The 57,671-nt window shown below is 57.4% G+C and carries 45 protein-coding genes and 3 tRNA genes (1 of these 48 running past the window's edge); 29 read left to right on the top strand and 19 right to left on the bottom strand.

Annotated elements, in window-relative coordinates; all coding sequences use genetic code 11:
* The 10 genes from msbA to G5195_RS12870 form a co-directional block, all read left to right on the top strand.
* Positions 1-29 carry the 3' end of a lipid A ABC transporter ATP-binding protein/permease MsbA gene (msbA, locus tag G5195_RS12915; protein ID WP_157160501.1) on the top strand. 1,735 nt of this gene lie to the left of the window's left edge, so only the last 29 of its 1,764 coding nucleotides appear in the window; its start codon lies off the left edge, out of view; the stop codon is at positions 27-29.
* Positions 29-1,024 (top strand): tetraacyldisaccharide 4'-kinase, encoded by a 996-nt coding sequence (gene lpxK / locus G5195_RS12910; protein WP_421223338.1) that lies wholly within the window; start codon positions 29-31, stop codon positions 1,022-1,024. Before msbA ends, lpxK begins: the two co-directional genes overlap by 1 nt.
* A gap of 121 nt (positions 1,025-1,145) precedes the next feature.
* Complete coding sequence (locus G5195_RS12905) at positions 1,146-1,334, top strand: Trm112 family protein (protein WP_005347033.1); 189 nt, start codon at positions 1,146-1,148, stop codon at positions 1,332-1,334.
* On the top strand, positions 1,331-2,080 hold the full coding sequence (gene kdsB, locus G5195_RS12900; RefSeq protein WP_201906360.1) for a 3-deoxy-manno-octulosonate cytidylyltransferase: 750 nt from the start codon (positions 1,331-1,333) through the stop codon (positions 2,078-2,080). The genes G5195_RS12905 and kdsB overlap by 4 nt, the downstream gene beginning before the upstream one ends.
* Positions 2,081-2,292: 212 nt before the next feature.
* Positions 2,293-2,937, top strand: a complete 645-nt coding sequence (gene uvrY, locus G5195_RS12895; RefSeq protein WP_005337448.1) for a UvrY/SirA/GacA family response regulator transcription factor — start codon at positions 2,293-2,295, stop codon at positions 2,935-2,937.
* A gap of 127 nt (positions 2,938-3,064) precedes the next feature.
* Entirely contained in the window at positions 3,065-4,918 is a 1,854-nt protein-coding gene (gene uvrC / locus G5195_RS12890) for an excinuclease ABC subunit UvrC (RefSeq protein ID WP_005359709.1), read from the top strand.
* Between the two features lie 199 nt (positions 4,919-5,117).
* Positions 5,118-5,672, top strand: a complete 555-nt coding sequence (gene pgsA, locus G5195_RS12885; RefSeq protein ID WP_031227442.1) for a CDP-diacylglycerol--glycerol-3-phosphate 3-phosphatidyltransferase — start codon at positions 5,118-5,120, stop codon at positions 5,670-5,672.
* 181 nt (positions 5,673-5,853) lie between these two features.
* Positions 5,854-5,929, top strand: a tRNA-Gly gene (locus G5195_RS12880).
* A gap of 35 nt (positions 5,930-5,964) precedes the next feature.
* Positions 5,965-6,038, top strand: a tRNA-Cys gene (locus tag G5195_RS12875).
* A gap of 41 nt (positions 6,039-6,079) precedes the next feature.
* Positions 6,080-6,166, top strand: a tRNA-Leu gene (locus tag G5195_RS12870).
* Between the two features lie 541 nt (positions 6,167-6,707).
* On the opposite strand, the gene G5195_RS12865 is transcribed toward G5195_RS12870, so the two are convergent.
* The gene (locus G5195_RS12865; RefSeq protein ID WP_421236210.1) at positions 6,708-8,063 is read right to left on the bottom strand and encodes an 8-oxoguanine deaminase; all 1,356 of its coding nucleotides are present in this window, start codon (positions 8,061-8,063) and stop codon (positions 6,708-6,710) included.
* Between the two features lie 1,208 nt (positions 8,064-9,271).
* Here G5195_RS12865 and G5195_RS12860 point away from each other — a divergent pair.
* Both G5195_RS12860 and G5195_RS12855 read left to right on the top strand, forming a co-directional pair.
* The gene (locus G5195_RS12860; protein WP_421236209.1) at positions 9,272-11,089 is read left to right on the top strand and encodes an ATP-dependent nuclease; all 1,818 of its coding nucleotides are present in this window, start codon (positions 9,272-9,274) and stop codon (positions 11,087-11,089) included.
* Positions 11,090-11,286: 197 nt separating this feature from the next.
* Positions 11,287-11,823 carry a hypothetical protein gene (locus G5195_RS12855; RefSeq protein WP_421236208.1) on the top strand — a complete coding sequence of 179 codons (537 nt, stop codon included), beginning with the start codon at positions 11,287-11,289 and terminating at the stop codon, positions 11,821-11,823.
* A gap of 76 nt (positions 11,824-11,899) precedes the next feature.
* Here the strand turns inward: G5195_RS12855 and G5195_RS12850 are convergent, their stop codons facing one another.
* Both G5195_RS12850 and cysS read right to left on the bottom strand, forming a co-directional pair.
* On the bottom strand, positions 11,900-12,541 hold the full coding sequence (locus G5195_RS12850; RefSeq protein ID WP_421233957.1) for a hypothetical protein: 642 nt from the start codon (positions 12,539-12,541) through the stop codon (positions 11,900-11,902).
* A 117-nt stretch (positions 12,542-12,658) separates the two neighbouring features.
* A complete protein-coding gene (cysS, locus tag G5195_RS12845) occupies positions 12,659-14,035 on the bottom strand; it encodes a cysteine--tRNA ligase (protein WP_270817084.1) in 1,377 nt (458 codons plus the stop codon).
* Positions 14,036-14,247: 212 nt separating this feature from the next.
* Here cysS and G5195_RS12840 point away from each other — a divergent pair, with 212 nt between their 5' ends.
* From G5195_RS12840 to G5195_RS12825, 4 genes are all read left to right on the top strand, one after another.
* The gene (locus G5195_RS12840; protein ID WP_005337417.1) at positions 14,248-14,745 is read left to right on the top strand and encodes a peptidylprolyl isomerase; all 498 of its coding nucleotides are present in this window, start codon (positions 14,248-14,250) and stop codon (positions 14,743-14,745) included.
* A complete protein-coding gene (locus tag G5195_RS12835) occupies positions 14,735-15,532 on the top strand; it encodes a DUF4269 domain-containing protein (protein ID WP_421236207.1) in 798 nt (265 codons plus the stop codon). The genes G5195_RS12840 and G5195_RS12835 overlap by 11 nt, the downstream gene beginning before the upstream one ends.
* Positions 15,529-16,284, top strand: a complete 756-nt coding sequence (lpxH, locus tag G5195_RS12830) for a UDP-2,3-diacylglucosamine diphosphatase (protein ID WP_139400953.1) — start codon at positions 15,529-15,531, stop codon at positions 16,282-16,284. The genes G5195_RS12835 and lpxH overlap by 4 nt, the downstream gene beginning before the upstream one ends.
* Before the next feature lie 297 nt (positions 16,285-16,581).
* Positions 16,582-20,016 carry an ImpA family metalloprotease gene (locus G5195_RS12825; RefSeq protein WP_421236206.1) on the top strand — a complete coding sequence of 1,145 codons (3,435 nt, stop codon included), beginning with the start codon at positions 16,582-16,584 and terminating at the stop codon, positions 20,014-20,016.
* A gap of 177 nt (positions 20,017-20,193) precedes the next feature.
* Here G5195_RS12825 and nrfD read toward each other — a convergent pair whose 3' ends face one another.
* The 4 genes from nrfD to pdsA all read right to left on the bottom strand — a co-directional run bounded on the left by nrfD (position 20,194) and on the right by pdsA (position 23,267).
* Positions 20,194-21,147, bottom strand: a complete 954-nt coding sequence (nrfD, locus tag G5195_RS12820) for a cytochrome c nitrite reductase subunit NrfD (protein WP_421223325.1) — start codon at positions 21,145-21,147, stop codon at positions 20,194-20,196.
* A 69-nt stretch (positions 21,148-21,216) separates the two neighbouring features.
* Positions 21,217-21,885 carry an Nrf-like electron transfer protein NetC gene (gene netC / locus G5195_RS12815; protein WP_216953315.1) on the bottom strand — a complete coding sequence of 223 codons (669 nt, stop codon included), beginning with the start codon at positions 21,883-21,885 and terminating at the stop codon, positions 21,217-21,219.
* On the bottom strand, positions 21,882-22,502 hold the full coding sequence (gene nrfB, locus G5195_RS12810; RefSeq protein WP_005346804.1) for a cytochrome c nitrite reductase pentaheme subunit: 621 nt from the start codon (positions 22,500-22,502) through the stop codon (positions 21,882-21,884). The genes netC and nrfB overlap by 4 nt, the downstream gene beginning before the upstream one ends.
* A gap of 153 nt (positions 22,503-22,655) precedes the next feature.
* The gene (gene pdsA, locus G5195_RS12805) at positions 22,656-23,267 is read right to left on the bottom strand and encodes a periplasmic diheme shuttle PdsA (RefSeq protein WP_216953317.1); all 612 of its coding nucleotides are present in this window, start codon (positions 23,265-23,267) and stop codon (positions 22,656-22,658) included.
* 246 nt (positions 23,268-23,513) lie between these two features.
* Between pdsA and G5195_RS12800 the strand changes: the two genes are divergently transcribed.
* The 3 genes from G5195_RS12800 to G5195_RS12790 are packed head-to-tail and all read left to right on the top strand — an operon-like array spanning position 23,514 to position 28,625.
* Positions 23,514-25,598 (top strand): OmcA/MtrC family decaheme c-type cytochrome, encoded by a 2,085-nt coding sequence (locus tag G5195_RS12800; protein WP_421223323.1) that lies wholly within the window; start codon positions 23,514-23,516, stop codon positions 25,596-25,598.
* 55 nt (positions 25,599-25,653) lie between these two features.
* Complete coding sequence (locus G5195_RS12795; RefSeq protein WP_227342431.1) at positions 25,654-26,628, top strand: DmsE family decaheme c-type cytochrome; 975 nt, start codon at positions 25,654-25,656, stop codon at positions 26,626-26,628.
* 11 nt (positions 26,629-26,639) lie between these two features.
* Positions 26,640-28,625, top strand: coding sequence for an MtrB/PioB family decaheme-associated outer membrane protein (locus tag G5195_RS12790; protein WP_421223321.1), 1,986 nt, complete (start codon positions 26,640-26,642; stop codon positions 28,623-28,625).
* 391 nt (positions 28,626-29,016) lie between these two features.
* Here G5195_RS12790 and G5195_RS12785 read toward each other — a convergent pair whose 3' ends face one another.
* The 8 genes from G5195_RS12785 to G5195_RS12750 form a co-directional block, all read right to left on the bottom strand.
* A complete protein-coding gene (locus tag G5195_RS12785; RefSeq protein WP_421236205.1) occupies positions 29,017-29,772 on the bottom strand; it encodes a substrate-binding periplasmic protein in 756 nt (251 codons plus the stop codon).
* Between the two features lie 139 nt (positions 29,773-29,911).
* Positions 29,912-30,658: a substrate-binding periplasmic protein gene (locus G5195_RS12780; protein WP_139442610.1), complete on the bottom strand. Its 747-nt coding sequence runs from the start codon at positions 30,656-30,658 to the stop codon at positions 29,912-29,914.
* Between the two features lie 130 nt (positions 30,659-30,788).
* Positions 30,789-31,535, bottom strand: a complete 747-nt coding sequence (locus tag G5195_RS12775) for a substrate-binding periplasmic protein (RefSeq protein ID WP_421236204.1) — start codon at positions 31,533-31,535, stop codon at positions 30,789-30,791.
* 71 nt (positions 31,536-31,606) lie between these two features.
* Complete coding sequence (locus tag G5195_RS12770; RefSeq protein WP_139434659.1) at positions 31,607-32,125, bottom strand: GDYXXLXY domain-containing protein; 519 nt, start codon at positions 32,123-32,125, stop codon at positions 31,607-31,609.
* Positions 32,122-33,126: a DUF4401 domain-containing protein gene (locus G5195_RS12765; protein WP_421236203.1), complete on the bottom strand. Its 1,005-nt coding sequence runs from the start codon at positions 33,124-33,126 to the stop codon at positions 32,122-32,124. Before G5195_RS12765 ends, G5195_RS12770 begins: the two co-directional genes overlap by 4 nt.
* On the bottom strand, positions 33,119-34,057 hold the full coding sequence (locus G5195_RS12760) for a DUF2157 domain-containing protein (protein ID WP_216962134.1): 939 nt from the start codon (positions 34,055-34,057) through the stop codon (positions 33,119-33,121). The genes G5195_RS12765 and G5195_RS12760 overlap by 8 nt, the downstream gene beginning before the upstream one ends.
* A 164-nt stretch (positions 34,058-34,221) precedes the next feature.
* Entirely contained in the window at positions 34,222-34,779 is a 558-nt protein-coding gene (locus G5195_RS12755) for a TMEM165/GDT1 family protein (protein ID WP_005337386.1), read from the bottom strand.
* 259 nt (positions 34,780-35,038) lie between these two features.
* On the bottom strand, positions 35,039-35,368 hold the full coding sequence (locus G5195_RS12750) for a translation initiation factor (RefSeq protein ID WP_216962137.1): 330 nt from the start codon (positions 35,366-35,368) through the stop codon (positions 35,039-35,041).
* 119 nt (positions 35,369-35,487) lie between these two features.
* Between G5195_RS12750 and G5195_RS12745 the strand changes: the two genes are divergently transcribed.
* From G5195_RS12745 to G5195_RS12735, 3 genes are all read left to right on the top strand, one after another.
* Positions 35,488-35,715 (top strand): FeoA family protein, encoded by a 228-nt coding sequence (locus tag G5195_RS12745; protein ID WP_005337384.1) that lies wholly within the window; start codon positions 35,488-35,490, stop codon positions 35,713-35,715.
* 128 nt (positions 35,716-35,843) lie between these two features.
* The gene (feoB, locus tag G5195_RS12740) at positions 35,844-38,117 is read left to right on the top strand and encodes a Fe(2+) transporter permease subunit FeoB (protein WP_216962140.1); all 2,274 of its coding nucleotides are present in this window, start codon (positions 35,844-35,846) and stop codon (positions 38,115-38,117) included.
* A complete protein-coding gene (locus G5195_RS12735) occupies positions 38,114-38,353 on the top strand; it encodes a FeoC-like transcriptional regulator (protein WP_005350974.1) in 240 nt (79 codons plus the stop codon). The genes feoB and G5195_RS12735 overlap by 4 nt, the downstream gene beginning before the upstream one ends.
* A 99-nt stretch (positions 38,354-38,452) precedes the next feature.
* On the opposite strand, the gene G5195_RS12730 is transcribed toward G5195_RS12735, so the two are convergent.
* The 4 genes from G5195_RS12730 to gltB form a co-directional block, all read right to left on the bottom strand.
* On the bottom strand, positions 38,453-39,103 hold the full coding sequence (locus G5195_RS12730) for a DUF2913 family protein (RefSeq protein WP_421236202.1): 651 nt from the start codon (positions 39,101-39,103) through the stop codon (positions 38,453-38,455).
* A 98-nt stretch (positions 39,104-39,201) separates the two neighbouring features.
* Positions 39,202-40,497, bottom strand: a complete 1,296-nt coding sequence (locus G5195_RS12725; RefSeq protein ID WP_216962145.1) for a DEAD/DEAH box helicase — start codon at positions 40,495-40,497, stop codon at positions 39,202-39,204.
* A 342-nt stretch (positions 40,498-40,839) separates the two neighbouring features.
* Entirely contained in the window at positions 40,840-42,255 is a 1,416-nt protein-coding gene (locus G5195_RS12720) for an FAD-dependent oxidoreductase (protein WP_005346752.1), read from the bottom strand.
* Between the two features lie 12 nt (positions 42,256-42,267).
* On the bottom strand, positions 42,268-46,725 hold the full coding sequence (gene gltB / locus G5195_RS12715) for a glutamate synthase large subunit (protein WP_421236201.1): 4,458 nt from the start codon (positions 46,723-46,725) through the stop codon (positions 42,268-42,270).
* A 611-nt stretch (positions 46,726-47,336) separates the two neighbouring features.
* Between gltB and G5195_RS12710 the strand changes: the two genes are divergently transcribed.
* The 7 genes from G5195_RS12710 to G5195_RS12680 form a co-directional block, all read left to right on the top strand.
* A complete protein-coding gene (locus tag G5195_RS12710) occupies positions 47,337-48,266 on the top strand; it encodes a TIGR01212 family radical SAM protein (RefSeq protein WP_216953332.1) in 930 nt (309 codons plus the stop codon).
* Between the two features lie 351 nt (positions 48,267-48,617).
* Entirely contained in the window at positions 48,618-50,762 is a 2,145-nt protein-coding gene (locus G5195_RS12705) for a type I secretion system permease/ATPase (protein WP_266135586.1), read from the top strand.
* The gene (locus G5195_RS12700; RefSeq protein ID WP_266135587.1) at positions 50,755-52,188 is read left to right on the top strand and encodes an HlyD family type I secretion periplasmic adaptor subunit; all 1,434 of its coding nucleotides are present in this window, start codon (positions 50,755-50,757) and stop codon (positions 52,186-52,188) included. The genes G5195_RS12705 and G5195_RS12700 overlap by 8 nt, the downstream gene beginning before the upstream one ends.
* Before the next feature lie 37 nt (positions 52,189-52,225).
* Positions 52,226-53,551: a TolC family outer membrane protein gene (locus G5195_RS12695; protein ID WP_216953335.1), complete on the top strand. Its 1,326-nt coding sequence runs from the start codon at positions 52,226-52,228 to the stop codon at positions 53,549-53,551.
* A 138-nt stretch (positions 53,552-53,689) separates the two neighbouring features.
* Positions 53,690-54,442 (top strand): transglutaminase-like cysteine peptidase, encoded by a 753-nt coding sequence (locus tag G5195_RS12690; protein WP_254204305.1) that lies wholly within the window; start codon positions 53,690-53,692, stop codon positions 54,440-54,442.
* A 3-nt stretch (positions 54,443-54,445) separates the two neighbouring features.
* On the top strand, positions 54,446-56,371 hold the full coding sequence (locus tag G5195_RS12685) for an EAL domain-containing protein (protein WP_216953336.1): 1,926 nt from the start codon (positions 54,446-54,448) through the stop codon (positions 56,369-56,371).
* 269 nt (positions 56,372-56,640) lie between these two features.
* On the top strand, positions 56,641-57,671 hold a 1,031-nt coding region (locus G5195_RS12680), incomplete at its 3' end, for a retention module-containing protein (protein WP_421236200.1).

Below are 57,671 nucleotides of genomic sequence, written 5' to 3'. Positions count from 1 at the left end.
AGTTTGGCAACGCGGGAAGCAAGGCCTGATGCTGGAACGGCTCTGGTATCGCAAAAGTGGCTGGCGCTGGTTGCTGGCCCCCTTTGCCCTGCTGTTCGCCATCATCAGCGGCAGCCGCCGCTACGCCTATCGTCATGGCTGGCGCAAGGGGTATAGCTCCTCCTTGCCGGTCATTGTTGTGGGCAATATTTCGGTGGGGGGCAACGGCAAGACGCCAGTGGTGGTCTGGCTGGTGGAGCAGTTGCAAGCCCGCGGCTATCGCCCCGGGGTGGTGAGCCGTGGTTATGGCGGCAAGGCGCCCCATTACCCCTATCGGCTGGATGAGACCAGCACCACGGCGCAGGCCGGAGATGAGCCGGTGCTGATTGCCCGGCGCTGCGGCTGTCCGGTGGTGGTTGCCCCGAAACGGGCCGACGCGGTACGACTGCTGGAGCAGAGCGGTGAAGTGGATATCATCATCACCGACGACGGTCTGCAGCACTATGCGCTGGCCCGCGACATCGAGCTGGTGGTGGTGGATGGTGCCCGCCGTTTCGGCAACGCCTGCTTGCTGCCGATGGGGCCGCTGCGCGAGCCGGTCACTCGTCTCAAACGGGTGGACGCCATCATCTGCAATGGCGGCGAGCCGGGCAAGGGGGAGTACCCCATGCAACTGGTCGCCGTCACCCCGCGCCGGGTGCGCGACGATGCCCTGCTGGCAGCCCCCTTGTCGGGGCCGGTCGATGCGTTGGCTGGGATCGGTCATCCGCCCCGCTTCTTTGCCACCCTGGAAGGGCTCGGCTATCAGCTGGATCAGCAGGCCGCCTACGGCGATCATCACCCCTTCGATCGGGATGAGCTGGTGGGCCGCTTTGCCAGCAAGCCGCTGCTGATGACCGAGAAGGATGCGGTCAAGTGTCGTCCGTTTGCCCTCGATAACTGGTGGTATCTGCCGGTCAGTGCCGAGTTGCCCGCCTCCCTGCTCGATGCCCTGCTGCACAAGCTGGGGACGAAGGGGAAGGGCGCGGCCAGGGCGCAAGATTAATCTCTCTCGCCTCGGCGGGGGAGCAGGGGGTTGATATGCCCCGTATGGAATATCTGGTTGCTCGACATCCATCGCTGGCGTGATGAAGCCGCCAGCGCGACATCGTTGAAGGAGTATCGTTTTGGCTTTGGACATCAAGTTGCTCGACATCATCGCCTGCCCGGTCTGCAAGGGTAAGCTGCACTACAACAAAGCAGTCCATGAGCTGGTCTGCCGTTTTGACAAGCTGGCCTATCCGCTGGAGGAGGGGATCCCGGTGCTGCTGGAGAACCGTGCCCGTCCGCTCAATAGCGATGAGCTGCCGTCATGAGTTTCGTCGTCGTCATTCCGGCCCGCTATGCGTCAACCCGTCTGCCGGGCAAGCCGCTGGCTGATATCCATGGCAAGCCCATGGTGCAGCACGTGGTGGAGAAAGCCCTGCAATCCGGTGCCGATCGGGTGATCGTCGCCACCGATGACGAACGGGTGCAGCAGGCACTGCTGAGCACCGGCGTCGAGGTGTGCATGACCTCACCGGATCACCAGTCCGGCACCGAGCGTCTGGCCGAGGTGTGCCGTCACTACGGCTTTGCCGCCGATACCATCATCGTCAATGTGCAGGGGGATGAGCCGCTCATTCCGCCCGCCATCATTCGTCAGGTGGCGGATAATCTGGCCGCTGCCACGGCGCCGATGGCGACCTTGTCGGTGCCGATCAAGGATGCCGAAGAGGCGTTCAACCCGAACGCAGTGAAAGTGGTGACTGACAAGGATGGCTACGCCCTCTACTTCAGTCGCGCCAGCATTCCCTGGGATCGGGATCGCTTTGCCAAGAGCCATGAGCAGATTGGTGACCACTACCAGCGCCATATCGGCATCTACGCCTATCGCGCCGGCTTTATCCAGCGTTACGTAGACTGGGCACCGAGCGTGCTGGAGCAGGTCGAGGCACTGGAGCAACTGCGGGTGCTCTGGTACGGGGAGAAGATCCACGTCGCCCAGGCCCTTGAAGCGCCGCCGGTCGGGGTGGATACCCAGGCCGATCTTGAGAAGGTGCGGGCCTTTTTGGCCAAGTGATGGCCACAGCACTAAAGTCATGAAAGACGGTGTCGCAAGGCACCGTTTTTTGTTTTGAAAATTTATATAATTATTTGATTTTAAACGCTAAACATGGGTTTTCTCAAACTTTTGGCGTGCATGGTTTGCCAAAGCGACGAGTTTGGTTATGATGCAAGACGCCCTGTTAACCCTAACCGGGCGGCTAAAACGAGATAAAACGGGGTGTTTGGGTGATAAATGTATTCCTGGTCGATGATCATGAGCTGGTGCGTACAGGGATAAGACGCATTCTTGAAGATGTGCGCGGGATCAAGGTGGTGGGTGAGGCACAGAGCGGCGAGACCGCAGTTACGTTCTGTCGCCAACACCATCCGGACGTGATCCTGATGGACATGAACATGCCGGGTATTGGTGGTCTGGAAGCGACCCGCAAAATTCTGCGGATCCGCCCCGATGTACGCATCATAGTGCTGACCATTCATTCAGAAAATCCGTTCCCCACCAAGGTGATGCAGGCCGGCGCCGCCGGTTACCTGACCAAGGGGGCTGCCCCTGACGAGATGATCCAGGCGATCCGGTTGGTGCACTCCGGTCAGCGTTACATCTCCCCGGAGATTGCCCAGCAGATGGCCCTCAGCCAATTTGCCTCCGCTGACGAGAATCCCTTCAAGTCCCTCTCCGAGCGCGAACTGCAGATCATGATGATGATCACCAAGGGGCAGAAGGTGACCGATATCTCCGAGCAGCTCAACCTGAGCCCGAAGACGGTCAACAGCTACCGCTATCGGCTGTTCAGCAAGCTGGGGATCAACGGTGACGTGGAACTGACCCATCTGGCCATTCGCTATGGCATGCTGGATGCCGATACCCTCTAATCGGGTGGCGTGTGGTCACAAAGGCGGCGAGTGCCGCCTTTTTGCTTTTCTGCCCTTTTGCTTTTCAGGCGGCGGGGGCAGTATGCTCTGCCCGTCAATTTTTGCCTTTGTGTGAGCCGAGCAGCTGATGACCCTCTCTCCCGAACCTCTCTTCGACAGCAAGGCGTTTCTGAGCGCCGTCACCCATCAAAGTGGCGTCTACCGCATGTATGACAGCGGTGGCACCGTGATCTATGTGGGCAAGGCCAAGGATCTGAAAAAGCGGCTCGCCTCCTACTTTCGCACCAACGTCGACAGCATCAAGACCCGCACCCTGGTGCGTCAGATCGCCGATATCCAGGTCACCGTCACCCACACCGAGACCGAGGCGCTGATCCTCGAGCACAATCTCATCAAGCAGTACCAGCCCCGTTATAACGTGCTGCTGCGGGACGACAAATCCTACCCCTGGATCATCATCACCGCGCACCAGCATCCGCGTATCGGCGTCCATCGCGGCGCCCGCAAGGTGAAAGGGGAGTACTTCGGCCCGTACCCCTCTGGCGGCGCGGTGCGTGAGAGCCTGCACCTGATGCAGAAAATTTTTCCGGTGCGTCAGTGCGAGGATGCGGTCTATGCCAACCGCACCCGTCCCTGCCTGCTCTATCAGCTCAAGCGCTGCGCCGGCCCTTGCGTGCCCGGACTGGTGAGCGAGGCCGAATATGCCCAGCAGGTTGAGCTGGCCAAGCTGTTTCTGGCGGGCAAGAACCAGCAGGTGATTGGCGAATTGGTGGGCAAGATGGAGTCCGCCAGCGGCGATCTGCGCTTTGAAGAGGCGGCCCGCTACCGGGACCAGATCCTGGCGCTACGCCGGGTCACCGAGCAGCAGTCGGTGAGCGGCAACGTGCTGGACGAGCTGGATGTGGTGGGGGTGGCCTTCCAGCAAGGTGCTGCCTGTATTCACGTGCTATTTATCCGTCAGGGCAAGGTGCTCGGTTCGCGCAGCTACTTCCCGAAAGTGCCGGCCGATACCCAGCTCGACGAGGTGGTGCAATCCTTCCTGCTGCAGTTCTATCTGTCGGGGCAGGGGGGGCGGCAGATCCCGAGCGAGGTGTTGCTCGATGTGGCGCTGGAGGACGAGAGCGTCATCGCCGAGACCCTGAGCCAGACAGCAGGCTACAAGGTGCGGGTGGTGAGCCGTACCCGCGCCGAACGGGCCCGCTTTATCAAGCTCGCCTCCATCAACGCCGAGACGGCGCTGCGCTCGCGGCTGGCTCACAAGAGCACCATCACCGCCCGCTACGACCAGCTGGAAGAGCTGCTGGAGCTGGAGCGCCCTATCGCCCGCATGGAGTGTTTCGATATCTCCCACACCATGGGGGAGCGCACGGTGGCCTCTTGCGTGGTGTTCAACCGGGAGGGGCCGCTCTCATCGGAATATCGTCGTTTCAATATCGACGGCATCACCGGTGGTGATGACTACGCGGCCATGGAGCAGGCGCTGGAGCGCCGCTTTGGCAAGCAGCAGGAGCCGGACAAGGTGCCTGATGTGCTGTTTATCGACGGCGGCCTCGGCCAGCTGCGCCGCGCCGAAGAGATCCTGGCCCGTCAGCTGGAGTTTCTCGGCGGCAAATATCCGCTGCTGGTGGGGATTGCCAAGGGGGTCACCCGCAAGGCGGGGTTGGAAACTCTCATTATGGGGGAGAGCCACGAAGAGCTGCATTTACCGGCAGATATGCCCGCTTTGCACCTTATTCAGCATATTCGCGATGAATCCCACCGTTTTGCCATTACCGGCCACCGGGCCAGACGGGCCAAGGCCCGCACCAGCAGCAGTCTGGAGGATATTCCGGGGGTGGGGCCAAAGCGACGGCAGGCGCTGCTCAAATATCTGGGCGGTCTGCAGGAGGTCAAAAAGGCGAGCGTGGATGAACTGGCCAAGGTACCCGGCATCAGTCAGGAGCTGGCCCAGACCATCCACGATGGCTTGCACAGCGCCTGAGCAGGGTTAGCAGCATGGCACAATCGCTAACTCCTTGATGCACAAGAGCCGTGACGCGGGGGGGCCGTAAATGCCATAATGGCCCTCGCATTTTGAGAAGATTGATGGATTAAAAAGACCAAGACGGGCGCCAGTGCGGTTGCATCGCAAATCGGCTTTGGCGCACTATGTAGCGACGTACAAGAAGTGGCTGAAAATAATGACAAACATACCTAACCTGTTGACGTTTTTCCGGATTTTGCTCATTCCCGTCTTCGTCATCCTGTTCTATCTGCCTTATCAATGGTCCTATCTGGCTGCCGCCATCATCTTTATTCTGGCTGCTGCTACCGACTGGTTTGATGGCTATCTGGCTCGTAAGCTCAATCAGTCCACCGCCTTTGGCGCCTTCCTTGACCCGGTTGCCGACAAGATCATGGTCGCTGCCGCACTGGTGGTCATCGTCGAACACTACAACACCATTTGGGTGACCATCCCCGCCATGACCATGATTGGCCGCGAGATCATCATCTCCGCCCTGCGCGAATGGATGGCCGAGCTCGGCAAACGCTCCTCGGTTGCGGTCAGCTGGATTGGCAAGTGGAAGACCATGATCCAGATGGTGTCACTCACCGGTCTGATTTGGCAATATAACGTCTGGATGGTATGGCTCGCCTATGTGATGCTCTATGTCGCTACAGTGCTCACCTTCTGGTCGATGTTCCAGTACATGAAGGCGGCCTGGGGCGATTTGACCCACCACGCCAACCTGTGAGTCACTGGCGCCGCAAGGTGAGGTTTCCGCTGATCTGAGGCAGGAAACGGCCAAAGGCGCTAAAACTGTTCAAAAAGGGCAAAAAATGCCCGAACGATCAGGTAATTAAATATTTCTGGTTGACTGGGCGAGGAACATCGCTAGAATGCGTCCTCGTAGTCAGGCAGTCAGCCAGACCAATGCGGGAATAGCTCAGTTGGTAGAGCACGACCTTGCCAAGGTCGGGGTCGCGAGTTCGAGTCTCGTTTCCCGCTCCAAATTCAGACAATAGAGAGCCAACTCTCTTTTGCATGGCGCGTTAGCAAAGCGGTTATGCAGCGGATTGCAAATCCGTTTAGTCCGGTTCGACTCCGGAACGTGCCTCCATATTGACAAGCCCGCCACGCGAGCTTGATACCGATTGCGGTGCCCGAGTGGTGAAATCGGTAGACACAAGGGATTTAAAATCCCTCGACGTTCGCGTCGTGCCGGTTCGATTCCGGCCTCGGGCACCATATTACAGTCTTAAAAAATATCAAAACCCGCATAGCCAAAGGCTTTGCGGGTTTTTTGTTGTCTCTCGTCGACTAATCAGGCCTTGTGATATTCCTCCGAGATTAGGGGAAGCATGTTCCGGCAGGGGGAAAAAAGCCCCTCATATGCTTGCTATGCCTGGCTGTGAGGTGGTGGATTATCCTCCCTGCACTTGTCATCTACTCCCAATTGAAACGGGAGATCCCTCCATTTCGCTATCCGACTCCATGGGGTCACAAGTAAGGGGCGCTGGTCAGCAGCAGAGGCTGCCTGATGAAATAGGCCCTCCCTATCGGGGGAAGTACAGGCGCCTCAGGTTCTGCCCCGGTAGAAAGGAGAGGGGCTGGTACCAGTTGTCTATCCAGAGGTTTCCTTGAAAGAGGCAAGGGCCAAGAGAGAGGAAGCCGCAGGCTGCGGGCCGATGCTATCGGCCCAAGTCTTGCCCGAAAGCAGAGCAAGGTGGTCCGCGGCTCACCAGTGAGAACAGCTTTGCGGCTATTGGCAGAGTGGCACCAGAGTCGGCTAGCCATGCACCAGCGCCGCGGCGGCCACCTTGTGACGGGCGATAAGCTGCTCGATATCCAGCCCCTCGATGGCGCCATCCACCACCCGCCACTTGCCACCCACCATCACCCGATCGGCCCGCTCGGCGCCGCACAAGATGAGGGCCGCGATGGGATCGTGACTGCCGCTAAAGCGCAGGTCGTCGAGCTTGAACAGCGCCAGATCTGCCTGCTTGCCGGGCAGCAGCTCACCGAGATCGCCGCGCCCGAGCAGCCGGGCCGAGCCTACGGTCGCCCACTCCAGCACCTTGCGCGGAGTGATGCGCTCGGCGCCGTAGCGCAGCCGCTGCAGATAGAGCGCCTGACGGGCCTCCTGCATCAGGTTCGAGGCATCGTTAGAGGCCGAGCCATCCACCCCTAGCCCCACCGGCGCACCGGCCGCCTCCAGATCCAGGGTCGGGCAGATGCTGGAGGCGAGCCGCATATTGGAGACCGGACAGTGGCACACCCCGGTGCCCGCCGCCCCCAGCCGCGCAATCTCGTCCGGATTGAAGTGGATGCCGTGGGCCAGCCAGGTGCGATCGCCAAGCCAGCCCACCTTTTCGAGATAATCGACGGTGCGCAGGCCAAAGCGTGCAAGGCAGAACGCCTCCTCATCCAGCGTCTCCGCCAGATGGGTGTGCAGCCGCACATCGAGCTCGGCCGCGAGTCTGGCGCTCTCCACCATGATCTCCTCGGTCACCGAGAAGGGGGAGCATGGGGCCAGCGCAATCTGGATCTGCGCCCCGGCGCCGCGCTCGTGATACTGGCGCACCAGCCGCAAGCTGTCATCGAGGATCTGCTGCTGCCCCTGCACCGTGTGGCGCGGCGGCAAGCCCCCCTCATCTTCGCCAAGGCTCATGGAGCCGCGGGTCAGCATGGCGCGCATCCCCAGCTCACGCACCGCCGCCACCTGAATATCGATGGACTCCTCCATCCCGCGCGGGAAGAGGTAGTGGTGATCGGCCGCCGTGGTGCAGCCCGAGAGCAGCAGCTCCGCCATCGCCACCTTGCTCGCCAGCGCCAGCGCGTCCGGCGTCAATCTGGCCCAGACCGGATAGAGGGTCTTGAGCCAGGGGAAGAGCGGCTGATTGACCACCGGCCCCCAGGCGCGGGTCAGGGTCTGGTAGAAGTGGTGGTGGGTATTGATAAGGCCCGGCAGCACCACATGGTCGCGGGCATCGAACAGCTGATCGCAAGACCGGGCAGGCTGCTGGCCTGTCGCCAGCACCTCGCTTATCAGGCCGTTTTCAATCACCAGCCCGCCGCGGCCATCGACCGTTTCGGGGGTAAAGGTGGCAAGGGGGTTTTTAATCCAGATACGGGTAGCGGACATGGCCGACTCCTCCATCAGTGACACATAGGGGTGAGCCAGCTCAGTTATACCCTGTCTGCTGATCCAGAGGCGGCGGTCAGCGACCGCGGCCAACCCAGTCTAGGCATACGGCGCAAAAAGTCTGTGATCGCCGTTTTGAATCAAGGTGATAGCAACGGATTGCCCAAGGCGACCAACCGCACAAGGTTTGCCCCGCAATTAATCAATCAGTAATTAACAAAAGCTTGTGCCAGCGCAAAAAAACCTCTGGTTTCTGATAGTTGCGTGATGGCCGCCATAGTTAAGCGCTCAATGAATCCGTAAGATATTTGGTGGCGCCTGTTGGCCCCTTTTCCCAAACCAAGGTCAACGGCGCAATGTGGCAGCGACAGTCAGGGGCGGTAGCGTCTTTCACGGAGACCAGCCGGTCTCCCGCCCCTGCGCCAAGGTGCGAGGGTTGCACCCTCGACTGGCGTTCCCGTCAGCCCCCGGGGCTGTGCCCATGCCACCATGCGGATGAGACATTGGGACAATTTGTAGGGTCGATTAGCGAAGCGTAATCGTCCGCGGTCACCATCCCCTCTCCCCTTGTGGGAGAGGGCTAGGGTGAGGGGTCACTAGCCTGATGGGCATGGCTTCGCCATGCAGGACACGAGGACTCCGTCCTCGACGGGGTTTCGCCGCCGCTGCGCGGCTTGGCGAGTGACTTTGGAAAGACCCAAAGTCACCAAAGGTCTAATCCCCCACTTGTTCGCCCTCCTGCGTCGGGTTTCCTCGGTTCACCCGTTTGTCCGACGGCACGCGCCGATGGGCCATCCCTGGCCCAGCGGCGCTCGCTCGGCGTCCTGCCTCGCGGCCTGGACAAACAGGCTCACCCCGGCGAACAACAGGGGTCAACAGCCAACCCGCAGCACCGCGCTAACAGCCCCAGCCTATTCGGGGCAAAGATCGGGCGGGTTGTTGTCTCGCAGCCAACCCCTCGCCCACCCCATGGCGAGAGCAGATTGTCGCACCTATGCAACAAGCGCCATCGACATGGTTGCATAGGTGAAAAAATCATGGCGAATGCAACAGCAGGCGGCACCCATCCCTATCGGGAAAAGGTTTTATATTGAAGGCCCGATAGTGAGTATTTCACCGTAATAACCCCTTATTTCTCAAACGTCCGATTACGCTTCGCTAATCGAACCTACGGCCCAAATAACTGACCTATTCATAGGATGTTGAGAGTGAAAATAATTGAAAAAATAACAGTAAAATATTTCCGTTCACTTCACACCATTGAAGTAAAAAACTGTTCTAGCGTTAACGTTTTTTCTGGTAGAAATGATGTTGGAAAATCCAACGTCATAAAGTCATTGAATCTATTTTTTAATGGAAAAGTTGATTGGGATGAAAATTATGAGTTCTATGATAATTTTTCAACCAAAAGACTTGAAGAGGTTAGAAAAGAAAGCGTAAAAGGAAAGCAGTTCATAAGCATTAAAATTGATTTTATAAGACCCAATAATTATAAAGGTAGCCTCCCACCTCGATTTACGGTAGAACGTAAATGGTATCGAGATAGCAGAATATATGAAGAATCACATAACCTGTCCCGTCTCGGAGAAGCGAATAAATTACCGTCATCGTTAGTTACAGCCCAGAGAAGTTTATCCACATTTCTAAATAAAATACACTTTGAGTATGTTCCTGCAATAAAAGATAGAGCTTACATTCGTGAGTTACTTTCCCGATTACAGCATTCACTATTAGATATGACTGTTAGTCAAAATGCTGATTTACTGGAAACTGCTACCAAATTAGCAAGTCATATTGAAGGACAAATAGGTGTACTCCAAAATGACTTCAAAGAGGCGACTAACATTCAAACAGCAATCATGCCACCAGCTCAAGTCTCTTCATTATTTCAATCATTTTTAGTTTCTACAAATGCAGAAGATGGTGATATCCCTCTTAAATACAGGGGAGATGGTCTTCAATCTAGATATATAGCATCTGTGCTACATTACATATCTGTCAATTCTCAAAAATTTTATATATGGGGATACGAAGAACCAGAATTAGCCTTGGAATATAGCCATGCGGCACAGATGGCTGATGACTTTATAAACAAATATGCAGTTAACACACAGATATTTTTAACAACACATTCCCCCGCATTTATTAGTCTAAAAGGTGAAAAAGCAAGATGCTTTAGGGTAACTCAGTTAAGTGGATGTTCGATGGTGAATGATGTAAATTCATCTCAAAACATATCTGATGAGCTAAAAAATGAATTGGGAATAGTTGCTATACAACGAGAAGTACATGACTTTTATTCAAAGCAAATCATTGAACACAATTTGCGCCTCGAACTTATATCTTCATTAGAACGTGAGATCTCTTTACAAAAGAAGTTACTCGTTGTTACTGAGGGTAAAACTGATGCAAAAATTCTCGAACACGCAAGAAAACATTATCCGTGTGATGCAATCATTCGTTCTTGTGACAATACTAGCGATGATCGCCATTCGCTAGGTGGCGCAGGTGCTCTAGCCAGATTAATTGAATCAATCCATCCAGAAGATAAAAGACCTGTAATAGCCATTTTTGACAATGACGATGAAGGACAAAGAGAATTTGAAAAACTAAGCAGAAATTTCAAATCTGGAAATACACAGCTACAGATAAAAAAACACATTAACGGCTATGCATGGGCATTGCTATTGCCTGAGCCTGAATACAGATCCGGTTTTTCAGATGCCGGATGCTTATGTATTGAGTTTATGTTTAACGAACATGTATTAAATAAAAAGTTCAACAATGGCAAAAAGTTAGAAGTTGAAGTTATGACCCCGCAGTTAAATATAGGCAGCCGAAGATTAAACATTGGCACAGATGTCATAAATTATGATTTTGGCTGTTTTAAAAAGATAAAGGCGGGAAAAAACAAATTTGCAGACGATGTGGTTTCCACATTGCCGGCAGAGGATTTCATATCGTTCAAACCTATTTTCGATTTTATTGATGAGATTAATCTGGAATTCTCAATGCGAAATCAATGATTTCATACTTTGCCTCTCTAATTACAAGTTAAGTTTAAATTGATAGCACATTCAAAAAAATAGACATACCATTGTTTATTGTCATGCATACACTTAATTTTATTAGGCATCACTGGGTACGTTTAACACATCCCCGCGATTGATGCTCTATACATTAAAAACCCACCAAAATTATCAATCATAAAAAAGAGCACTATATGAACCGTACTTTAATATTAAGCGTTAGCATTATTCTATCTGCATCAATTTTTAGCATTGACAAGATAAATAGTTATATTGACTCAAAGAATATTCTCCCGTTGGTGTCTGGTAAGGTCAGATTGGGTAAGGTGTATAGAGAAAATGTAACCTCCACATATGAAGTTACATTGGATGGTTCTAAAGAACCCATAATTTCTATAAATGCAAAAACTACAGATCTATACAACAGGGTGTATGACGATTTTACACAAACACTTGAACAAGTGAATGAAGAGCGTAAAAGAGATAAAAAGGAAGAGCTTTCACATGATAATGCTTCATGGAACAAAAATGCACATATAAAAATCACCACACAAGTTACTTACCAGTCCGAATTTCAACCAAATTTCGTTCTTACAATTGATGAAACGAATATAGAGCATATAGCAAATGACAAATCATCTAAGAACATAATAGGTTATATTGAAGAACTAAAAAGTTACGCATCCAGAATGGAGTCAAAATATGAGTTGCAAAACTCATTCATAAATTAAATTCCTAAAAAACCGCAGCCTTGAGCTGCGGTTTTTATTTCTATTCCCCAAACATACTTCTATCCCAACCAAAAAACTATTTCCCCAACCCCTTGCACTGCTCTCCCCCTGCGGCGGGATAGGTGGTGAGCGTCTCATAGAGGGCGGCGCGCAGGCTGCCGGATTGGCAGAAATCACAGCTGCCGCCAGCGTCAATATCGGTGATGCGGGCGCCTTGCGGCCCGTCCTGTACCAGATAGGTGCTGACAAAACGGTAGGTGCCGCTGGGGGCGTCAAGCGGGGTGCCCGGCTCGCCAAAGGTGAAGCGCACCTTGACCTCGCTGCGATCCCGGCTGCCGGCGATGGCGCGCGAGGAGAGGATCTCCGAGCCCAGCAGGTTATCCCAGGCGTTGGGCAGGAAGGGGTTGCCCTCGACAAAGGGGGGCTTCTCGTCGGGGGCCTCGCGAGTGGCTATCTCGCGCGCCTTGGAGGCGGCATTGAGCAGGCAGAGCAGCTCGGGGGAGACGATAGTGGGCAGCGCGCCGCCAAGATCGCTCTGATAGAGGCCGCTCGGTTTGACTTGGCGCTCCCAGTCGAGAAACTGGGCCACCTTGGCCTTGGCGCGGGCACTGGCGGCCGGATCGAGTTTGCCGCTGGTGGTGGTGCCCGCATGGGCCGGGGCGAGCTGGGCCGCCGCAGAGAGGGCCAGTGCCAGCACGGGCCAGCTGGATATCTTCATGGTGCCATCTTCCTTATGTTCGCTTGCATGGGCCGCGCCTTGAACAACGCGCCGGGCCCTAAAAAAAGAGCGCAGCCCAAGGGCTGCGCTCTGCGTCAGATCGTCAACCGGCGGCCCTTAGGCTCGGCGCCAGCTGGTCTTGCCGGCGCTGTCTTCCAGCACGATGCCCATCTCGGTGAGACGGTTGCGGGCGGCATCCGCCGCAGCCCAGTTCTTGTCGGCACGGGCCTGATTGCGCTCGGCGATCAGGCGCTCGATCTCGGCAACCTCTTCGTCCGCTTCGTCACCCTTGAGGAAAGCCTCGGGGTCTTGCTGCAGGATGCCGAGCACGGCGCCCAGCTCGCGCAGACGGGCGCCCAGCGCGGCAGCGACGGTCATGTCTTCACCCTTCTGGCGGTTGATCTCGCGCACCAGATCGAACAGGGCGGAGTAGGCTTCCGGGGTGTTGAAGTCGTCGTCCATCGCCTCTTTAAAGCGAGCCACCTGCTCGTCACCACCGGCAGCAGCGGCCACCGGCAGATCGCGCAGGGCGGTGTACATCCGCTCCAGCGCGGCGCGGGCTTGCTTGAGGTTATCTTCCGAGTAGTTGAGCTGGCTGCGGTAGTGGCCAGACATCAGGAAGTAACGGACGGTTTCGGCGTCGTAGTGGGCCAAAACGTCACGGATGGTGAAGAAGTTGCCAAGGGATTTGGACATCTTCTCTTTATCCACCATCACCATGCCGCTGTGCATCCAGGTGTTGACGTAGTCGCCACCGTGGGCGCAGCAGGACTGAGCGATCTCGTTCTCGTGGTGCGGGAACTGCAGATCGGAGCCGCCGCCGTGGATGTCGAAGTGGTTGCCAAGGTGCTTGGAGTTCATGGCGGAGCACTCGATGTGCCAGCCAGGACGGCCCGGGCCCCAGGGGCTTTCCCAGGTCGGCTCGCCCGGCTTGGACATCTTCCACAGCACGAAGTCGAGCGGATTGCGCTTGGCATCCACCACGTCAACGCGGGCACCGGCTTGCAGTTGCTCCAGATCCTGACCGGAGAGCTTGCCGTAGTCGGCATAGGATTCGACGATAAACATCACATCGCCGTTATCGGCCACATAGGCGTGCTCTTTATCCAGCAGGGATTGCACCAGCTCGATGATCTCTTCGATGTGCTGGGTGGCGCGCGGTTCGATATCCGGGCGCACCATGCCGAGGGCGTCGAAGTCGGCGTGCATGTCGCCAATCAGACGCTCGGTCAGCTCGTCGCAGGTCACTTGGGTTTCAGCGGCGCGCTTGATGATCTTGTCATCCACGTCGGTGATGTTGCGCACGTAGGTGAGGTCATAACCGGCGTAACGCAGGTAGCGAGCGACCACATCAAAGGCGACGAAGGTGCGGCCGTGGCCGATATGACAGTGATCGTAGATGGTGACACCACACACATACATGCCCACCTTGCCCGGGTGGATAGGTTTGAATTCTTCTTTTTGACGAGTGAGTGTGTTGTATATCTTCAGCATCTTCTAACCACTGCCTGTGAGTAAAATGGTTGGTCATAATACCCCGTTCAGGGGCAGAAAACGAGGCAGAAAACGTGGCCAATCCCGCCTGCCAGCACGGTTACGGCGCCAGAGAGACTATGCCGCCAGCCCCTGATGGGCTAGAATTGCCACCACTTTATGCCATACACCTGCGGGCACTTCGTCGCCCGCATCAAATGAAAGGACATATCATGGTCACTCTGCACACCAATCACGGCGACATCACCCTCACCCTGAATGCTGAAAAAGCCCCGGAAACCGTGGCCAACTTCCTGCAATACTGCCGTGACGGTCACTACGACAACACCATTTTCCACCGCGTCATCGACGGCTTCATGATCCAGGGCGGCGGCTATGCCCCGGGCTTTGAAGAGAAAGACACTCGCGCTCCCATCAAGAACGAAGCGGCTAACGGTCTGTCCAACAAGATCGGCACCATCGCCATGGCCCGCACCATGGAGCCGCACTCTGCCAGCGCCCAGTTCTTCATCAACGTGAACAACAACGATTTCCTCGACTTCAAATCCGCCACCACTCAGGGCTTCGGCTACTGCGTATTCGGTGAAGTGACCGCCGGCATGGACGTGGTCAACAAGATCAAGGGCGTCAAGACCGGCAACTACGGCCGCATCCACCAGGACGTGCCGGTAGAAGACGTGGTGATCACCAAGGTGACCCTTGCTGACTGATCTCTGCCGACTCGGCACTGACAAAACTGCGGCCCCGGCCGCAGTTTTTCCATCTGCCTCCTCCACTGCCAGCCCAAACTGGCGCCGCCTCGACTATCTGGCCCACGGAAACCCGCGCCAGCGCTCGGCCCATGCCCTGCTCACCGCCGGTGTGTGGGATGAGCTGGCCGCGCAGTGCGCCGATCTGGCGCTGGTGAGCACGCTCGCCATCGGCCTCGATCGGCCCGGCAGCGATCTCGATATTCTCTGCCAGCATACAGATCCCGCCGAGTTTGCCGCTACTTTTGCAGAGCAAGGCTGGCAGGCGAGCGCCAAGGGCGACAATATCTGGCTGCTGGAGCGCACCTTTTCCTGCCTCGACGAGCACTGTGCTGTTAGCGGTTGCGTTGAGAGCGAGGCCAGCTGGCCGCTGGAGCTCTATGTCACCCCAGCCCCCATCGAGACGCTGAATGGCTGGCGCCACCTCACCTTGATGGCAGCTTTGCTCGAGCGGTTTGGCGATGCTTTCTACCGCGAAGTGCTGCGTTTGCGCCTTGAAGAGGGACTAAAAGGGGAAGCGGCCATGTGCCGGTTGCTGGGTCTGGCGGGAGATCCTTACGCTGCGCTGCTGACGCTGGAGGGATGCAATCTGGCCGAGCTGTCATGGCAGCCGCCATCCCGTGACGATATCCATACCTCAACTGGCGCGGCGGCGCCTGCAGCGCACGATTCGTCCCCTGTTGTGTCTACTACCTCTGCCACCCCTGTTTACCCTGTTTCGACCGAGAGCCCGACCCCCACATCATGAGCACCCTCTTTATCAGTGACATTCACCTCTCTGCCCAGCGGCCCGATATGACCGCGGCACTGGTGCGCTTTCTTGAGCACGACGCCCCCGGCGCCGATGCCCTCTATGTGCTGGGGGATCTCTTCGAATTCTGGATTGGCGATGATGACCCCAATCCGCTCCATCAACAGATGGCCGACGCCTTCTTGGCCCTGAGCCAGCAGAACGTGCCCATCTACTTTATCCACGGCAACCGCGACTTTCTGCTGGGCCAGCAGTTTGCCAAGCGCGCTGGGATGACATTGCTGGGGGACCCTTGCGTGATCGAGCTCTATGGGGAGCGGGTAGTGCTGAGCCACGGCGATCTGCTCTGCACCCTGGATGAGGGGTATCAGAAGTTTCGCCGCATCACCCAGCTCAAGTGGCTGCGCTGGCTCTTTTTGCGACTGCCGCTCGCCCGCCGTCAGGCCATCGCCTGCAAGATGCGCGGCCAAAGCCAGATGGAGAATGCCCACAAGAGCCAGATCATCATGGATGTGACGCCAGCGGCGGTGGACGACACCCTGCGCGCCCACGACTGCCGGATGATGATCCACGGCCACACCCACAGACCCGCCATCCACGACTTCACCCTGGACGGCCACCCCGCCCGCCGCATCGTGCTGGGAGACTGGTTCGAGCAAGGCTCGGTGCTGATCTGCCGCCCCGGCGAGCAGCGGCTGGAAATGCGGGCGCTGGCAACGATCGGCCCCGCCGCTCATCTATCCGTCTGACATCCCCCTGCTAGGGTTGCAGGCAAAACCTGCGGCCCAGCATCCCCTGTTAACCCGGTGAACCGACTCATTACGGTGAGCTCAGGCTGGTATGGCCTGTGCTGATGGGGTGCTCGCCCCATCCCTATCGGTTCTGCTGCGCCAGCAACACCAAATACGGCAAAAGCCGGCCAAAAAAAACATCCAACATGCTGAAAATAAAGCAAAATGACCATTCAATCAGCGTTGAAATAAGCAAGGCAGCTCATTAGACTACCGACTCCCCTACCCGTCCTAACACAAGGAACGTATCAAACAATGAAAAAGACGGTTCTCACCCCCTTACTGGCGCTGTTGATCACAGGCTGTGGCGGCGGTGATGGCGAACAGGAAGAGACCCCTATCCGCCCCCCTGTCACCCCCAACTATTTCGAGGCATCCAGCCAGAGCAGCGCGGGCGGACAGTTGAACCCCACCAGCCTGCGGTTGGCGGCGGGTGAACAGGGGCGCTTCTCGGTACAGGCTGACAGCGGTTACCTCCTGACCGAGATAAGCGGATGTGATGGCACCCTGGATGGCCTCACCTATACCACTGGCCCCATGAGCAGCGATTGCCAAATCTCGGCCAGCTTCACTCAGGAGAGTGCCGCCGTCTATTTCAACGCCACCACCCAAGCTTCTCAGGGGGGCGCACTCAGCCCCGACGCCCTGCGTCTGAACGCCGGTGAACAGGGCCGTTTCACCGTGCAACCCGAGAGTGGCTTCGTACTGACACAGATCGCAGGATGTGAGGGCACCCTGACGGGCAACATCTACACCACAGCACCCATGCGCGCCGATTGTCAGATCTCGGCCCGCTTTATCAGTGATGCCGCCAATGCGATTGCCCGGGAAGATCATACCCTTGCCAGCGAGCAATCTCTGATCGCCCATGCCCGTGCGGCGATTGCCGACAGTGAGGAGCACCGCACCGAGCTGGTTCGCAGCCTCTATCAGGGAATGGCACAGATCAGCTGGAACCCGAGCCACGACTCCATCACCTTTTCCAGCTTCCAGCCGGAGAGCACGGTGACCCTGCTCCCCTCCAACATCAATGGCAAGGGGGAGAGCGAAATCCGGGGTCTGGTGATGGTCTCCGAGCAAGCCGATTACCGTCAGGCCGCCATGGGGGCGAACCTGTTTTCCGTTGACCGCACCCTGCAGAGCGAGGCGCTGCTCAAGGGGCTGATTGGCTGGCTGACCCGGGGCAAGGATAGCGATGGCCTGCGCATCCTCACCGCCCAGATGCCTAGTCGCGCCGATAGCGTCTATTTTCCCCACAACGAAGGCGTGCGTGACTGGCTCAAGGCGATCTATCCCGACAAGCACAGTATCAACCCGGCCAATACCTGCGATTATCAGGCGCTGAGCGACTGTATCGATACCATGGCGCCGGAGCTTATCGTGATCAGCGATATCGACCGCCAAGGGCTCGGGTATCAGGGGATCGCAGAGGCGATCGCCAAGGCCAAAGCGGCCGGGATCCCGCTGCTGCTCTCCAACTATCGGCGCGATGCCAGCCCGCTGCTAAGCCCCCTCTATCTCGATATGGGGCTGGTCACCTGGGGCAACTACTGGTCAAAACTCAGAGCCAGCGATCTGGCAGTGAACACCATCATGGCACCCGACACCCAGCTGATGGCGGTCGATACCCTGCTTGGCAACCTTCTGGATCGCAACTTCACGACCCAGTGGCTCGATAGCTGCGGCGGCAACTTTATCAATTGCGGTGGCTCGGAGAGCTTCAACCAGCAGTTCAAGCTGGGTGCCGACTGGCTGAGAAATGCGGCCATCACCCTCGACAAGGCCGGGATCAGTCCCTTTGCTCGTGACGGCGTGACACTGTTGCCCGCCACCCTGCTGCTGGCCGACAAATACAGGGCCGCCATCGACTACCCGATTGCCTGGGATGAACATCAATCCTGGCAGCAGGCGATGTTTGCCGACTGGCTGGTGAGCTATGCCCGCACCCGTACCCCGGCCCAGCCCGATCTGGGGGAGTACGTCACCGATCGCAACAAGGTGGTGAAGGGACAAGCAGCTCACTACGCCTATCCCGCGACGCTCACCGACAGTCGGCGCATTGCGGTTCCCTACAGCGGGCAGTGGACCACCACCGGCTGGTATGCCCTGCCGGGACAAACCATCACCCTGAGACGCACCGATAACGCCGATGTGTCTGCTACCGTCCGACTCAACTACCACAGGCCCAACACCAATCGCGCCTATGAGCAGAAGATCTATCGAGCCCCGCTGGAGCTGACCACCGGACGACTGATCTTGGCCAAGGGGGGCAGCATCACCTTCACCTCTCCTTATGGCGGCCCTATCTATCTCTATCTGGAAGGGGGGACAGCATCGCTGGCCGTCCAGGTGAGCGCCACGGGCGTCACCCGTCATCCGGCCATCATGGATTTCAGTGATGAGCAGCAGATACGAGAGTTCAACGAGCGGCTGGAACAAACCGAGCTGCCCCATATCGATCTGCGGGCCGATGGCGCCGAACAGCATCTGCGCCGGGATCGCTTCACCAAGGCGGTGGGTGGCGTCATTCCAGACACCAATGCCCTGCTCGACAGCATCGCCCGGGATCACCTCAATGGCGTCTACACCCTGGCGGGCCTGAAAATTCAGGGCAAGGGGCTCGATGAGTCGCTGCCGGCAGATGTGAAAAACGCCTGCGTGGCACTGCTGGGGGAGGGGTGTCTCGATGAATCGCTCCATACCCGCACCATCATCCAGCATGCCAACTATGACCAGAATGCCCATTGCGGCAGCGGTTGCAGTGGCAACCCGTGGGACTCTTCCGGCAGCATCAGCCCGATCGGCTGGCTCGACAATCACGAACTGGGCCACAACCTGCAGACCAACCGGTTGAACGTGCAGTACGCAGCGGCAGACGATGCCGACAACTGGAGTGGCTACGGCAGCCGGGCGGGGGAAAACTCCAACAACATCTTCCCTTATGTGGTGAAGTGGCGCGCCCATTACCTGAGGGATGGCAACACGGCGCCCATCAAGGATGGACACATGAATCACAAGGATCTCTTCTATGTGTTCATGTCTGATGCGGCGCAGGTACGGGACAGGAGTGGCAACCGCGTCGTGCTCGGGGCCAACTGCCAGGTGCTCGATACCGGCGAGAGTCGCTACGAAGCCCCATGGAAGAGCAATGCCTACGCCGTCCACAACGGCTATCGCATGGCGTTTTATATCCAGATGGCATTACGCGCCCACCGTATGCTCCTGACTGATGGCACCCGGCTGAACGATGGCTTCACTATCTTCACCCTGCTCTATCAGCATTCACGGATCTTCGGCGCGGCAGCCGACAGTGAAGCGCAGTGGAATGCCAACAAGGATAGGCTCGGCTTTAGCCTGTTCCCCTACTCGGGGCATGCGGTCTATGGCGGCAAACGGGTGCGCGACATACCGGGCAATGACTTTATGCTGGTTGCACTCAGTCGGCTCACCGGCTGGGACTGGCGCAATCACTTCGATCTGCTTGGCCTGCGTTACTCCAGCCTCGCGGTCGCTCAGGTGCAGGCCAACCAGCGTTATGGCAGCCTGCCGATGGGGATGTATGTGCTGGAGGATGACCTGCCCCCAGCCAACATGAGCGAAGGTGTCACATTCCTGCCGCTCTCTGAAAGCGACGGATCCACCCTCTGGCCCCGCAACAGCGGCTCGCCAAGCGCCTGCCCAACACCCTGAATAGGATCATCGCGATAACCACAACAAGCGCCCGGCAGGGCGCTTGTTGTTTATCAGGCCTTTGGCCCCATGGTGGATGCCGAGAAGGTTGGGGAGTCTGCGTGGAGAAGAACGAGCCGAAAATGTGTAAGCCTGTGTAAGGACTAAACACATCTCTGGCCCATCCACGCAGCAATGTTACAGCACCGTCATCTGACCGGCATAGAGGATGAAGTAGCGCAGCAGCAAGATCCCCACCAGGCTCAGGCTGCAGACCAGCACCAGGTGGGAGTGCTGGTGCTGGCGAGCTGGCGAGCTGAACAGCCCCAACAGTTGGGGAAGCAGGATGCCTATGCCAATCACGCCAAACCAGAAGACCTGCGACCAGAAGCCGCCGCCTATGGCCGCCCACATCGCTGCCTCCCGCTGGCCGCCACCGAAGTAGAGGCCGGTGAAGAAGCAGACCAGCAAGAAGATCTCGATAGCCACGATGGGACGCTCGAAGCGGTGCACAAAGCTCACCCCCTTGCTATGGCCGCTCTCCTTGAACAGAGTCACCGCCAGCAAGATGGTGGAGGCGACCCCCGAGCTGATACCGGATACCAGAAACAGCGCCGGCAGGATCGGGTTGTTGAGCATGGGGTAGGTCTTGAGCGCCGAGAGCAGGAAGCCGGTATAGGCCCCCAGCAGTACGGCCAGCAACAACAGCAGGGGAGTAAGCAGTCGCTCGATCTGTGCCATCTTGCCTATCAGGGTATCGATGAAGGCGAACCTGTCCGCCAGCAGGTGCCGCCGCAACCCCTCGATCTCGGCTCTGAAGACCACCGCCAGCCAGGCAAACAACACCGTCATATAGACCTGAAACAGCATGACCCCCATCGACATCACGGAATCGAACTGATAGTGGAACATCAGCTTCCAGAAAGTCCAGGGTCGCGCCAGGTGGAAGATGAGGATCAGCAGCCCCAGTATCACGCTGAGCGGGGCCAGAATGGCGGTCGCCCTGATGATGCCGCTCTCGCTGCCGGCCCCGCGCTGGCGCAACAGCACCGAGAGGGTGACTGAACCGGCGGAGATCCCCAGCAGAAAGAGGTAGATGGCGATGGGACCATCCCAGACCAGTGAGTCGAAGTGAAATGCGTTATGCCACATGGTACATACCTCCCGTTTCGCTACTCACCATCTGCAGAGGGATACCGTCATGATGCGGGTTATGAGGACTCATGATTTTACCTCCCCTTTCGGTACCCGATACATCTTGGGCGAGGTGCCGAGGAACTGTTTGTAGCGATAGGTGGTTTCATGCACCAGCCGTCTGGCGATCGGGCTGTGAGGATCATCCAGATTGCCGAACACCAGCGCCTTGGTAGGGCAGGCTTCGACACAGGCGGGTTGCTTGCCGTTGGCCAGATTGGTTTTGCGGCAAAAGTCGCACTTGTCGGCAATGCGGGTGACCGGGTTGATAAAGCGTACCTGATAAGGGCAGGCCGCCAGACAGTAGCGGCAGCCGACACAGAGATCGGGGTTAATGTCGACGATGCCATCCTCGGCCCGGATATGGGATGCACCCGTCGGGCAGACATGCACACAGGGGGCGTTATCACAGTGCTGGCAGGACTTGCGGAAAAACCGGTACTCCTGATCCGGATATTCACCCACAGGGCCGGAGCGCAGGATCTGCAGGCGGGCTACCCCTTGTGGCACCTGATTGACTTCCCGGCAGGCATCCATGCAGGCGGTACAACCGATGCAGGCTGTCTCATCGTGGATCATGCCGTAGCGCACCCCCCCGATGGTCATGCTGTTGGCCAGGGCGCGGGGCGACCCCGTCATCAGGATCAAGGCGCTGGCACTCATCCCCACCATAAACTCGCGACGGGTCGTGCTCATGCGCCCTCCTTGGCCGCGGCTTGCTGCCTGGCCTCATGCTGCTTGCTGTGGCAGTCGACGCACAGCTTGATGCGGGCCTTCTCGGGAATGCCGACCATGGGCTCTTTGGCCGGGTGCAACTGATGGCAGCTGGTGCAGGTCACGCGAGTCGCATGCACGTCGTGAGCCCACAGCGCCTTGCGCAGATCATCGGGCTCATGGCAGCTCATGCAGACGCCGTTTTGCTGGCTGAGCGGGAAGGCATCGTCGCCAAAGCGCATCACGTCGACAATGCCGCCACGCTGTTTGCGGTGCTGGGCTGACGGGTTGCCGTGACAGTTGGTACAGGTCACCGCTTCATTGGTATTGGGGTTGGTGACGCTGGCATGCTTGCCATGCATCCCCTCGTTTCCGTCGTGGCACTTGTCACACTTGGCGAAACGGGCGGCCGCTTTTTTCTCGGCTGCGGCCTTCTTCGCGGCTTTGGCCTGGCGTGCGGCCAGTGCATCGGCGGCACTGCTATCGGCCACAGTGCTGACGGCAGCAGACGCTGGTTCGACGGCGGTCGCTGCGAGGGCAAACTCGCTTGCACCCAGACAGATCGTGGCAAGCAAGGCCCACTGCATTATTTTTTTCATACTGGACTCCGGATCAAAGAGGTTCAGCGGCGTTATCCACCCCCTGACAAGAAAAAGAGCGACAAATACCTCCCAAAATGCCAGAAACGGGCAAGAGTCCCCCACCCACGACAGAGTGGGGGCTTGATCAATGGATAAACCTGACCGCTTTGGTTATTGCTGGCTGGCGTAGTACTCGGCCAACGCCTGGAGATCGGCATCACTCATGGCAATGATGGCGTTATTCATCTTCTCGTCATTGCTGCGCTTGCCGGCCTTGAACTCTTGCAGGGCCATCAGTATGTAACCTTTTGGCTGACCGGAGAGGATGGAGGCTTCATCGTCGGCAACGGAGCCACCTTCGGAGTGACACTTCTTGCAACCAGACTCTTCATGCAGTTTTTGTCCTGCTTTGGCCAGTGCGGCATCGAACGGCTGCTTCATCGGCTGGTAGGGCAGTTCGGCATAGTAAGCTGCCAATTCGTCGATCTGATCGTCGCTAAGACCCTTAACAATGTCGGTCATGTTTCCCTGTTTGCTGGTGTCACCGGTGACATGATTAACGGTCTTAGCAGGGCGGCCATCTAGGTAGCTTCGCATCTGCTCCGCAAGATTAGATTCTGCTATTCCGGCGATTGTCGGAATATCTGTATGTGAGCTGATCCCCTGATTACCGTGACATGCGTTACATGTTTTGGCCATCTCGTCGACCCCGGCAAAGGCTGGCCCAATTGAACCAATCAACAGAGATAACCCCACCACTTCCCATTTCATGCTTCGCTTCATTTTGCACTCCTCTTGACATAAAAATCGCAAAAGACAGCTTATACCGTTTTTTTATTCGAAAAAGTGGGCTTAGTCCCGCTTTTGAGACTTCTGTCAACGTCGAGAGCCACATAAACCTTATAATTCGGGGGGAAATGGTTTTTGACCAAGGTGGGGCTCAAAAGGCTTCAATGTTGCATGTTTTTGGGACTTTTCTGAGACAGCTCATACATGAAATAAAAAATCCGATAAAAAAGGATAAACAAGATGAAATACTGGAAAGCGCTGGTGGCAGCTGCAATGGTGCTCACCCTCTCGGCCTGTGGTGGCGGGGGGGATGGCAGTGACAAGAGTGAGCCACCCACCCCTCCTCCAGGAACCCCTGGATCTCTGATTATCTCGGCGTCGACACCGGTTCTCACCCCGGATGGTCAGCTCTCGGTACAGTTCAACGTGACGGACAAACAGGGCTCGGGTTACGACCTGGGCGCTACGATCCCCTCATTCACCCTCAACAAGGTGATCCCCGGCCGCGATGCCACACGTGAAGACCCGGCCATCTGGAAGAGTTTTATCTACCGTTCCGGCAAAGCCACCAGTGAAAACAGCGGCAAGCTGGAGTCACTGGGCAATGGGCAATATCGCTACACCTTTGCTATTAACCCCACCACAGTGCCGGATCCCTATCCTGCTGATTCACAGAGCAACAATGGCGTGATTAGTTGGGATGAAACGGCGACTCATCGTGTGGGTATCTTTTTTGGTGGCAGTAACAATGTCCCCGTCACCAACTATGTGCTGGACTGGGTGCCGGCTGGGACGCGCGCCGCTTTGACCCGGGATATCGTGGATCAGAGCAGTTGTAACAGTTGTCACATGAAGCAAGCGATCAAACACGCGGATCGCGCTGACCCCAAACTCTGTGTCACCTGTCACAACGAGAGCAATCCGGCCATTGCTACCCGCCGCTCTCTGACGACCATAGTGCACAAGTACCATGGCAATCTGGATAGTACGGATACCAAGACGGTCAGCCACTTCCCGCAAGACTCGCGCAACTGCGATACCTGTCACAAGGACGCCACGCCAGCCACCCTCAATGCCGGTAACTGGCAACATGCCCAGGAAAAAGCGTGTGGTGCCTGTCATGCCGATTCAACCAGCTCCACAGGTTTTGATGCTCACATCACTGGCAAGATAATCAGTGGCGCAGTCTGCACCCAGTGCCATGGCGCTGATCCGGCCAGCAGCAAGTCCCCCTACATGGTCCACCTGGGTTACATGGCCAACGAGGCGATTGGACGCGACAAGCTGCAGTTCACGTTCGATGACGTTCGCTATGCCGCTCCCAATATCGAGGTCGAACTGACCGTCACCGTCGACGGTACGCCGGCCGAGAGTGTTAATGACGTGCTGAAATATGTCAAAGATGGCAATCCGGCCATTCTGGTCAACTGGGATCAGGGCCAGGGATTCGAGCTGGCCACCACCAATCCGCAGACCTTCGTCTCTGGCAACAAGATCGAGTTCAGCAAGTGTGTCAGCCAGGGCACAGGCCGCTTCCTGTGCAGCAAAGAGACGGGCAACGAGGTCAACGGCACCCTGGCTGCGACCATCGCCGACTTGAGAGTCTGTGTGGCGCGTAAAGCCGATCGCAACGGGGCGTTTGCCGCAGGGGATCTGCTGCCTTGCAGCAGTACTGCCAGCGCACTCTCCCTGATCGCCATCAATCCGGTCAGCGCCTACTTCCGTGCCGAAGGGGGCATCGACAGCAGCTATCTGCTCAAGGCCGGTGCGGATCTCGCTTCCTGCAACAGTTGTCACAAGGATCTGGCAGTCCACATGAGCAATCATGCGGCCAAGGATATGAGCCAGTGCACCAGTTGCCACAACGCGACCCGTACCTCGTTCTATGCGGGGGTGCCGGGGGACCTGAAATATCACGTCCACTCCTTCCACGCGCTGGGCGCCAAACATGGGGGAAGTGCTACCTTCCCAGGCGATATCAGCAACTGCGAGTCCTGTCATACCCAGGGGCAATACAACCTGCCCAACCAGCAGAACGCGCGCCCCTCTCTGGTCGCCACCACGGCTGACAACAAACAGCCCAAATACTTCAGCCCGGTGCTGGTGGTCTGCTCCAGCTGCCACCTCAAATCACCGCTGGGGTTGGTCAAGCCGGATAGCCCGGTGGCAGGGGATGAGTGGGCTACCCACATGAAGAATAACGGCGCCGTCTTTGGTGCAGAGACGATCGAAGCCGCAACCGGTGTTGAACAGTGTGCCTCTTGCCATGCCGTCGGGCAGGAGCAGGGTGTCGACAAGGTTCACAAGGTCTACGACTTCCGTTGATGAAATCCTGCGGTCAGGGGGTAACCCCTGGCCCTTCGCCGTTGAAGGAAACAAGATGAAAAAGACCATCACGCAGTGGTTATTGGCTGGCATGCTGGCCCTGAGCTGCCTGTCAGCCTGGGCCAAGAGCGATGCCGCGCAACCCGCTGGCGATGCAGATCCGCGACTCCAGATTGAATCGGCTCTGGACAAGAAATTTGACCAGGGAAAATACTCCCCGAAGGGAGCTGATACCTGCCTCAAGTGCCACGATTCAGATTCACGCAAACCCGCGACCGGCATATTCCACAGTGTGCACGGCAATCTGGGCAACCAGAATGGCCCCATGGCCGACCGGCAGTGTGAAGCTTGTCATGGTCCGGCAGGCAACCACACGCGCAATCCTCGCAAAGGAGAGAAACGGGAGCCGATGATCACCTTTGGTCCCGATTCACCTGTGCCGGTCGAGAAGCAGAACAGTGTCTGTCTCTCCTGTCATACCGATACCAACCGGATGGGCTGGCATGCCAGTGTTCATGCGGTCGAGGATCTCTCCTGTACCAGCTGCCACACATTGCACCAGGCCAAGGATCCGGTGATGGACAGCAAGAAACAGGTCGAGACCTGCACCAGCTGCCATGCCGCAGAGAAATCGGATCTGCACAAGCGCACCAGTCATCCCATCCTGAATGGCGAAATGCCCTGCTCCAGCTGCCACAACCCGCATCAGTCACAAAATGAGGCCAGCCTGAAACAGCCAACCGTCAACGAGAGCTGTTACGAGTGCCATGCCGAGAAGCGGGGCCCCTTCCTGTGGGAGCACGAACCGGTGACCGAGGATTGCTCTCTATGCCACAGCCCCCACGGTTCCATCAATCAGGCGCTGCTCAACAAGCGCGTGCCCCAGTTGTGTCAGGAGTGTCACAGCGCCCCCCATGCCAACGTGTCCATCCCCGAGGGGGATCTCAAGGTGCGCGGCGGCAGTTGCCTGAACTGTCATAACCAGATCCACGGGACCAACCATCCGAATGGGCAGTCCCTGCGACGTTGAGGAGAGAAGTCATGAAACATTCAACACTTTGGCTCTCCTTGCTGACCATCTTCTCGGCCCATGCCACCGAGGAGCCGCTGGCTGTCGAGGATTACTCCCTGCAATCGGCCAGGGAGGCCAAAACCGCGCGCTGGCGCTGCGCATCCTGTGAAAGCGAGAGTGGCTGGTTTGGTGAGGTGGGGCTGGGGACAGGCTACATCAACGATGATGGCGCGACCCGTTTTCGCAACTGGGTGCCCGCCGCCAACGATACCGGCATGCTGGGGATCTTTAACGCTGACCTGCAGTATCGGGGAGAGGGATCCCGTTATGGCGCACTCGAGGCCAGGGATCTTGGAATGCGCCGTTTCAGCATGTCACTGGAGCAAGGGTTCTATGATGGCGCGCGCGCCAAAATTGGCTACTCCGAAACCCCCTTTTACTGGAACAGCCATGGCAAGAGTGTCTATCGCTCTGACGATGCGCCTATGGCGGCTGGTGCGCTGGCCGAATTTGACAAGGAGGTGGTCCGCAAGAAGCTGACTATGGGGCTTGCCTATACCCCCAAGAGCCCATGGCGCCCTTATGCCGATTTCTCTTATGAGAAAAAAGAGGCAACGCTGGCCACTTATCAGTCCAGCATCCCGGGGATAGGCAGCATGCCGGGCTTTGTACCCAAGCTGGTCGATGGCAGCAGTACCACCCTGGTCAAGAGTGGCATCAGCTACCTGGGGGAAGGCTGGCTGGTTGATCTGGCCTACAACGGCTCACTCTATCGCAACGAGGAGACCGCATTCTTTTTCGGTTCGGCCAGCGACCCCTATGCCAATGAGCGGGCTTACGAACCCGACAACAGCTTCCATCAGGTCAGTTTGTCCGGCCAGTACAACTGGGACAGGCAGAGTCTGAGCGGTCGCATTCTCAGCAGCCGAACAACGTCGGATGGCAATCTAGCCGCCTTCCGGCAGGTGCCGATCACCCAGAGCGATTTCCACGGTGAGATCGATACCATCCAGACCAATGCCAAATGGGTGGGGCGTTTTGGCCGGGATTTGACTCTGCGTGCCGGGGGCGAATACCGGGATCGGCAGGACAACTCGGACAAGCAGGTTGTTATTGGCAAACAACGGCAGCCGGGGGATCGTTCTCACAGTAAAGCCAATCTGGAAGCGGATTACCGCCTGAGTCGATCGGTCAAGGTAACCGGGGGTTACCAGTATCGTGCCGATGAACGGGAGTACGCGGATCGTCGCAAGACGGATGAGCAGACATTGTTCCTCAAGAGTCGCTATCGCCCGGTGGGCGATCTGCAACTGGGGGGCAAACTCTCCTGGAGCACCCGGGATGGCTCTGAGTGGAAAAATAACAACCCCAATGTCAGCCCGACCTTGCGCCAGTTCTATCTGGCCAATCGTGACAGGTTCGAACTGCGCGGCGATCTGCAGTATGCCTTCAGCGAGCAGTTAAGCTCCTCGCTGGAAGGGTGGTGGGCACGGGCCAACTACCCGGAGCCCGACATCGGACTCAGTGAAGGGGAGGATTACGGTATCGATCTGACCCTTAACCAGCAGTTTGATGAGAACCTCAGTGGCCATCTCTTCAGCAACGTACAGTGGATCACCTCAAGCCAGAACCATGCCTACACAGGTGCCCCGGACTGGGATCCCTATTCGACCCGGGTTCGTGACCAAATCACTACTCTGGGAGTGGGTCTAAGCCAGAAGAAGGCGTTTGATTTGGCGCTGGAACTGGGGGTGGATTACAGCTTCTCCTATGGCCGTGGCCAGACAGATGCCAGCAAGGGTTATGACTACCCCGACCTGACCAGCAAGCAACACCGTCTGGAAGGCTATGCCCTCTATCAGCTCGACGAGAAGCTGTCACTGCGCTGGGATATGCGCTACGAGTTCTACCACGATGTGGACTACCTCTACACCGGTGAGGAGTACAGCATGGGTCATGTTAACCAGAACTATAACGGTTACTTCACCGCTATCTCCTGGCTCTACAAGTTCTAACGCCGCAAGTGCCACAAGGGGAGCCTGGCTCCCCTTTTTCATGCCCGGCACAGACACCCGAATGCGGATAGCAATTGATGCCTGGATGCCGCGAGGCATGTTGCTATCTAATTGATTTTCTATATTTCAGATCTTCCCAGCAGCTGGGTTGCGTGGCGGCACTGCGACGTTAGGCCGCTGATCTTGTGTGGCGCCGAACGGGCCGATCGGTTGATGGTGGGCGACAAGTGGCGGGTGTGAATGGCGCCGTCGTGGGGCTCGATATCGAACAGCTTATCGCCCTTCACAAGGTGGCTGCTGCTGTGCTGGTACGTGGCCAGGTGAGAGCAAACGGTAAAAAGCGAAGGGGCCCGCAGCGGGCCCCTTGTTGTTGGCGCTTTTCGCTGCGCCGCTATTTGGCGGCGGGGGCAGGGAAGTATTTGCTGTGCAGCAGCGGGTATTCACTACTCGCCAGCACCTGGGTCAAGCCGGTCTGGAACTCTTTGATCAGTTCGTCGCTTACCGGATGGCTGAAGGCGAAGCAGAACTGCTCCGAGCTAAGTACCCACTGCTCCTTGAAGCGGGCGGGATCGAGTTTTTGCTCGACGATCAGCTGCTCCATGGTGGTCTTGTTGGTGGAGACCAGATCGACCCGGCCTGAGGTGAGCATCTTGAGCGCCTGTGCCAGCCGGTTGGCCGCCATCAGTTTGGTTTCGTCAAAGCCGTTGTTGAGCAGCAGTTGCTCCCCCACATCGGCCCGCACCGCGCCGATATTGAACGCCTTGGCATCGTCGAGCTTGGTGATGGTGATATTGCGATCGGCCAGCCCCACCAGCACGATCTCGGCATACCCGATGGGGCAGGCCCACTTGAACAGGGGGTCCCGCGCCTGGGTGCGGGCGGTGGAGAAGAGCACCGCATTGGGCTTTTGGGTCAGCAGGTAGTAACCACGCGCCCAGGGCATGATGGTGATGGGCTGCGCCGGCGTATTGGTCTTTTTCCACACCAGTTGCAGCAGCTCGACCGCGAGGCCGGTGGGGGCGCCGCTGGCATCGGCGTAGTTGTAGGGTTTGTACTCTTCGGTGATGTAGTGCAGTTTGCCGAGCTCAGGACTCGCCTGTGCGAGGGTGGCCAGCAGCGCCCCGGCCAATCCAATCCATGGTTTCATTTTTGCCATCCTGATCAAGGGAATATCTGCTCAAGTGTGACCAAGCTGGCCGATTTCGCCAAGGTGGCGGAGCATGTTTGGCAAAAAAGCGCGGGCGCATGCCGCCATCTTGCGCCCTATGTCGGCGGCGATCAGGGCGTTAGCGCAGCGGCAGGTATTTGGCTTGCAGGGCCGAGAAATCCGCTGAGGCGACGACGTGGGTCAGCGCCTGCTGAAAGAGGGCAACCTCGCTGTCGGGCACCTGACGGCTGAAGGCGTAGCAGAGCGGTCTGGCATCCAGCACGAAGGCGACATGAAAGTCATCCGGCTTGAAGCCCAGTTGTTGCAGGGTTTGATAGCCCGCCAGCTTGTTGGTCGCAAACAGATCGGCGCGACCTGAGGTGAGCATCTTGGCCGCCTGGGTGAGGCGGTTGGCCAGCATCAGCTGGCGCTCATCGATACCGCGTTCGAGCAGCAGCTGTTTGGAGACGGTGGAGCGCACCACACCGACCTTGTAGCGGCTGATCTCGGCCTCCGAGCCGAGGGTAATGTTGTCCGCCTTGCGCCCCAGCAGCACAAACTCCGAGTGATCGATGGGGCAGGCCCACTTGAAAAGCGCTTCCCGCTGCGGGGTGCGGGCGGTGGCAAACAGCACCACATTGGGTTTTTGTTGTAGCAGGTTGTAGCCCCGGGCCCAGGGCATAATGCGGATTGGCTGGGGCGACACGCCGCGCGCTTTCCAGATAAGCTGCATCAGCTCCACCGACAATCCGGTTGGCATCCCTTGCTGGTCGCTGAAATTAAACGGGGGAGAGATTTCGCTCAGATACTCGAGCTTGCCCGGATCGGCCTGCGCGAAGGTGGCCCACAAGAGCAGTAGCAGATGAGGTAGGTGCCATGTCCGCACGGGAAAGATCCTTCGCAATCAACCATGTAGCCCAGTTTGACTGCTTGCGGCGGGAATAGCTAGCCACCTCTATTGCATCTTTCATCAATAAAATGGGCAGCGAACTGCTGCCCAGCGGGTGAGTGAGTGCTCAGCGCACCGGCAGGTATTTGGCCTGCAATTTTCGAAACTCCTCCGAGGCGAGGGCGCGGGTCAGGGCCTGCTGAAAGAGGGAGATCTCGCTGTCGGGCACCTGACGGCTGAAGGCATAGCAGAGCTGTTCGGCACTCAGCACCATAGCCACGTTGAAGTCGCCGCTGTTGAGCTTCAATTCGCGGATGGCGTCATATCCCGCCAGCTTGCTGGTGGCGAGCAGGTCGGCGCGGCCGGAGAGCAGCATCTTCAACCCCTGGGAGAGGCGGTTGGCCGGGATGATGTTGTTGTCATCCATGCCGTTGTTGAGCAGCAGCTGTTCGGCGGCATCCGAACGCACCGCGCTGATCTTGTACTGACTCATCTGATCAAAGGTGGTCAGGGTGATGTTCTGTGCTTTGCGGCCCAGCAGTATGTACTCCGAGTAGCCGATGGGGCACACCCACTTAAAGAGATTTTCCCGCGACTGGGTACGGGCGGTGGAGAAGAGCACCACGTTGGGCTTCTGGGTTAGCAAGTAATAACCTCGAGCCCAGGGCAGGATGCGCACCGGCTGGGGTGTCACGCCGCTGTGTTGCCAGATCATCTGCAGCAAATCGACCGCAAGGCCGGTGGTCTGGCCTTGCTGATCGCTGAAGTTGTAGGGGGGGTACTCTTCGGTGAGGTACTCGAGCTTGCCCAGATCAGCTCGTGCCGTCGAGGCTAAGCAGAGCAGCAATAGATGACAGATCAGCCATATCCTCATTGGGAACATCCTTAGCGATCAACCTTCTCTTGAGTGTGACCATCAACAGAGTAAATAGCCACTCACGGCCGTTACCAGCGGGCGCGGATCTGCCCGATGGGCTGGTAGGCCTCATCCCGCAGCCCCACCAGCAGGGTCTTGCCATCGGCTTGCAGCCGGAACTCGCCGTAGCGGGCCGTTTCGTACTGCTCCCCCGTGCCCTCTTCAAAGAAGTAGGCATCGGGGCCGATCTGCCACTGCCGCTCGCTCTGGTGTACCTGCAATAGCCGCTCATCGCTGGCGAGCCGATCCGGTTTGCCATCGGCCACCAGACTGGCCACCTGATGGGCATCGAGGCGGATCACCAGGGTGTCGCTGCCCTTGTTTTGAGTAGCTCTGGCGTCGCGGCTGGTCAGCTCGCGGGCAATCTCGTAGTTCAGCCGCATGTAATCCCCCTGCATCAGGGAGCGGGGATCGACCGGAGCGAGCCGCAGCAGCACCACTTCGCCGCTGCTCATGGCGTGCTCATAGCGCCAGACGGTGGCATTGATGCCCGCCAGGATGGCGAGGCCGCTCAGCAACAGGGCGAGCTGTCGGGTCACAGGTTTCATGAATCGCTCCTTGCCGCGAAGGTGGTGAGCAGCTGGCGGGCACCCAGCAGCAGGATGCCGGAGCCCAGCAGCAGCCAGGATTTGGTCATCAGGGTGAGCCCAAGATCGTAGTAATAGAGCGAGCCATAGCCGAGCAGCAGCAGGGCCGAGAGGGTCATCAGCCCCAGACTGCCGGCATAAAACCCGAGGATCAGCACCAGTGCGCCTGCCCCCATGCCGGGGATGATGGCACTGATCAGCACCAGCGGCAGGCCAAACAGCAGGGGGAGCTTGAGTTTCACCATCACCGCCAGCAGCAGGGCGGCGCAGATCAGGGGATTGAGCCAGAGCGGCAGGCGGGACAGCCCCAGTTCGTCCAGCACGCTGCTGCCGCCATCCCAGAGCGGATGGTGCAGGCGGCCCAGCACCAGCAGGGAGAGGGCCAGCCCCAGCGTGATGGAGTGGTAGAGTTGGTGACGGGCGGGATCCCTATCTGCCCGCAGCCAGCAGAAGGTGATGGCCGCCATCACCAGCGGCAGCGCCAGCAGTTGCAGCCCGAGGCAAGCGAGGCCAAGGGAGAGCAGCAGGGCCGCCGCCACGCTGTGAAACAGCCGCACCAGCCAGTGATCGAACAGCACGGCGATGGCAAGGGACAGCAGGCACAACCCAAACCAGAGCAGGGCATGATGGAGATCAAGCTGATCGAGCAGGCCATAGAGCAGCCAGGCATCGGCCGCCAGGGTGAGGGCCAGCACGAACTGATCCCAGAGATCGCCGCTTTGGCTGCGATTGAGGGCGTAGGCCCCCGCCAGCAGCACGGCCCCGAGCAGCAGGGCGCTGTTGGCCTCGCGGGTCAGCTGTTCGAAGGTGAGAAACAGGAAAAAGAGCAGGAACAGGGCGGCAATCCACCCCACCAGCCCCAGCATAAAGCGGCTCGACCAGTGGGGCTGGGTATCACTGGGCTGATCCCCTTCCACCAGATTGGCCTGTTGCAGTGCTTGCCAAAGGGTCAGATCACTCATGAGACCTCCGTTGTTGTTGCAGCCAGCGGGCGGCGGTGACAGAAAGGCCGATGGCAATCAGGCTCAGCAGCAAGAAGCCGTTGATGTCGGGCTCCATCCACTTGCCCAGCGCCGCGAGGATGACGGCAATCAGGCTGAGGCACCCCATGGCGAGTCCGGCGATAAATCTGTGGTGCCACAGGGCATAGGCCGCAGCGAGCCAGCCAAGCCAGAGCGGCCACACCAGCGGGGAGGCGACATCAAACAGCGCCAGCAGGGTGAGCAGGGTGGCCCCCAGACCGGCAGCAAGGCCCGCCAGCCAGCTTGGCATCAGGCGCCAGCGGTTTGGCGCCAGCAGAAGCAGACCCCAGAGGGCGGCGTTGAGCAGGGTAAGGCACCAGCCCAATCCCTCTTCATCGAAGGTAAAGAAGAACGTGAACAAACCGAGCCGCCAGTAGAGCACCAGCGCCAGCTGGCCGAGCAGCCAGCTTAAGGTCCAGAGCAGGGGACTTTGGCCAAATGCCGCCAGCGGCACCAGCATCAGCGCCCAGGTGGCGAACAGTTGCCAGGGATCGGCGCCGGTCTGGTAGGTCTGACCCACCAGCGCCAGCAGGGCACCGATATTGAGGGCGATGGCGAGCAGCAGCGCCTGACGGGGGGTATCCCCAAGGGGTTTGCGCCACAGCAGAAGCAGCATGGCGAGCAGCGGCGCCTCCAGCAGGGCGAGGCGGGAGACCCGGCCCAACTCCTGCCAGTTGAAGGCAACGAAGAAGATGAGGCCAGCCCCGATGCAGAGGGCGCCGAGCCAGAGCAGCAGCCGGTCAAACAGCCACTGCCAGCGCGCCGGATGGGGGGGAAGATCGGCGAGGGTCAGGGCGTCCGCCAGCTTCTCTGGCGCCAGCCGTCCCTGTTTGACCCATTCGAGAAGCGTCTCTCTTGATACGTTGTGCATGGGGGGACTCCACGAGGTTTGCCCCATTATGGCATGAGGTCCCCGCAACCGTGCACTGCCCCTTGGCTGTAGGGCAGGTGGTTGCGACAGCGGGTTACGCACTAGACAAAGCAGCAAACAAAAAAGCCCTCCGAGGTGGAGGGCTTGGTCAGCGGAAAAGGCGATCAGGCAAAGATCAGGGTGCTCACCCCGAGGCCGACGAAGAGGATGGCGCAGGCGATGCGGATCCCCTTGAGCGGCAGCTTGTCTGCCCCCAGCTTGCCGATCAGCACCACCGGCACGTTGGCCAGCATCATGCCGAGGGTGGTGCCGGTAATGACCTGTACCAGCGAATCATATTTGGCGGCCAGCAGCACGGTGGCGATCTGGGTCTTGTCGCCAATCTCGGCGATGAAGAAGAGCACGAAGGTGGCCATAAAGGGGCCGTATTTATCCAGCGAGCTCTCCTCGTCATCCATCTTGTCCGGCACCAAAATCCAGATAGCCATGGCGATAAAGGCGATGGCGACCAGCCAGGTCATTATCTTGGGATCGAGCCAGCGGCTGATGAACTCACCAATCCAGGCGGCGCCCGCATGGTTGAGCAGGGTAGCCGCCAGCATGCCGGCGATGATGGGCCAGGGCTTGCGAAAACGGCAGATGAGCAGCAACGCCAACAGCTGGGTTTTATCGCCGATTTCGGCAATAGCGACGCTGAGGGTTGAGGTTAACAAGGCTTCCATAAAAATGACCGGGGGACGGAATTGTTATAAACCAAAGACAAGCCTGCGCCATCCGTCCCCGGTATTGGCACTGGCCCGTCAAAGGTCTTGTCAAATCCATGGCTGGCATGGATCACCCTGACCATGGTGATTTGGCACCAAGTATGTTGATCAGGGTCGCAAACCGGTATTCATGCAATGGATGGCACCGGTGTACGAGACTACTCCCCCTCGATGGGAGCGGGCATTCTAGGGAAAAACCGCATGAGTGACAAGGGGATCAGCCACCCACCAGCTTGACGCTGAAACCGGCTTTCTCCAGCTCGGTTTTGATCAGGTCCCGTTTATCCCCCTGGATCTCGATCACTCCCTCCTTGATACCGCCTCCGGTGCCGCACTTTTTCTTGAGCAGGGTGGCCAGGGATTTTTGCTGATCGGCGGGTATGCCATGAATGGTGATCACCCCGGCGCCCTTGCGCCCTTTGGTCTCGCGGCGAATGCGCACGGTGCCGTCAGTGGGGAAGGGGGAGGCGGATTGGGGAGCGCTCTGCTCCTTGATCATGCCGCCATCTGTGCTGTAAACGAGGCGGCTGTTGTTGTCGTGATTCATGGCATTACTTTATGGGTTAGCTAAGCGGAGTTTGATTTTACTCAAATAAAAGTTGAAGACACAGCTTATAATGCCCCAAGTAAAAGAGAATTATTATTGTTTAACTTCAGGAGTCAGTCATGGTACTCACGCAGTTGTCACCGGGACAGAGTGCTCGCATCAAGAATATGAATCAGCTCGCCCGGCCGCTGCGCCGCAAACTGATGGTGATGGGCCTGTTGCCCCAGACTGAAGTCATTTATCTGCGCTCCGCCCCCCTGGGGGACCCGCTCCAGATCCAGTGCCAGGGGATCTGTCTCTCCATGCAAAAGAGTCTGGCCCAGCAAATAGAAGTCGAGCCGGTATAACCCCCTGTTCGGCTACCGCTTCGGTCAAGAAAGTCACCGGGAGCGGTTCAGAGACAAGAAGTCGAACCTGCAAAGCAGCTTGCCACTCGCACGCGGCGGGTTCAGAAGAAAATAGAGGTAGAGCTGGTATGAATTATTCCCTGGTAACGGTAGGTAACCCCAATAGCGGTAAGACCTCCCTGTTCAACGCCCTGACCGGCGCCCGCCAGCAGGTAGGCAACTGGAGTGGCGTCACCGTCGACAAGAAGATGGGTGAGTTCAGCGCGGGTGAGCATCACTTCAAGCTGATGGATCTGCCTGGCATCTATAGCCTGGCGGGTCAGGATGGCAGTCTGGACGAGCAGATCGCCAGCCGCTTTGCCCAGGGCCAACAGCCCGACCTGCTGCTCAACGTCATCGACGCCGCCAATCTGGAGCGCTCCCTCTACCTCACGCTACAACTGCGTGAACTTGGCCTGCCCATGGTGGTGGTGCTCAACAAGCTGGATATCCTGCAAAAGCGCCGCATCGTCATCGACGAGAGCAAGCTCGGCAAATCCCTCGGTTGCCCTGTAGTGGCCCTCTCTGCCCACAACAGCAAGCAGGTTGCCGCCTTCAAGCAGCAGATCCGGCAGTTTATCGGTCAGCAGCAAGCAGCCTTGCAACTCGATTACGGCCAAGAGCTTGAAACCGATCTGGCGGAGCTGGAGACCCTGCTCGCCCCGCATCACCTCACTACCCGTGGCCGCGCCCTGCGCCTGCTGGAAGAGGATGCGGTGATGCAGGAGACTCTGCTGCCCGGTCAGCAGGCGGCCGCCGCCAATGTGGTAGCTCGCGCTCATCAAGGGCAGGATATCGACCTGCAACTGGCAGATATCCGCTACGGCCATATCCACCAGTGGGTACAACAGGCTCGCCAGCAGAAGGGCAAGCTCACCGAGGCCCAGAGTGAGTGGCTGGATCGGGTGCTGCTCAATCGCTGGATTGGCATCCCCTTCTTCCTGTTTGTCATGTACCTGATGTTCATGTTCGCCATCAAGGTGGGCAGCGCCTTTATCGACTTCTTCGACATCATGGGCGGCGCCCTGTTTGTCGATGGGGTGCACCACCTGCTGGGGCTGATCAATGCCCCCGAATGGTTGGGCGCCATTCTGGCTGACGGCTTCGGGGTTGGTTTGCAGACCGTGGCCACCTTTATTCCGGTGATTGGTTGCCTCTATCTGTTCCTCGCGGTACTGGAGAGCTCCGGCTATCTGGCCCGCGCCGCCTTCGTGGTGGATGCCCTGATGCGCCGCCTCGGCCTGCCGGGCAAGGCGTTCGTGCCGATGCTGATGGGCTTTGGCTGTACCGTCCCCTCGGTGATGGCGACCCGTACCCTCAACTCCGAGCGGGAGCGGCTGATGACCTCCGCCATGGCCCCCTTCATGTCGTGCGGTGCCCGTCTGCCGGTTTACGCCCTGTTTGCGGTGGCCTTCTTCCCTGAATCAGGCCAGAACCTGGTGTTCGGTCTCTACCTCATCGGTATTCTGGTGGCGGTGCTCACTGGCCTGCTGCTGCGCAATACCCTGCTGCCGGGCAAGAGCGACTCCATGGTGATGGAGATGCCGGATTACGAGTGGCCGCGTCCTGTCAACGTTGCCATCAAGACCTGGCAGAAGCTCAAATCCTTCGTCTTTGGCGCCGGTAAAACCATCGTGCTGGTGGTTGCCGTGCTGAGCGTGCTTAACTCCCTGGGTACCGATGGCAGCTTTGGCCATCAGGAGCAGGAGAGCTCGGTCCTGAGCAAGATCAGCCAGGCGGTGACCCCGGTGCTGCACCCCATCGGTGTGCGCGATGACAACTGGCAGGCTACGGTCGGTATCGTCACCGGTATCTTCGCCAAAGAGGCGGTGGTCGGTACCCTCAACAGCCTCTACGCCGGTGGTGGCGCAGATGAAGAGGAGGCGAGCGAGTTCTCGCTGGTGGCCAGCTTCCATGAGGCGATCGATGCCGTGGCAGCCAATCTGGCGGAGATCAACCCGAGCGACCCTATGGGGCTTGATGTTGGCAACCTCGACGACCAGAAAGCTGCCGCTGAGGCGCAGGAAGTGGATGTCTCCACCTACGGCAACATGCAGACCCACTTCGATGGGGCGGCTGGTGCCTTTGCCTACCTCTTGTTCGTGCTGCTCTACATGCCTTGCGCCGCCGCCATGGGTGCCCTGGTGCGGGAAACCGGTCGCCAGTGGGCCCTCTTTACCGCGGCCTGGTGCAACTATATGGCCTTTATGTGCGCGACCCTCTTCTATCAGGTGGCCACCTTCGCCGCTCATCCGGAGCAGAGCCTGTTCTGGATCGTCAGCTATGGCCTCTCTCTGGTACTGCTCTGGTGGGCCGGTCGCCGTCACGGTGACATCGTCGCCCGCAAGGTGGTGACCTTATGATCCTGCGCGAGCTGGGGGATTACCTCGCCGCGCAGCAGAAGGTGAGCCGGCGTGATCTGGCTCGCCACTTCCACACCTCGGAAGATGCGGTGGAGGCCATGCTCGGCGTCTGGATGCGCAAGGGGCGGGTCATCAAGCGCGAGAGTCGGGTCTGTGGTGGCAGTTGCTGCGGCAAGAGCGAAGAGGTGATGTTCGAGTGGTGTGACGCGGGCCAGATTGGCATCAAGATCCGCTAAACGACTACCAGACCTCATCACCAAACATCGAACAATAAAAAACGGCAGGCCCTGCTTTAAATGAGGGTCTGCCGTTTTTATTGCTGAAAACAGGCGAGATCAGGCGCTCTGGCGAGCCTCGCTCAGCAGTGCCAGCGCCGGTTGGGCGTTGTCCGGCATCAGCCGGTAGGCCTTGTGGTGTTTGACCCGGGTGGCTTTCTTGTTGCCCTGGCTCAGCAGCAGGCCGTGCTTGAAGGCCGCCTCGGCCAGCACCTTCTCTTCACCGCGCACATAGAGGGTGAGGGGTTTGACAAGCTCACCGTCCTCGATATGGCCTTCATATTCGCTATGGCTTACCACCAGACTCGCCTGACCGCCCGATTGCAGGCGCAGCTTGGCGTTCACCTCGCTCTCGGTCAGCACCAGCCAGCCTGCCGCCGTCAGATCCTCCAGCAGGGCCGCCAGCTTGGCTCCCAATTGCTGCGGATTGGTCATGGCGCACTGGTATTGGAAGGCGATGCGCGCAAGCAATCCCTTGAGATCGGCGCCCGCACCCAGCGTGCGGCCAAGCTGCACCCAAGCTTTCAAATCTTCCATCACCAGACGGGAGAAGCGCTTCTCCTTGAGGGAGTCGGCCATCCAGGTGCAGAGAAAGTGGCTCTCTTGCGCCGGAGTGCGCTTGCCCGCCTTTTGCTCGGCGGTGCGGGCCAGTTCGGCCAGGCTCTGGGTGGCCATCTCGAGCAGGGCCTGATTGTAGGTCGGAGAGGTCATAAGCAATCCTTGAGTTGACCACCAGGGGTCAACACCGATGACAGAGATGGCAAAGGCGCCAGTGGCGCCTTTGCGGTTCAATAGAGCAACTGTCCGCCTTATTTCGGCTGGCGGGGCTTCTTGGCGGCGGCCAGACGCTTGAGGCGCTGACCCTGCAGCTTGGCTTCGGCCATCACCTGGGCCACGGCGTTATCTTCACGCTGCGGACGCTTGCCGAAGCGGCGACGCTCCTGCAGCTGTTTGATCAGCTCGTCACGGCTGCTCACCTCATAGCCCGGTACCATGATGCGGCGGATCTTCTGGCCGATCAGGGCCTCGATCTCCAGCAGGGTACGCTCCTCTTCACGGCTGACGAAGGAGATGGCCATGCCGCGCTTGCCGGCACGACCGGTACGGCCGATGCGGTGCACGTAATCTTCCGCCAGGAACGGCAGATCATAGTTGACCACGTACTCCAGATCCGGAATGTCCAGACCACGGGCTGCCACCTCGGTGGCGACCAGTACCCGTATCTTGCCTTCCATGAATTCGCGCAGGGCGCGGCGACGGTTGCCCTGGGCCTTCTCGCCATGGACAACGGCGGACTTGATGCCGTCGAGGTTCAGCTCCTCGACCAGCACATCACAGCTCTCGCGGGTACTGGCGAACACCAGCACCTGCTGCCAGTTCTGCTTGCCAATCAGCTCGGAGAGCAGCTCGCGCTTGCGCTTCTGCTCGACCGGATAGACGGTGTGGCTGACGGTGTCGGCGGTGGAGTTCTGCTTGTTGACGCTGACGATCTGCGGTCTGTCCAGCATCAGGTTGGCCAGCTTCTTCACCGCGTCGGAGAAGGTGGCGGAGAAGAGCAGGTTTTGACGGGTCTTGTTGACCGCTTGCAGGATCTTCTGCACATCGGCACTGAAGCCCATGTCGAGGATGCGATCCGCTTCATCCATCACCAGACACTCGACGCCAGAGAGGCTGAGGTTGCAGGCGGTGAGGTGCTCCAGCAGACGGCCCGGGGTGGCCACAATGATGTGTGCGCCCGCTTTGAGCTTCTTGGCCTGCACGTCCTGCTTGCCACCGCCGACGATGGTGATGGTGGTGATATCGAGATACTTGGCGAAGTCATTGATGTTGCTCGCCACCTGAGCCGCCAGCTCGCGGGTCGGGGTCAGGATCAGCACCCGGGCGTTGGAAGGCTGGACCGGCGCCGGATTGTCTACCAGACGCTGCAAGATGGGCAGGGCGAAGGCGGCGGTCTTGCCGGTACCGGTCTGGGCGCTGGCCAGCACATCGCGGCCACGGCGAATGGCCGGGATCGCCTGTTGCTGCACAGGGGTCATCTCCTGATAACCGCAATCTGAGACAGCACGCAAAATCTCGGGGGCAAAATCGAACGATTCAAATCTCATAATGGGTTCCTGTGTTCCAGCTGGGCTGTGTTTGGCTTGGTTAGCTCGGCATGAGCGAGACGGAGGTTGTAACCACCGACGGCTGCGCCTGACATCAAGTCAGAGAGTGAGCCGGAAAATGGCGGGCGCGAAGTGTAACAGATAGACGTCACAAATTCTGCCTCAAATGGTTGGAGTTTTTCCCGTGGCAGTTGCCCAGTGTAGGAGCCATCGCAAGGCACTGCATCTAGTTATCTTCACGGCTGCCAGGAGCGTATGAGCGGTTGGTGAGCGCGCATAGAAAATCAGCCCCGCATTGGCGGGGCTGACTGTTAGGGAACATCACGGCTGTGGCCGGTCAGATCAGACCGCCAGATAGTCCATGATCCCTTCGGCCGCTTTGCGCCCTTCGTAGATGGCGGTCACCACCAGATCGGAGCCACGCACCGCGTCGCCACCGGCAAACACCTTGGGATTGCTGGTCTGGAAGGCGTATTCCGCCTGCTCGCGGGCCTTGATGCGATCCCGGTTGTCGAGCTCGATGCCGAACTCCGCCATCCAGGGCTGGGGGTTGGGCTGGAAGCCAAACGCCATCACCACCGCATCGGCGGCCAACACCTGCTCTGAGCCCTCGATAACCACCGGATTGCGGCGGCCATTGGCATCGGGTTCACCCAGCTCGGTGCTCACCACCTTGATGCCGACGGTGCGACCGCTGGCATCCAGCTCGACCGCTACCGGTTGCAGGTTGAACATGAACTCAACCCCCTCCTCGCGGGCGTTTTTCACCTCCCGCTTGGAGCCCGGCATGTTCTCCTCGTCGCGGCGATAGGCGCAGATCACCTTGGCGGCCCCCTGACGGATGGCGGTACGCACGCAGTCCATGGCGGTATCGCCACCGCCCAGCACCACCACCTGCTTGCCGGCGAAGTCGATGTAGTCGGCTTGCGCCTTCTCGAAGCCCAGCAGCCGGTTGGCGTTGGCGATGAGGTAGGGCAGGGCGTCATAGACGCCCGGCGCCTCTTCGTTGGCAAAGCCGCCCTTCATGTACTTGTAGGTGCCGACCCCGAGGAAGACCGCATCGAACTCGCCGAGCAGGTCGGCGAAGGTGATGTCCTTGCCCACTTCGGTCTCGAGACGAAACTCTACACCCATCCCCTGGAAGATCTCGCGGCGACGCTGCATCACCTCTTTTTCCAGCTTGAAGGAGGGGATGCCGAAGGTGAGCAGGCCGCCGATCTCCGGATACTTGTCAAACACCACAGGGGTGACGCCGTTGCGTGCCAGCACGTCGGCACAGGCGAGACCCGCAGGGCCGGCACCGATGACGGCGACCCGCTTGCCGGTTTTGACCACGTTCGAGAGATCGGGCTTCCAGCCCATCTCGAACGCCTTGTCGGTGATGTACTTTTCGATATTGCCGATGGTCACCGCGCCGAAGCGATCGTTGAGGGTGCAGGAGCCCTCGCAGAGGCGATCCTGCGGGCAGACCCGACCGCACACTTCCGGCAGGCTGTTTGTCTGGTGGGAGAGCTCCACCGCCTCCAGAATGCGCCCCTCTTTGGCCAGTTTCAGCCAGTTGGGGATGTAGTTGTGGACCGGGCACTTCCACTCGCAGTAGGGGTTGCCGCACTCGAGGCAGCGATCCGCCTGCATCTGTACCTGCGGCTGATTGAAGGACTCGTAGATCTCCACAAACTGGATTTTGCGGATCTTGAGCGGCTTCTTGGGCGGGTCGACCCGCTGGACATCGATAAACTGAAATACGTTCTGGCTCATAGGGTTCCCTCCTTATTGCGCCTGGATTCTGAGTTCTGCACTGGAACGGCTGGTGTGACCCAGTAGCGATTTCACGTCGCTGGACTTGGGTTTGATCAGCCTGAACTTGGGCACATAGGAGTCGAAGTTGGCCAGGATCTCCTCGGCGCGCGAGCTGCCGGTCTCATTGAGGTGCGCCGTGATGATGCCGCGCAGGTGCTCCTGATGGATGGCGAGATCCGCCACATCCAGCAGTTCCACCAGCTCGGGGTTGGTGCGCTTGGCGAAGTTGCCGCACTCGTCGAGCACGTAGGCAAAGCCGCCGGTCATGCCTGCCGCGAAGTTGACGCCAGTCTGACCGAGCACGGTGACGATGCCGCCGGTCATATATTCACAACCGTTGTCGCCAATCCCCTCGACTACCGCCAGGGCACCTGAGTTGCGCACCGCGAAACGCTCGCCAGCAGTGCCTGCGGCGTAGAGTTTGCCGCCGGTGGCGCCGTAGAGGCAGGTGTTGCCGATGATGGCTGCTTCATGGGATTTGAACGCCACGCCGACATGGGGCTTGATCACCAGCTTGCCGCCGGTCATCCCCTTGCCCACGTAGTCGTTGGCATCACCGGTGAGGATCATCTCAAGGCCACCTGCGTTCCAGACGCCGAAGCTCTGGCCTGCGGTGCCGTTGAAGTGCACTTTGACCGGATCGGCCGCCATCCCCTGGTTGCCGTGACGTTTGACGATCTCGCCCGAGAGGCGCGCACCCACCGAGCGGTCGGTGTTGCGAATGTCGTAGCGGAACTCGCCGCCGCTTGAGGTTTCCACCGCCTCCAGCAGATCCTCCACCATTTTCAGGTTGAGCGGCCCCTTGTCGAAGGTGGGGTTGTGCTGCTGGCTGAACAGGCTGGAACCTGCCGGTGCCACCGGAAGGGCCAGAATGCCGGAGAGATCCAGCTTGGCCTGCCGGGCGGTGAGGCCGGGCAGGGCCTCCAGCAGATCGGTGCGGCCAATCAGGTCGGTCAACTGGGTGACGCCGAGCTGGGCCATCAGCTCGCGGGTCTCTTCGGCGATGAACTTGAAGTAGTTCATCACCATCTCCGGCAGGCCGGTGAAGTGCTCGCGACGCAGCTTCTCATCCTGAGTGGCAACGCCGGTGGCGCAGTTGTTCAGGTGGCAAATACGCAGGTATTTGCAACCGAGCGCCACCATGGGGCCGGTGCCAAAACCGAAGCTCTCGGCGCCGAGGATGGCCGCCTTGATGATGTCGAGACCGGTCTTGAGGCCGCCATCCACCTGCAGCCGCACCTTGTGGCGCAGGCCGTTGGCGACCAGCGCCTGCTGGGTTTCAGCCAGACCCAGCTCCCACGGGGAGCCGGCATATTTGACCGAGGTGAGGGGGCTCGCGCCAGTGCCGCCGTCATAACCGGAGATGGTGATGAAGTCGGCATAGGCCTTGGCCACGCCGCAGGCGATGGTGCCCACGCCGGGCTCGGAGACCAGTTTCACCGACACCAGACAGCTCGGGTTGATCTGCTTGATGTCGAAGATGAGCTGGGCCAGATCCTCGATGGAGTAGATATCGTGGTGCGGCGGCGGTGAAATCAGGGTCACGCCGGGCACGGAATAACGCAGCTGGGCGATCTGGGCCGTCACCTTGTCACCGGGCAGCTGGCCCCCTTCGCCGGGCTTGGCGCCCTGCGCCACCTTGATCTGCACCACATCGGCGTTCATCAGGTAGTGGGGGGTGACGCCAAAGCGGCCGGAAGCGACCTGCTTGATGCGGGAGTTCTTCTCGGTACCGAAACGCTTGGGATCTTCGCCACCTTCGCCGGAGTTGCTCTGACCGCCGAGGCGGTTCATGGCGACAGCCAGCGCCTCGTGAGCCTCTGGGCCGAGGGCACCGATGGACATGGCGGCGGAGTCGAAGCGGGGGAACAGCTTGTCGGCCGGCTCAACCTGATCCAGCGCGACCGGATTGTCGACCTTCTTCAGGGCAAGCAGATCGCGCAGAGTGGCAACCGGGCGCTCGTTCACCAGACGGGCGTACTCCTTGTAATCGGCATAGTTGCCGGAGCGCACCGCGGTTTGCAGGGTCTGCACCACATCCGGGTTGTAGGTGTGGTACTCGCCGCCGTGGACGAACTTGAGCAGGCCGCCGTGGGGGAGGGGCTTGCGCACCAGCCAGGCCTGACGGGCTAGATTGTGCTGATCCTGCTGGATGTCGGCAAAATCGGCACCCTGAATACGGCTCGATACGCCACGGAAGCAGGTATCGACCACGGCTCTGGCCAAGCCCACAGCTTCAAACAGCTGGGAGCAGCGGTAGCTGGCGACCGTGCTGATGCCCATCTTGGACATCACCTTGTAGAGCCCCTTGTTGATGCCGTTGCGGTAGTTGACCATCGCCTGGCGCAGGGACATGGTGAGCACGCCCTCTTCAACCTGTTTGGCCAGGGTTTCGTAAGCGAGATAGGGGTAGATGGCGGTCGCGCCAAAGCCCAGCAGCACCGAGAAGTGGTGCGGGTCACGGCAGCTTGCAGTTTCCACCAGAATGTTGGCGTCACAGCGCAGGTTGTTGTCCACCAGGGTGCGCTGTACCGCGCCCACCGCCATGGCGGCCGGGATCGGCAGGGTATCGGCGCTGATATCGCGATCCGACAGCACCAGCAGTACGGTGCCACTCCTGGCGGCGGTTTTGGCCTCATCGCAGATGCGCACGATGGCCGCTTCCAGCCCCTCTTCTGGCTTGAAGTTGAGGCTGATCACCTGATGACGGTAGTACTCACCTTCCAGTGCCAGCAGCTGGTGGAAGTCGGAGTAGAGCAGGATCGGCGACTGGAACAGCACCCGGTGGGCGTGGCCGAAGGTCTCGTTGAAGACGTTCTGCTCGCGACCGATACAGGTGGCCAGCGACATCACGTGGTTTTCCCGCAGCGGGTCGATGGGCGGGTTGGTCACCTGGGCAAACATCTGGCGGAAGTAGTCATAGAGGGTGCGCGGGCCGGAGGAGAGCACCGCCATCGGGGTATCATCCCCCATGGAGCCCACCGCCTCCTGACCATTTTCACCGAGCACCCGGATGATCTGATCCAGCTCCTCGAAGGAGTAGCCAAACAACTTCTGATAGGTTTTCAGCTGGTCATCAGAGAACTCGCGGCTACCGGTCTGGCTGTCGTCCATCTGCTCGAAGGGGACCAGTCGGCGGCAATGTTTATCCATCCACTGCTTGTAGGTGTGACGGTTCTTGAGGTCGTCATCGATCTCGAAGCTGGTCCACACCTTGCCGTTGCTGGTATCCACCACGAACAGCTCGCCCGGGCCGACCCGGCCCTTCTCCAGCACTTCGTCCGGGGTGTAGTCCCAGGTACCGACTTCTGAGGCGAGGGTGATGAACTTGTCCTTGGTGATGACGTAGCGGGCCGGACGCAGACCGTTGCGATCAAGTGCGCAGGTGGCGTAGCGACCATCGGTCATGACGATACCGGCGGGGCCATCCCATGGCTCCATGTGCATGGAGTTGAAGTCGTAGAAGGCGCGCAGGTCATCATCCATGTTCGGGTGTTTTTGCCATGCAGGCGGGATCAACAGGCGCATGGCGCGGAACAGGTCCATGCCACCGGCGAGGAAGAGATCCAGCATGTTGTCGAGGCTGGAGGAGTCAGAGCCGGTGGTGTTGACGAAGGGGGCCGCTTCCTGCAAATCGGGAATGAGCGGCGTGGCAAACTTGTAGCTGCGTGCCTTGGCCCACTGGCGGTTGCCGGCGATGGTGTTGATCTCGCCGTTGTGGGCCAGATAGCGAAACGGCTGCGCCAGCGGCCAGCGCGGGCTGGTGTTGGTGGAGAAACGCTGGTGGAAGACGCAGATGGCCGCCTGCATACGTATGTCGGCGAGATCCAGATAGAAGCGCGGCAAGTCCACCGGCATGCACAGCCCTTTATAGACGGTGACCAGGTTGGAGAGGCTGACCACATAGAAGTAGTCGTCGTTGACGCGCTTTTCGATGCGGCGACGCACGATATAGAGGCGGCGTTCGAGATCCTTGTCGACCCAGCCGGGCGGGGCGTTGACAAAGACCTGTTCAATGCTGGGCAGGGAGGCTTTGGCGATGGTACCGAGTACGTTGGTATCGACGGGCACCTTGCGCCAGCCGACCAGACTCAGGGTCTCTTTTTCCAGCTCTTCGTCGATGATGTCTCGGGTCTGCTGGGCCAATACGGGGTCGGGGTTGAGAAACAGCATGCCGACCGCATAGTTGCGGCCAAGGTGCCATCCCTTCTCCTCGGCGACAGCTCTGAAGAAGCTGTCCGGTTTTTGCAGCAGCAGACCGCAACCATCGCCGGTCTTGCCATCGGCGGAGATCCCGCCGCGGTGCTGCATGCGAGCCAATGCTGACATCGCGAGACGGACAAGCTTGTGGCTGGCTTCCCCTTCCATGTGGGCCAACAGGCCGAAGCCACAGTTATCCCTCTCCAGCTTTGGATCATATAGTGACATTGCATTTCTCCCTTGCTCGGCCTTGTATCGCACAGTCATCACCTGACTGCATAAATTGCGATTGGCTCTTGTGGTTCCGTCTGCCTGACGTGGCGAATCTCCAAACTAATGGGATTTTCTGGCGAGGTCAATCGCAGGTCAGGTTTGTCTTCATGGTTACATTCGCATAACAAAATGTCGGGTTAGGGGGATTAGCTCGCAGTTATGAAGTATTTATTCTACGTAGTTTGATTTTGTTGGTTAAATATATCGCCATTGACGGGCTCAATGGTGTGCTCGGCGACGATGGGCGAATGTAGTAATTTTACCAACCCGATGTGGCCGACAGCGGAAGGGATCACATTTTCAATATCCCATGCTTGCAATTGTGTGCTGTCGGGTCTCTTTGAATTTTTCATTGTTCAACAGTGGGTTATCAGGTCTCATTTTCATATGGATGTTTACTGTTTGAATCGTCAAAGAACTGTAAAAATCCTTTTTTTGCGCTTTTTCTCTATATTTATTCAAAATTGGTCGGGTATTTATATGTTTTACCCTCTCCGCTAGCTTGATCCAGCTCAGCCCCTGTTTTGCGCAAGCTCGTACAATGGCGCTCCTTTAGCGGAGGTGTCATGCAGTTACACGAACTCGTCAATACATTCGGTCAGGATCTCAAGCAGCGTCACGGTCAGAAGATCCACAAACTCTCCATCCACGGGGCCTTCACCTGCCCGAACCGTGACGGCACCCTGGGCCGTGGTGGCTGCACCTTCTGCAACGTATCCTCTTTTGCCGACGAGTCGGCCCAACAACTCTCAGTGGTGCAACAACTGCTGGCTCGCCGGGACGAAGTCACCCGTGCCAAGCGCTATCTTGCCTATTTTCAGGCCTATACCAGCACCTATGCCGAGGTCGAATATCTGCAGCGGATGTATGAAGAGGCGCTGTCGGTGAGCGATATGGTGGGGCTCTGTGTGGGCACTCGCCCCGATTGCGTGCCGGATGCGGTGCTGGATCTGTTGGCGGGCTATCAGGCCCGGGGCTACGAGGTGTGGCTGGAGCTCGGGCTGCAAAGCGCCAACGACAAGACTCTGCAACGGATCAACCGCGGCCACGGTTATGCCGCCTATGAGGATGCGGTAAGACGTGCCCATCAGCGCGGCATCAAGGTATGTGCTCATCTGATCGTCGGCCTGCCGGGCGAGGTGTCGATGGACAGCCTCGATACCCTGCATCGTATCGTTGGGACCGGTGTTGAGGGGATCAAGCTGCATCCGCTTCATGTGGTAGAGGGCAGTACTCTTGGCAAAGCGTGGCAAGCTGGGCGGCTTGAGGTATTGACGCTGGAGCAGTATGTGGAAGCCGCTGTCGCCATGATCCAGCACACACCACCCGAGGTGGTGTATCACCGGATTTCGGCATCGGCGCGCCGCCCAACCCTGCTTGCTCCCGCCTGGTGCGAGAATCGCTGGACTGCGATGGCGGACATTGCACGAGCACTCTCCTTGAGTGGCCCTCAGGGTCATGCACTGGGAAGACCCTTCATACTTCCTGACCTATAATTGAGTTCGTAATTATTATTTTCACGTAAAACATAGGGTTATATAAAAAGTTCATACCATAAACTATAGTTTTGGTACCTGCAGGTTGATATAGTGATGCGCCACAATAAATGCCATTATCAATTAACACCTCCATTTACCTGAGGGAGGCGTCGGCATGATGCTCACAGGCTGGTTTTACCAATCATCATGCAAGGAAAATTGGTGGTGAGTGTCACGATGTATCCGGATAGGTTTATTCCCTGATCAGGCTCATCTGTGGGAGGGGGCTCGTTTTTAGAGTCGCTATAGCAGGAAAATATGAGTGATACCCCTCTCGTATCGACCTTATTAATGCAGTGACGGGATGCTATGCAAGCAGAAACAAGTCGTATCGATGAGTTATTGGAGTGTCTGGTCTTCTTGACCCGCTTTTATGGTGTGCCCAACAGCCAGGATGCCCTGACGACCGGGTTGCCACTGGTCTCCGGACGACTGACTACAGCACTCTTTTGTCGTGCTGCCGAGCGGGGCGGGCTATCTGCCCGTGAAGTGATCCAGCCGCTTGATCAGATCTCTCCCTTGCTGCTGCCCTGCGTATTGCAGATGCGTAACGGTGGCGCCTGTATTTTGCTGGAGTGGAACGAAGATCGCAGCCAGGGGAAAGTGATTTTCCCGCAGGCAGGTGATGCCGCCCAATGGCTGACTGCTGCCCAGCTGGGTGATGAGTATTTGGGGCGTCTCTTTTACGTTAAGAAGCAGTTCAAATTTGACGAGCGCTCTCCCAAGGTGCTGGAGACCCGTGATGGCCACTGGTTCTGGAGCACTTTGTTTGAATCTCGCGGAATCTATCGCGATGTGCTGATCGCCTCCATTCTGATCAACCTGTTTGCCATCGCTAGCCCCCTCTTTACCATGAACGTCTATGACAAGATTGTGCCCAATCTGGCATTTGATTCGCTCTGGGTGCTGGCGGTCGGGGCCATGGTGGTCTTTACCTTCGATTTTGTGATGCGGCAGTTGCGCAGTTACTTTATCGATATCGCTGGCAAAAAGTCTGATGTGCTGCTGTCCGCCAAGATTTTCGCCAAGGTGATGGGCATGCGGATGGAGTCTCGTCCCGCTTCCACCGGCGCTTTCGCCAAACATCTGCAGGAATTTGAATCGGTGCGGGAGTTTTTCACTTCCGCGACGGTTTCTACTCTTATCGATCTGCCTTTTGCCGTCTTCTTCCTTTTTATTATCTGGATGTTTGCCGGTGTGATGGTGGTGGTCCCCATCGTCGCCATGCTGATCCTGATCGCCTACAGCTTCTATATTCAAGAGCCGCTCAAAAAGTCCATCGAAGAGGGTTCCCGGCTGGCCTCTCAGAAAAATGCCAACCTGATCGAAAGTATTTCCGGGCTGGAAACGGTCAAAATTTTTGGCGCCGAGAGTCTGTTCCAGCACCGTTGGGAGCAGGCTGTTTCCCATATTTCCACCTGGGGTGTACAAACACGGCGAATTACCAACTCCATGTCGTCACTGGCCAGTTATATCCAGCAGGTGGTGACGGTCGGTCTGGTGATTGTCGGTGTTTACCAGATCTCCGAAGGCTTAGTCACCATGGGGGGGATGATTGCTGCCGTGATGCTCTCCAGCCGTGCCATTGCGCCCATGGTGCAACTCTCAGTGTTGTCGACCCGTTATAACCAGGCCAAGTCTGCACTGGATATTCTGGAAAAAATCATGCAAACCCCGGGTGAGCAGGAGGAAGGCAAGCAATATATCCATCATCCGGTGATTGCCGGTCGAATTGAATTCGAAAATGTTTCGTTCAAATATCCAGGAATGGAAACCAGCACCCTGCACCATATCAATTTGCGTATTCAGCCGGGTGAAAAGGTGGCAATTATCGGCCGGATTGGGGCGGGTAAAACGACCCTCGAGAAGTTGTTGATGGGGCTGTATCGGCCGACTGACGGTTCGGTCCGGATCGATGGTTTCGAAATAGACCAGTTGCCTCCCTCGGTGATTCGTCGCAATATCGGTTGTGTTCCCCAAGATGTCATTCTCTTTTTTGGTTCGGTGCGAGACAACATCATGCTGGGTAATCCGCTGGTGGATGACGTGAGAGTCTTGCGTGCTGCCAAGCGGGCGGGCGTCACCAATTTTACCAACCGTGATCCCAACGGATTGGATCGGCAGATAGGTGAGGGTGGCCGTCAGCTTTCCGGTGGCCAGCGTCAGTCGATCCTGCTGGCACGCGCCCTGCTCAATGATCCCCCCATTCTGGTGATGGATGAGCCTACCTCCAACATGGACAACCAGTCCGAGATGCAGGTCAAACAGGAGCTCGCCAGACTGGGCCCGGAAACCACCTTGATCCTCATCACCCACAAGACCTCGATGCTGGATGTGGCCTCGCGAGTTATCGTCATCGAGCAGGGACAGATTGTGGCAGATGGTCCCAAAGAGGTGGTGTTGCAGCAGTTGAAGGAAGGCAAGGTGCGCGTGCAGGAGGTGTCCCATGGTTAAGGGGCTCATGAACTGGTTAAAACGCAGCAAAAATGCGCCTTCCGGTGATGTATTGCCGGCACCCGAGCATCTGGAGTTTGTCGATGACGGCGCGGCAGCTGTGTTGCTTACTACCCCAACCGGTGCCCGCATCCTGTTATGGTGCTGTTTCCTCTTTTTCATGAGTGCCATCGTCTGGGCTGCCTGGGCCGAGCTGGATGAAGTCACCGTGGGTCAGGGCAAGGTGATCCCATCCCGCCAACTACAGGTGATCCAGAATCTGGAAGGGGGGATAGTCAAAGAGATCTTCGTCAAAGAGGGGGATATCGTCGAGAAGGGACAGCCGCTGCTGCGCATCGATGACACCCGTTTCCGCTCCGATTTTCGAGAGCGTGAGCAGGAGCTGGTCACTCTGAAAGGAGATATTGCACGGTTACGGGCCGAAATGGCCAGTGTTGAGGTTAAAAATGATCCCGCACTGGGGTGGCGTGAACAGGTAGTGGTGGGAGAAGCGCCAATTCAGTTCCCGGATGGCTATGAAACCGTCTTTCCCGAATATGCCAACCGTGAACGCTCGGTACAACGGGATCGCCTTAATAACCTGAAGAACCAGCTCTATATTCTTGGTCAACAGATCGAGCAGAAAGAGCAGGAACTGATTGAACTGAATGCCAAAATTCGCACCGTGAATCGCAGTGTGGATCTGGCCAGACAAGAGCTCAATATTAGCCGTCCACTGGCAAAAGAGGGTATAGTGCCTCAAGTGGAGCTAATCAAGCTAGAGCGGCAGGTCAACGAGATGCAGGGGGAGCTGGAGAGCAACCGTCTGCTGATACCAAAACTCAATTCGGTGTTGCGTGAGACTATTTCCAAGCGCAATGACATAGCGCTGAAATTCCGTGCTGACTCCCAGACGGAACTGAATGAGAAGCAGGGGCGACTTGGCCAGTTGTCAGAAGGGCAGGTTGGCTTGCGAGATAGGGTTGATCGGACCAGCGTGATTGCTCCGCTCAAGGGCACCATCAAGAAACTCAAGATCAACACCCTGGGCGGCGTGGTGCAGCCCGGCATGGATTTGATGGAGATAGTGCCGCTGGAGGACACCTTGTTGGTTGAAGCCAAGGTGTCGCCGAAAGATATCGCCTTCCTGCGACCGGGGCTGGATGCCATCGTCAAGATCACTGCCTACGACTTTACAATCTATGGAGGATTGCATGGCAAGGTTGAACAGATAAGTGCGGACTCGATCCAGGATGAGGAGGGGAACTCCTTTTATCTGGTTCGGGTGCGTACCGAGAAGAGTTACTTGGGCGATGAGCTTAACGCACTTCCCATCATCCCCGGTATGTTAGCCAGTGCTGATATCATTACTGGTAAAAAAAGTGTCCTAGACTATTTACTTAAGCCGATTTTACGGGCTAAGCAGTCGGCACTGAGAGAACGATAAGCCAACAATCTAAAAACAAAACATGACTGGAGATAACATGAAAAAAACGATTGTTGCCATGCTGGTCAGTGGCATCACCCTGATCCCTAGTTTGGGTCAGGCCCAGACTCTGGAAGAGTCGGTGGCACAGACACTCGCTACGCATCCCAAGATCAAGGAAGCGTTTGATCTCTACCAGGCACGCCTCTATCAGCATGATGGCGCCAAGGGTGGCTATTATCCTACGATCGATCTGCGTGGCGGCGTAGGCTATGAAAAGACTGACAGCCCTTCTACCCGGGCTGCTGGTTCAAACAGCAATATTGATGACTCCATGACTCGCAAAGAGGCTGGACTCAGTTTGCGGCAGATGTTGTTTGATGGCTTTGATGTCAGCAACAACGTCTCCCGAACTGAAGCTGAAGCCAACGCCCAGCGTCTGGCGATGATCTCCGAAGCAGAGAATACCGCGCTGCGAGTGGCTGAGGTCTACCTCAATATGCTGCGCCAGCAGGAGATCCTGGAACTCTCCAAACAGAACCTGGAAACCCACGAACAGATCCGTAGCGACATTCAGAAACGGACTGATTCAGGGCTTGGTTCTACTGCTGATCAGACCCAGATTGATGGTCGTGTTGCCAGGGCCTACGCCAACCAAGCCGCCGCTGAAAACAACTACCGTGATGCGGAAAGCGAGTTTATTCGGGTGGTTAACGAGGTACCAAAAGATCTCGTTCAACCGGTACCTAATGCCGAGTTGGTCCCGGCTAGTCTCGATACTGCCCTGAAAACGGCGACAGAAGTTCACCCGACCCTGCTCTCATCCCTGCAAGATATTGAAGCGGCCAAGTATCAGCATGAAGGTGCCAAATCCGGTTTCTACCCTAACGTCACTTTTGAAGTGGACCAAAACTGGAATGAGGATATTGATGCCGTTAAAGGTCGCAATGACGATCTGACAGCTATGGTGCGGATGCGTTACAACCTGTTCCGAGGTGGTTCTGACGTAGCCGAGAGCAATGCAACTTCGGCACTGTACTCTCAGGCGAAAGACATTCATCTGAATGCATTTCGTCAGGTAGAAGAGGGAACCCGTTTGGCATGGAATGCGAAAGAGTCGCTGGCCAAACAGAAAACCTTCCTTAAAGAGCATGTGGATGCAAGCTACGATACCGTTCAGGCATACAAGAAGCAGTTTGGCTTGGGTCAGCGAACCTTGCTGGACGTATTGAACACCGAAAACGAATTGTTCGAAGCGCGTCGCAGTTATATCACTGCTGAGTATGATGCATTGCTGGCGGACTATCGCATCCTCAATGCGACAGGAAGTCTGCTCAATGCATTTAGCGTCAAGCAACCCGCTGAATGGCAGCCCAGGCAATAACCGTTTGCCAATGATCCCGCCGGGATGATGATGAACGCCAACATGGTGACTGCAGCTGGCAGTCACCATGTTTGGCTAAAGCAGGTGGTTGCGCGGTTTTTGAGGAGTGCAGAAGCAATCATGCAGCAGGCATATGACGTGACACTCCAGCGTGGTACCGGAGGCAGATGGTATGATCTCCTCAATAAATGGAGATACCGATCTCTACGTACTCTGCGCCACTCCTTATGGATCCTGCTGTTACCCTTCTCACTTTTGCTCTGTGCCAGCCAGCCTCTGCCACAGGAAGACCTCAACTTGATCAAGCGGGCGGAGCAGACCTATGGCGCCAGAGCTGGCAAGCGTGTAACCAGTTGGCGCATGCTGGTGATGGAAACGAAGGGAAAGGCACTGAGCGAGACGAAAAAGCTCGAAAGAGTGAACAACTTTTTTAATCAAATGCGCTTTGTTGATGACATCAAGTTGTGGCGCAAGAAAGATTACTGGGCAACCCCGCTCGAGTTTCTGGGAGCTGCCGGAGGAGATTGCGAAGATTTCAGTATTGCCAAATATTCCACACTACTGGAATTGGGGATCCCGGATGAAAAAATGCGGATGGTTTATGTCAAGGCCCTTGATTACAACCAGTTCCACATGGTGGTGGCATATTATGAGACACCCTCTTCGGTTCCGGTTATTTTGGATAATTTGATAGGCTCTATTCGACCCGCTACCCAACGGCGAGATTTGGTACCTATCTATAGTTTTAACGGTAGTCACTTGTGGTTGATGAAGGCGCGAGGCCAAGGGGAGCTGGCTGGCCAATCATCTCGCTTGGGATTATGGAATGATTTACGCAATCGCATGACATCGGGGCGATTGGCTAGGCCTGTGGTGAATTTGGATGATTAACCTATGACGCTTTATAGACAGTTATTGGCCACCATGTTGCTGTTGTTTGGACTATTGTTTGCAGCTACTTATTGGGTGCAATTCAATTCGACACGAACTTATCTGGCACAACAGCAGGAAACAACGGTAATCAACACCGCTACGTCACTGGGACTGGCATTAACCCCTTATCTTGAAAATGGCGACAAGGTGGGAGCTGAGTCGGTGATTAAGGCCATATTTGATGGTGGTTATTACCGTATGGTTCGTCTTGACCTGCTTGCGTCGAAAGATGTGATTGAAGAAGAAAACAGCAGCCGTATTCAAGGTGTACCTGACTGGTTTATTGAACTTGGCTTGTTTCCGGAAGTATCCAATGAGTCAATTCTGACGTCTGGCTGGCTGCAACTTGGCAAGCTCAAGGTGGTGGGCCACCCAGGACAAGCCTATCACGAACTGTGGGCAGGGATGAGCGAACTGGCGACCTGGTTTGTGATTGGATTTTTGGTAACCACGATCTTGCTTATGCGTGCACTTAATTTCCTGTTAAAACCGCTCAAGCAGATTTGTGAGCAGGCCGTCGAGATTGAATTGCATCATTTTGGGCATACCATTCCAGAGCCCAAGACCTATGAATTGAAGCAGGTTGTACAAGCGATCAACATCTTATCCGGAAAGTTGGCGGTGCAATTCAAAGAGCAGGCCGACGAGGCGGAGAAACTGCGTGAACGAGTTTATGTGGATGCCGTTTCTGGCTTGGGTAATCGAGCCTATTTTGTTGGTCAGGTTAATGCCTGGATTGCAGAATCTGGCCAAGGGGGCATCATGTTGGTTGCGGTAGATATGCTCGATGATATCTACCGTGATGAAGGTTTTGCTGCCCGTGATAATATGGTCAAATCTATAGCACAAATCTTACGCGAACAGCTTAAGGGATGGGATGGTGCAGCTGTGGCGCGGATATCAGCGACCGAATATGCTCTGCTCTGCCCGACAGATGATTTGGGTCAGCTTAAGGAGTTGGCAGAAATTATCAATTCTCGTATTGCTGATCTGGTCGTGAACCCAATGGCGGAGGGTAATCCTCTCTCCGTCATTGGTATTGCAGGCCGTGATGGTAATGATGATCTCTCAGTCCTGTTGACTAAAGCGGATAATGCACTCGGCAAGGCGCGTAATGAACGCCGTGGTGCTGTTGTCATGGAAGGGGGAGCCGAGCAGGGGTTGATGGGGCGCTTGGCATGGCGTGATTTGGTTCAGGATGCTATTTCGCATCACCTCTGGCGATTCAAGGCTCAGCCAGCTTGCCGATTTGATAACGGGGCCAGGTTGCATGCCGAGTTGTTTGCATCTATCTCTCGCGATGGCACGGACTATTTTGCCGGTCAGTTTTTGCCTGCCATCGAACAGTTCAAATTGGGGGGCGATTTTGATCAGGCAATACTTGATGCATGTGTTCCCTTACTGCACAAACAAGCGGATCTAGTGCTGGCAATTAATATAACGGCAGGTTCGCTTTGTTCGGATGAGTTTTTGACCTGGCTGACGCACTATCTGGTCGAACATGGCGAATTGAAAGAACGGCTGTTATTCGAGATACCCGAGGCAGCCATTATGAAGCACAAAGATCATGTGGCCGCTTTGGTAGGCGCATTGCAGGTCCATGGTTTCCAGTGGGGGGTTGACCACTACGGCCGTCACTTCCAGTCACTGGGCTATCTGGAGGAGTTAGCGCCTGCCTATGTCAAGGTGGATCACGGTTATACCAGTCAGGTCATGGAGCCGGGTGCTGACACCTCATTCTTGGCTGCAGTGTGCCGAGCTGCGCACAATGCCGGTGTGACCACCATTGCAACCCGCGTCGAAGATCAACATCAAGTGGAACTGCTTTCCAAGTTGCATATCGATGGTTATCAGGGATTTGTGCATCCTGCTTTCCCCTTGTCTTGATTGATATGTGCACTGTAGAAATGGCCCCGAATGGGGTCATTTTTTATATCAATACAATATATTTTTTGATTTTTTTATTATCAAATTAATATGGGTGTTATTTGGTTCCATTTGTATCGTTATGATTTTAATGAAGAAAAAATAACCTTTCGATTTTATTCTCTATATCGGTTTGAGGGCAGTCAAACCTATAGATTATTGCAACGGAAAAGCACGTTATCTCCCTCTACGGTGTAGACATCAAGATCTGTCACGTTGGAGCAATGGATATGCGTACCCAAATCATCGACAAGTCCGTGGTTGTCTCAGCTATCGAAGGGAATGTGGAGATTGTGCTGGCTGATGGCAGCAGTCGCCCCCTGCAAAAGGGGGAAATACTCCAGCCCGGTGCCAAATTGACCATAGCGGATGATGCCAAGCTTGTTCTTTCCCCCTATGACGATACACCAGCGCAGAATGTACCCACCGGTTCCGAATTAGCAGAACCGGGACAACCGCAAGGTGGTGCCAGCACGGAGGGCACTCCTTCTGACATTGCTGCATTGCAAGAGTCAATTTTGCAAGGCGTTGACCCGACGCAAAACTTTGAGGCTTCAGCAGCAGGTGGTGCACCTGCTGCCGGTGGTGGCGGTGGTATTGGCGGGGTAGCAGGAGCAAGCGGCAATGGTGGCTTTGTCACCATTGATAGAACCGGTGATGCGACCATTGCCGAGGCCGGTTTTGATACCAATTATCAGGCTGAACCCATTATCAACACTGAGCAAGCGGCTGAACCACTGTTAGAACCGGAGCCACTAACTAATCTCTTGTTGGATGAGAGTGAAGTATTTTCGATGGATGAAGATAACCCTGTCAGTGGTGATCTTTTGGCCAATAGCTCCAACCCGGATGGTCCCTTGGCTCAATCCATCATCAGCTATAGCTGGGGTAGTAATATTGATGTTCCCGCAGGTGTTACATCGACCCTTACTGGCATTGGTACGCTGATCATCAACAGTGATGGCTCTTTCACCTTTACCCCCGCTCCTGACTATTCTGGTGCAGTTCCTACAGTAAGTTATCTGGTCACCGATAGTTCTGATGTTGTTACTTCGACCTTGACGCTGATAGTGACGCCACAAGGTGACATCGACTTCAACGTCGAGGCGCTGAATGCGGGTGCGACCGAAACGGATGGCACGGTACAGGTGCTGCTGACCAACACGGTGAGTATCAGCGATGGCGACGGGTCAGAGACCTGGACCAGCCTGGTGTATACCTTCAACAATTTGCCTGCGAATACCACTGCAGTGGGTGGCAC

This window comes from Aeromonas sp. 601039 (assembly GCF_049174415.1).
Classification (GTDB): Bacteria; Pseudomonadota; Gammaproteobacteria; order Enterobacterales; family Aeromonadaceae; genus Aeromonas; species Aeromonas veronii_A.
This window is presented reverse-complemented; position numbering and strand designations above follow the sequence as displayed.

Coding starts and splice junctions, on each gene's coding strand:
- G5195_RS12725 (WP_216962145.1), bottom strand. CDS start 40,497: ATGAGATTTGAATCGTTCGATTTTGCCCCCGAGATTTTGCGTGCTGTC.
- G5195_RS12795 (WP_227342431.1), top strand. CDS start 25,654: ATGAAAAAGACCATCACGCAGTGGTTATTGGCTGGCATGCTGGCCCTG.
- G5195_RS12800 (WP_421223323.1), top strand. CDS start 23,514: ATGAAATACTGGAAAGCGCTGGTGGCAGCTGCAATGGTGCTCACCCTC.
- lpxH (WP_139400953.1), top strand. CDS start 15,529: ATGAGCACCCTCTTTATCAGTGACATTCACCTCTCTGCCCAGCGGCCC.
- lpxK (WP_421223338.1), top strand. CDS start 29: ATGCTGGAACGGCTCTGGTATCGCAAAAGTGGCTGGCGCTGGTTGCTG.
- G5195_RS12825 (WP_421236206.1), top strand. CDS start 16,582: ATGAAAAAGACGGTTCTCACCCCCTTACTGGCGCTGTTGATCACAGGC.
- gltB (WP_421236201.1), bottom strand. CDS start 46,725: ATGTCACTATATGATCCAAAGCTGGAGAGGGATAACTGTGGCTTCGGC.
- uvrC (WP_005359709.1), top strand. CDS start 3,065: ATGACCCTCTCTCCCGAACCTCTCTTCGACAGCAAGGCGTTTCTGAGC.
- pgsA (WP_031227442.1), top strand. CDS start 5,118: ATGACAAACATACCTAACCTGTTGACGTTTTTCCGGATTTTGCTCATT.
- G5195_RS12785 (WP_421236205.1), bottom strand. CDS start 29,772: ATGAAACCATGGATTGGATTGGCCGGGGCGCTGCTGGCCACCCTCGCA.
- G5195_RS12760 (WP_216962134.1), bottom strand. CDS start 34,057: ATGCACAACGTATCAAGAGAGACGCTTCTCGAATGGGTCAAACAGGGA.
- G5195_RS12775 (WP_421236204.1), bottom strand. CDS start 31,535: ATGAGGATATGGCTGATCTGTCATCTATTGCTGCTCTGCTTAGCCTCG.
- nrfB (WP_005346804.1), bottom strand. CDS start 22,502: ATGAAAAAAATAATGCAGTGGGCCTTGCTTGCCACGATCTGTCTGGGT.
- G5195_RS12695 (WP_216953335.1), top strand. CDS start 52,226: ATGAAAAAAACGATTGTTGCCATGCTGGTCAGTGGCATCACCCTGATC.
- G5195_RS12790 (WP_421223321.1), top strand. CDS start 26,640: ATGAAACATTCAACACTTTGGCTCTCCTTGCTGACCATCTTCTCGGCC.
- G5195_RS12700 (WP_266135587.1), top strand. CDS start 50,755: ATGGTTAAGGGGCTCATGAACTGGTTAAAACGCAGCAAAAATGCGCCT.
- kdsB (WP_201906360.1), top strand. CDS start 1,331: ATGAGTTTCGTCGTCGTCATTCCGGCCCGCTATGCGTCAACCCGTCTG.
- G5195_RS12850 (WP_421233957.1), bottom strand. CDS start 12,541: ATGAAGATATCCAGCTGGCCCGTGCTGGCACTGGCCCTCTCTGCGGCG.
- G5195_RS12720 (WP_005346752.1), bottom strand. CDS start 42,255: ATGAGCCAGAACGTATTTCAGTTTATCGATGTCCAGCGGGTCGACCCG.
- G5195_RS12770 (WP_139434659.1), bottom strand. CDS start 32,125: ATGAAACCTGTGACCCGACAGCTCGCCCTGTTGCTGAGCGGCCTCGCC.
- nrfD (WP_421223325.1), bottom strand. CDS start 21,147: ATGTGGCATAACGCATTTCACTTCGACTCACTGGTCTGGGATGGTCCC.
- G5195_RS12745 (WP_005337384.1), top strand. CDS start 35,488: ATGGTACTCACGCAGTTGTCACCGGGACAGAGTGCTCGCATCAAGAAT.
- G5195_RS12865 (WP_421236210.1), bottom strand. CDS start 8,063: ATGTCCGCTACCCGTATCTGGATTAAAAACCCCCTTGCCACCTTTACC.
- feoB (WP_216962140.1), top strand. CDS start 35,844: ATGAATTATTCCCTGGTAACGGTAGGTAACCCCAATAGCGGTAAGACC.
- G5195_RS12765 (WP_421236203.1), bottom strand. CDS start 33,126: ATGAGTGATCTGACCCTTTGGCAAGCACTGCAACAGGCCAATCTGGTG.
- G5195_RS12710 (WP_216953332.1), top strand. CDS start 47,337: ATGCAGTTACACGAACTCGTCAATACATTCGGTCAGGATCTCAAGCAG.
- G5195_RS12730 (WP_421236202.1), bottom strand. CDS start 39,103: ATGACCTCTCCGACCTACAATCAGGCCCTGCTCGAGATGGCCACCCAG.
- G5195_RS12755 (WP_005337386.1), bottom strand. CDS start 34,779: ATGGAAGCCTTGTTAACCTCAACCCTCAGCGTCGCTATTGCCGAAATC.
- pdsA (WP_216953317.1), bottom strand. CDS start 23,267: ATGAAGCGAAGCATGAAATGGGAAGTGGTGGGGTTATCTCTGTTGATT.
- G5195_RS12750 (WP_216962137.1), bottom strand. CDS start 35,368: ATGAATCACGACAACAACAGCCGCCTCGTTTACAGCACAGATGGCGGC.
- cysS (WP_270817084.1), bottom strand. CDS start 14,035: ATGCTGAAGATATACAACACACTCACTCGTCAAAAAGAAGAATTCAAA.
- G5195_RS12840 (WP_005337417.1), top strand. CDS start 14,248: ATGGTCACTCTGCACACCAATCACGGCGACATCACCCTCACCCTGAAT.
- G5195_RS12705 (WP_266135586.1), top strand. CDS start 48,618: ATGCAAGCAGAAACAAGTCGTATCGATGAGTTATTGGAGTGTCTGGTC.
- netC (WP_216953315.1), bottom strand. CDS start 21,885: ATGAGCACGACCCGTCGCGAGTTTATGGTGGGGATGAGTGCCAGCGCC.
- G5195_RS12855 (WP_421236208.1), top strand. CDS start 11,287: ATGAACCGTACTTTAATATTAAGCGTTAGCATTATTCTATCTGCATCA.
- G5195_RS12685 (WP_216953336.1), top strand. CDS start 54,446: ATGACGCTTTATAGACAGTTATTGGCCACCATGTTGCTGTTGTTTGGA.
- G5195_RS12735 (WP_005350974.1), top strand. CDS start 38,114: ATGATCCTGCGCGAGCTGGGGGATTACCTCGCCGCGCAGCAGAAGGTG.